At 36.6% G+C, this 44,718-nt stretch carries 40 protein-coding genes; 5 read left to right on the top strand and 35 right to left on the bottom strand.

Annotated features, from left to right (window positions below; genetic code table 11):
* Nucleotides 1-459: 459 nt before the first annotated feature.
* The gene (gene mutS, locus CD29_RS16555; RefSeq protein ID WP_036189362.1) at nt 460-3,078 is read right to left on the bottom strand and encodes a DNA mismatch repair protein MutS; all 2,619 of its coding nucleotides are present in this window, start codon (nt 3,076-3,078) and stop codon (nt 460-462) included.
* A gap of 224 nt (nt 3,079-3,302) precedes the next feature.
* Nucleotides 3,303-3,881, bottom strand: coding sequence for an outer spore coat protein CotE (gene cotE / locus CD29_RS16550; RefSeq protein WP_036189360.1), 579 nt, complete (start codon nt 3,879-3,881; stop codon nt 3,303-3,305).
* A 59-nt stretch (nt 3,882-3,940) separates the two neighbouring features.
* On the opposite strand from cotE, the gene CD29_RS16545 reads away from it, so the two are divergent.
* Nucleotides 3,941-4,117, top strand: coding sequence for a hypothetical protein (locus CD29_RS16545; protein WP_156111900.1), 177 nt, complete (start codon nt 3,941-3,943; stop codon nt 4,115-4,117).
* A gap of 108 nt (nt 4,118-4,225) precedes the next feature.
* On the opposite strand, the gene CD29_RS16540 is transcribed toward CD29_RS16545, so the two are convergent.
* The 11 genes from CD29_RS16540 to CD29_RS16495 form a co-directional block, all read right to left on the bottom strand.
* Nucleotides 4,226-4,432: a hypothetical protein gene (locus CD29_RS16540; RefSeq protein WP_036189354.1), complete on the bottom strand. Its 207-nt coding sequence runs from the start codon at nt 4,430-4,432 to the stop codon at nt 4,226-4,228.
* A 181-nt stretch (nt 4,433-4,613) separates the two neighbouring features.
* The gene (locus CD29_RS20350) at nt 4,614-4,733 is read right to left on the bottom strand and encodes a YjcZ family sporulation protein (protein ID WP_140422919.1); all 120 of its coding nucleotides are present in this window, start codon (nt 4,731-4,733) and stop codon (nt 4,614-4,616) included.
* 146 nt (nt 4,734-4,879) lie between these two features.
* Nucleotides 4,880-5,317 carry a RicAFT regulatory complex protein RicA family protein gene (locus CD29_RS16535; RefSeq protein WP_036189351.1) on the bottom strand — a complete coding sequence of 146 codons (438 nt, stop codon included), beginning with the start codon at nt 5,315-5,317 and terminating at the stop codon, nt 4,880-4,882.
* Complete coding sequence (gene miaB / locus CD29_RS16530; protein ID WP_036189347.1) at nt 5,317-6,864, bottom strand: tRNA (N6-isopentenyl adenosine(37)-C2)-methylthiotransferase MiaB; 1,548 nt, start codon at nt 6,862-6,864, stop codon at nt 5,317-5,319. The genes CD29_RS16535 and miaB overlap by 1 nt, the downstream gene beginning before the upstream one ends.
* Before the next feature lie 163 nt (nt 6,865-7,027).
* Nucleotides 7,028-7,381 carry a hypothetical protein gene (locus CD29_RS16525; RefSeq protein WP_036189345.1) on the bottom strand — a complete coding sequence of 118 codons (354 nt, stop codon included), beginning with the start codon at nt 7,379-7,381 and terminating at the stop codon, nt 7,028-7,030.
* A gap of 194 nt (nt 7,382-7,575) precedes the next feature.
* Nucleotides 7,576-8,454, bottom strand: a complete 879-nt coding sequence (locus CD29_RS16520) for a nuclease-related domain-containing protein (RefSeq protein ID WP_036189343.1) — start codon at nt 8,452-8,454, stop codon at nt 7,576-7,578.
* A 99-nt stretch (nt 8,455-8,553) separates the two neighbouring features.
* Nucleotides 8,554-9,279: a 5-oxoprolinase subunit PxpA gene (locus tag CD29_RS16515; protein ID WP_036189340.1), complete on the bottom strand. Its 726-nt coding sequence runs from the start codon at nt 9,277-9,279 to the stop codon at nt 8,554-8,556.
* Between the two features lie 2 nt (nt 9,280-9,281).
* The gene (locus CD29_RS16510; RefSeq protein ID WP_036189338.1) at nt 9,282-10,145 is read right to left on the bottom strand and encodes a 5-oxoprolinase subunit C family protein; all 864 of its coding nucleotides are present in this window, start codon (nt 10,143-10,145) and stop codon (nt 9,282-9,284) included.
* Between the two features lie 3 nt (nt 10,146-10,148).
* A complete protein-coding gene (gene pxpB, locus CD29_RS16505) occupies nt 10,149-10,844 on the bottom strand; it encodes a 5-oxoprolinase subunit PxpB (RefSeq protein ID WP_052124222.1) in 696 nt (231 codons plus the stop codon).
* A complete protein-coding gene (locus CD29_RS16500) occupies nt 10,837-11,451 on the bottom strand; it encodes a pyroglutamyl-peptidase I (protein ID WP_036189337.1) in 615 nt (204 codons plus the stop codon). The genes pxpB and CD29_RS16500 overlap by 8 nt, the downstream gene beginning before the upstream one ends.
* A gap of 151 nt (nt 11,452-11,602) precedes the next feature.
* Nucleotides 11,603-13,156: a methyl-accepting chemotaxis protein gene (locus CD29_RS16495; protein WP_036189336.1), complete on the bottom strand. Its 1,554-nt coding sequence runs from the start codon at nt 13,154-13,156 to the stop codon at nt 11,603-11,605.
* A 247-nt stretch (nt 13,157-13,403) separates the two neighbouring features.
* Between CD29_RS16495 and CD29_RS16490 the strand changes: the two genes are divergently transcribed.
* Complete coding sequence (locus CD29_RS16490) at nt 13,404-14,255, top strand: nuclease-related domain-containing protein (protein WP_235801858.1); 852 nt, start codon at nt 13,404-13,406, stop codon at nt 14,253-14,255.
* Nucleotides 14,256-14,832: 577 nt separating this feature from the next.
* Here the strand turns inward: CD29_RS16490 and CD29_RS16485 are convergent.
* The gene (locus CD29_RS16485) at nt 14,833-15,699 is read right to left on the bottom strand and encodes a 2-oxoacid:ferredoxin oxidoreductase subunit beta (protein ID WP_036189334.1); all 867 of its coding nucleotides are present in this window, start codon (nt 15,697-15,699) and stop codon (nt 14,833-14,835) included.
* Nucleotides 15,699-17,438 carry a 2-oxoacid:acceptor oxidoreductase subunit alpha gene (locus tag CD29_RS16480; RefSeq protein WP_036189333.1) on the bottom strand — a complete coding sequence of 580 codons (1,740 nt, stop codon included), beginning with the start codon at nt 17,436-17,438 and terminating at the stop codon, nt 15,699-15,701. The genes CD29_RS16485 and CD29_RS16480 overlap by 1 nt, the downstream gene beginning before the upstream one ends.
* 385 nt (nt 17,439-17,823) lie before the next feature.
* Between CD29_RS16480 and CD29_RS16475 the strand changes: the two genes are divergently transcribed.
* The 3 genes from CD29_RS16475 to CD29_RS16465 all read left to right on the top strand — a co-directional run bounded on the left by CD29_RS16475 (nt 17,824) and on the right by CD29_RS16465 (nt 21,952).
* Nucleotides 17,824-18,783, top strand: coding sequence for a hypothetical protein (locus CD29_RS16475; protein WP_036189331.1), 960 nt, complete (start codon nt 17,824-17,826; stop codon nt 18,781-18,783).
* A gap of 61 nt (nt 18,784-18,844) precedes the next feature.
* Complete coding sequence (locus tag CD29_RS16470) at nt 18,845-20,632, top strand: TcaA NTF2-like domain-containing protein (protein WP_036189329.1); 1,788 nt, start codon at nt 18,845-18,847, stop codon at nt 20,630-20,632.
* 195 nt (nt 20,633-20,827) lie between these two features.
* Nucleotides 20,828-21,952, top strand: coding sequence for an NADH-dependent flavin oxidoreductase (locus CD29_RS16465; protein WP_036189328.1), 1,125 nt, complete (start codon nt 20,828-20,830; stop codon nt 21,950-21,952).
* A 122-nt stretch (nt 21,953-22,074) separates the two neighbouring features.
* Here CD29_RS16465 and CD29_RS16460 read toward each other — a convergent pair whose 3' ends face one another.
* From CD29_RS16460 to CD29_RS16365, 20 genes are all read right to left on the bottom strand, one after another.
* The gene (locus tag CD29_RS16460; protein ID WP_036174445.1) at nt 22,075-22,341 is read right to left on the bottom strand and encodes a stage V sporulation protein S; all 267 of its coding nucleotides are present in this window, start codon (nt 22,339-22,341) and stop codon (nt 22,075-22,077) included.
* A 291-nt stretch (nt 22,342-22,632) separates the two neighbouring features.
* Nucleotides 22,633-23,799, bottom strand: coding sequence for an acyltransferase family protein (locus tag CD29_RS16455; RefSeq protein WP_036189325.1), 1,167 nt, complete (start codon nt 23,797-23,799; stop codon nt 22,633-22,635).
* Between the two features lie 429 nt (nt 23,800-24,228).
* Nucleotides 24,229-25,026, bottom strand: coding sequence for a TIGR00282 family metallophosphoesterase (locus CD29_RS16450; protein WP_036189322.1), 798 nt, complete (start codon nt 25,024-25,026; stop codon nt 24,229-24,231).
* Between the two features lie 161 nt (nt 25,027-25,187).
* The gene (locus tag CD29_RS16445; protein WP_036189319.1) at nt 25,188-25,898 is read right to left on the bottom strand and encodes a CpsD/CapB family tyrosine-protein kinase; all 711 of its coding nucleotides are present in this window, start codon (nt 25,896-25,898) and stop codon (nt 25,188-25,190) included.
* Nucleotides 25,876-26,631 carry a YveK family protein gene (locus CD29_RS16440; RefSeq protein ID WP_052124221.1) on the bottom strand — a complete coding sequence of 252 codons (756 nt, stop codon included), beginning with the start codon at nt 26,629-26,631 and terminating at the stop codon, nt 25,876-25,878. Before CD29_RS16440 ends, CD29_RS16445 begins: the two co-directional genes overlap by 23 nt.
* Before the next feature lie 208 nt (nt 26,632-26,839).
* A complete protein-coding gene (locus CD29_RS16435) occupies nt 26,840-27,796 on the bottom strand; it encodes an ATP-grasp domain-containing protein (RefSeq protein WP_036189316.1) in 957 nt (318 codons plus the stop codon).
* An 11-nt stretch (nt 27,797-27,807) separates the two neighbouring features.
* Nucleotides 27,808-29,025: a type III PLP-dependent enzyme domain-containing protein gene (locus CD29_RS16430; RefSeq protein WP_036189314.1), complete on the bottom strand. Its 1,218-nt coding sequence runs from the start codon at nt 29,023-29,025 to the stop codon at nt 27,808-27,810.
* Nucleotides 29,026-29,056: 31 nt separating this feature from the next.
* A complete protein-coding gene (locus CD29_RS16425) occupies nt 29,057-29,701 on the bottom strand; it encodes a sugar transferase (RefSeq protein WP_036189311.1) in 645 nt (214 codons plus the stop codon).
* 22 nt (nt 29,702-29,723) lie between these two features.
* Entirely contained in the window at nt 29,724-30,896 is a 1,173-nt protein-coding gene (locus CD29_RS16420; protein WP_036189308.1) for an O-antigen ligase family protein, read from the bottom strand.
* The gene (locus CD29_RS16415; RefSeq protein WP_036189306.1) at nt 30,883-32,121 is read right to left on the bottom strand and encodes a lipopolysaccharide biosynthesis protein; all 1,239 of its coding nucleotides are present in this window, start codon (nt 32,119-32,121) and stop codon (nt 30,883-30,885) included. The genes CD29_RS16420 and CD29_RS16415 overlap by 14 nt, the downstream gene beginning before the upstream one ends.
* Nucleotides 32,122-32,170: 49 nt before the next feature.
* On the bottom strand, nt 32,171-33,304 hold the full coding sequence (locus tag CD29_RS16410; RefSeq protein WP_036189303.1) for a DegT/DnrJ/EryC1/StrS family aminotransferase: 1,134 nt from the start codon (nt 33,302-33,304) through the stop codon (nt 32,171-32,173).
* A gap of 52 nt (nt 33,305-33,356) precedes the next feature.
* A complete protein-coding gene (locus tag CD29_RS16405; RefSeq protein WP_052124220.1) occupies nt 33,357-34,061 on the bottom strand; it encodes a WbqC family protein in 705 nt (234 codons plus the stop codon).
* Between the two features lie 531 nt (nt 34,062-34,592).
* Nucleotides 34,593-35,510 (bottom strand): GNAT family N-acetyltransferase, encoded by a 918-nt coding sequence (locus CD29_RS16400; protein WP_036189298.1) that lies wholly within the window; start codon nt 35,508-35,510, stop codon nt 34,593-34,595.
* Nucleotides 35,497-36,618 (bottom strand): Gfo/Idh/MocA family protein, encoded by a 1,122-nt coding sequence (locus CD29_RS16395; RefSeq protein ID WP_036189295.1) that lies wholly within the window; start codon nt 36,616-36,618, stop codon nt 35,497-35,499. Before CD29_RS16395 ends, CD29_RS16400 begins: the two co-directional genes overlap by 14 nt.
* A 69-nt stretch (nt 36,619-36,687) precedes the next feature.
* The gene (locus tag CD29_RS16390; RefSeq protein WP_036189292.1) at nt 36,688-37,413 is read right to left on the bottom strand and encodes a polysaccharide deacetylase family protein; all 726 of its coding nucleotides are present in this window, start codon (nt 37,411-37,413) and stop codon (nt 36,688-36,690) included.
* 10 nt (nt 37,414-37,423) lie between these two features.
* Entirely contained in the window at nt 37,424-38,731 is a 1,308-nt protein-coding gene (locus CD29_RS16385) for a nucleotide sugar dehydrogenase (RefSeq protein WP_081976297.1), read from the bottom strand.
* A 20-nt stretch (nt 38,732-38,751) separates the two neighbouring features.
* A complete protein-coding gene (locus CD29_RS16380; RefSeq protein WP_036189289.1) occupies nt 38,752-40,005 on the bottom strand; it encodes a glycosyltransferase family 4 protein in 1,254 nt (417 codons plus the stop codon).
* Nucleotides 40,006-40,007: 2 nt separating this feature from the next.
* Nucleotides 40,008-41,123: a DegT/DnrJ/EryC1/StrS family aminotransferase gene (locus CD29_RS16375; RefSeq protein ID WP_036189365.1), complete on the bottom strand. Its 1,116-nt coding sequence runs from the start codon at nt 41,121-41,123 to the stop codon at nt 40,008-40,010.
* Between the two features lie 182 nt (nt 41,124-41,305).
* Nucleotides 41,306-43,126, bottom strand: a complete 1,821-nt coding sequence (locus CD29_RS16370; protein WP_328286496.1) for a polysaccharide biosynthesis protein — start codon at nt 43,124-43,126, stop codon at nt 41,306-41,308.
* Nucleotides 43,127-43,664: 538 nt separating this feature from the next.
* Nucleotides 43,665-43,943, bottom strand: a complete 279-nt coding sequence (locus CD29_RS16365) for a hypothetical protein (protein ID WP_036189284.1) — start codon at nt 43,941-43,943, stop codon at nt 43,665-43,667.
* Between the last annotated feature and the right edge of the window lie 775 nt (nt 43,944-44,718).

Genomic DNA, 44,718 nt, shown 5'->3' with positions numbered 1-44,718 from the left:
CCTTGTTTTCATTCTGTTTTGTCTCATAGAGCGCCTCTATTGGACAGTTCACCCTTGTTTTCAATTCGTTTTGTCTCATAGAGCGATTCTATTGGACAATTCTCCCTTGTTTTCATTCTGTTTTGTCTAATAGAAGGCCTCTATTGGACAGTTCACCCTTGTTTTCATTCTGTTTTGTCTCATGTAGCGCTTCTATTGGACAGTTCACCCTTGTTTTCAATTCGTTTTGTCTAATAGAAGGCCTCTATTGGACAGTTCACCCTTGTTTTCATTCTGTTTTGTCTCATGTAGCGCTTCTATTGGACAGTTCACCCTTGTTTTAGTTCTGTTTTGTCTCATAGAAAACGCTTCTATTGGACAATTCACCTAATTTAAGCGTAACCTTTTGTCCATTATTGCCTGTTAAATGGACAGCTTTTTCAAATTGCAGTATTAACAACTCACTGAAATAACTCTTTTTTACTTCTTACTCAACAACGCTTGCTGCAATTCATATAAAATATTCATTGCTTGAATTGGGCTTGTCCCCATAATATTTAGTTTTTCAAGTTGTTGTAAGACCTCACGCTCAGCATCAGATACGACATCACTCTCTTCATCAGCTAGCGACGCACCTACTGATCCCGCAACCTCTTCTTCAAATAACGACAGTTGCAACTCAGAAGATTCCTCAACTTTATCCTTTATTTCCCCAATACTTCCACGACTTGATGATTCGAACTCCTCTAACAACACACGAGCACGCTCAATGATTGCTTCAGGCATTTCTGCAAGCTGTGCAACATGGACACCATAACTCTTATCAGCCGCGCCTTTTTTCACTTTATGCAGGAATACCACTCGACCGCCCTTCTCCGTTGCACTTACATGCACGTTTTGCAATCTCGCCAACTCATCTTCTAATGCAGTCAATTCATGATAATGTGTCGAGAACAATGTGTTCGCACCAATTTCATGATGAATAAATTCCATCATCGATTGCGCCAACGCCATTCCATCGTAAGTCGAAGTTCCCCGGCCGATTTCATCGAACAATAGTAAACTGCGCTCCGTTGCATTCGTAATGGCATGCTGAGATTCTAACATTTCCACCATAAACGTCGATTGGCCTGCAGCAAGGTCATCTGCTGCCCCAATACGCGTAAAGATTTGATCGGTAATAGGCAACACAGCTTCATTAGCAGGAACATAACAGCCCATTTGAGCCAGCACTACAATCAGTGCCACCTGGCGCATGTATGTACTTTTCCCCGACATGTTTGGTCCAGTGATCAGCATCATATTTTTATCTTCTGTTAAGATACAATCATTTGGCACATAGGTTTGCTTATGTAACATTTTTTCAACTACTGGATGGCGACCATTGACGATTTTCAAAGCTCGCCCAGAATGGAATGTCGGCCTTACAAATCGATATTTTTCTGAAACTACAGCAAAACCAATATACACATCAAGCTCACTAATCGCTGAAGCTAAAGCTTGTAAACGAGGAATAAATACCTTAATTTCCTCACGCAATGCAACAAATAAATCATATTCCAATGCTAAACTTTGTTCTTCTGCATTTAGAATGATCGCTTCTTTTTCTTTCAACTCTTCTGTGATAAAACGTTCGGCATTGGCCAATGTCTGTTTTCTCGTATAACGCGATAAATCTACGTTTCCTAATTGAGATTTCGTAATTTCGATATAGTAACCAAAGATTCGGTTATACCCTATCTTCAAGTTTTTAATCCCTGTTATTTCACGCTCTTTCTGCTCTAATGAAGCAATCCAATCCTTGCCGTTGCGGGATGCATAACGAAGTTCATCAAGCCTCTCATCATAGCTATCACGAATAACATCCCCCTCCTTCACGGCGATTGGCGGGTTATCTGTAATCGCTCTTGCTAACAATTGCTCGACCTCAACACAAGTATCTAACCCCTCTCCAAGGGCACTAAGTGTCTCTTTTCCACTCTCCATCAACTGCTCACGAATCATAGGCACTTGTCGTAATGACTCACGTAACTGCGCTAAATCACGGCCGCCTACATTTCCAAAGGCAACGCGCCCCGCCAAGCGCTCTAAATCGTAAACACTTTTCAGAAGTTCTCTTAGTTCATTGCGAATAAAAAATTCATCAAGCAAATCCGTCACAATGTTTAACCTTCCATTAATGCCATTTTCGCTTGCTAAAGGTTGGTGTAACCATTGTTTTAATTTACGACCACCCATTGCAGTAACCGTTTCGTCTAACAACCATAATAGAGTTCCTTTTTGGTCGCCACCACGAATAGATTGCAGCAACTCTAAATTACGTTTTGAGTTTGAATCAATTCGTAAAAACTGTTTTAACTCTGTATATGTGAAAGGCTGAATATGAGATAACGAACGCATTTGGGTTCTTTCAATATATTGCAGCAAACTTTTGGCAACACCTTGCAAAGCTTCAGGTAAATGAATTAAATACGGACCAGCCTGTACCTCATCCATTTCTTCTTTTTCTATAGAAAGAACAATCCCCAATTGGCTTGCTTGCTCAGCCAGTAAAATTTGTAATTGTTCCGTTACTACGATTTCGCGAATATGGTAAGTTTGTAGCTGTTGCAGAAGTGACTTTATTCCACCTTCGATGATTGAACTATTTGCCTCCCCTGTAGAAACGTCTAAATAAGCAAAGGCAAAAGAATTTTCACTTAACTGCTCGGCACTTGCTATATAATGGTTAGTTTTTCCATCAATCGTTTTACCTTCTGTAATGGTACCAGGTGTGATGAGTTGTACTACCTCGCGCCTTACAACACCTTTTGCTTGCTTCGGATCTTCGGTTTGCTCGCAAATTGCCACCTTGTAACCTTTCGAAACAAGGGTCTCGATATATCCTTTTGCAGAATGATATGGTACACCGCACATTGGTATGCGCTCAGGCGTTCCTGCATCGCGCCCTGTTAACGTGATTTCTAAAATTTGTGATGCTTTCACGGCATCATCAAAAAACAACTCATAAAAGTCTCCTAGTCGATAAAACAAGAAAGCATCTTCATACTCTGATTTAATCGATAAAAATTGTTGCATCATTGGTGTGTAGGTTGTCATACTTTTTCCCTCTCTTAACTACCCCAAACGTAAAACTTGAGGAAAATTCTCGTAAATTATAATCTATATATGTTCATTAGAACGTTCATTTTTATGTTATAAAAGAATCGCCACTTTGAATGGATTATACGATTTCTCCATAATACTATATTTTATTATATCAAAAGAAGAAAAAAGAGCGCCTTTTAAATCTACATTTTGGCGTAGAAAGGCGCTCTCAAAAATTATCTTTTACGAAACGAAGATGATTCGTCATTATTGCTGCTAGATGATGAGCTAGAAGAACTTGAAGAAGATGAGCTAGAAGATGATTCGTCATCGTCTCCATGTTGGAATTTCCATTCTTCTTCGAATTCAATTGGGTGAACAGAAACTACTACTTTTGTTTCACCGATCACTTCTACTAAGTATTCACGTTCGATGACAACATTGAAGCAGTCACCGTTTTGTGTAATAATCGCTTCGATACAGTTAGGTTGTTGCAACACGCGAACCTTTACATCATCAGAATCGATCACATCTTCATCACGATAATGTAATTTTACTCTGTCTTTGTAGTTAATTGTATCTGTGTAAACCGCAGTTTTTGTATGGTTATTATATGCATACCATACGTTTACATCGAATTTACCAGTAATCTCAACATATTTCCCATGTTTTTTTGCATGGTAGTGGTGGTTAATCACCCAGCACCCTAGAATACTTGTTGGTGTATGTGGTGGACGTAATACTTCACTCGATTCAGTTCTCTTTTTCCCTTTAGCAACAACCGCTTTTGTCACGATTTGACGCAAACGTTTCAATTTGTTTCCTCCTTTATACTAGTCGACCTATGATATGCGACATGTGCCTAATTGGTGAAATGAAAGAAAGAATAAATTTAGGCACAATCCCTATTAAAAATAGCGCGTTAAATTATGGTACGCGATTTTTAATAATAGATGTTGAAGCATCTCTTTGGGCTATTCACATGATGTATTGTATGCAGCAAGGTGAAATATGGTTTTTCTTTTTTGAAAAATTATTGGAGGAAATTTAAACAGTATATGATAGGAGAAAAGATAAAAAAAGCACCTTCACTTGTTTTTCAGACTAACAAGTGACGATGCTAAAAGTTTTTTACAAATTAGATAAAATAGGTGACATTTTAACTTAGTGGTTCATTTTTCAATTTTTGAATTTCGTGTTTACGACGTTCGTTCTTTTCTTGTAGATGTTCTAATTCCTCTTTACCCGCATAATCCATATTGATTTCTGCGATTTCCATATTTTTTTCAATATTTTTGATCATTTCCTCTTTCGGAATGAAATCCTTATTCGTTTTTTGAACTTTTCGTTGCGGATTTTGTTTCATTCAAAAAACCTCCTATCCATTTTTGTTTCACCGTTAGTTTGTTATTCTATGGTTGATTTATACTTCATTTCAAAGATTGGCTATGTATTTTAAATTTCTTATAAAAAATTAAAGACCAGAGCCATTTGCCCTAGTCTTTGAAGGTGTTCATTATTAGTTGTATAGCGACGGTTTTTTTTAATTAGTAGTAGTTTTTAGCAAAAGCAGTACCAACAATAATTAAAAGAATGAACAATACAACTAATAAAGCGAAACCATTTCCTTTATTATCATACGATCCACCTACGAAGTTTGATGACATAATTCTCACCTCCCGTAACATTATTAAATTATGTCGAGTTTCTAAAAAGAACTGGGTCATAAACGGGAAAAATGAAAAAAAGTTTTTGAAAATAAAAAGGCTATCTTGAACAAATTTCAAGATAGCCTAAATTATTAAATATAAAATTAACTACAGCTTCCTGGCTGGCTATTGCGAACTTTCGAGCCTGTTTCGCCTTTTAACACATCGCCGCCTGTAGATTCGATCACTTCATCTGTTACACTATTTGCAATTGCGTTTGACACTAATTGCAATAAATTGTTTACTTCGTATTGAGATTGCTTGAATTCTTGCACGATTGGAAGCTCGTCAATCTCTTGTTCGATTTTCTCAATTTTTTCTTCAATTAACTTTAACGCTCTTTCTTTCCCAAGATGTTGGAAGTTTACCGCTTGCTTTTGTAATGTTTTTAAACTTGCGATTTTTTCACGAACGAATTGGTTGTCGTTAATTTGTGCTTCTGCTTTTTTGAAAAAATCAACTTGTTCTGTATTCGCGATCATGTGTGCGATTTCTTTTGCTTTTTCTACGATTTCCTCTTTTGTATATAACTTTGTCGTCATTATACTTCCACCTCATGTCGTTTTACTACTTCAACAAAATCCCCGCGTAAAGAATACGATTTTGCATCTGTAATTTTTACCTTCACAATGTGACCGATTAATTCTTTCGGTCCTGCAAAGTTTACTAATTTATTGCGACGTGTATAACCTGCTAGCATGTCATCACGTTTTTTACTTGTTCCTTCAACTAGTACTTCTACTTCTTGACCATCATAATTTTTAAGTGCAGCGGCTGAAAACTCTTCCACAACTGCATTTAAACGTTGAAGTCGTTCTTTTTTCACTTCTAATGGAACATTGTCTACCATTTTTGCAGCTGGTGTCCCTTCTCGTGGCGAATAAATATAAGTGAATGCCATCTCAAAGCCAACTTCACGGTATAAATCAATTGTTTCCTGGAATTGTTCTTCTGTTTCATTTGGATAGCCAACAATTATGTCAGTCGTTAATGCGACGTTTGGCATCGCTTCTTTAATTTTGCGAACTAAATCTAGGAAATGTTCACGTGTATATTTACGCGCCATAATTTTTAAGACATCGTTAGATCCAGATTGAACTGGTAAATGAATATGTTCTACAAGGTTGCCACCTTTTGCTAACACTTCGATTAAGTGATTATCGAAGTCGCGAGGGTGACTTGTTGTGAAACGGATTCGCGGAATATCAATTTTGCGTAACTCATCCATTAAATCGCCAAGACGATAGTCGATATCTGTGAAATCTTTACCGTAGGCGTTCACGTTTTGACCAAGTAACATAATTTCTTGGTAACCATGTGCTGCAAGCTCACGTACTTCTTGAATAATTTCATCCGGACGGCGGCTACGCTCTTTTCCGCGAGTATAAGGAACGATACAGTATGTACAGAATTTGTCGCATCCGTACATGATGTTAACCCAAGCTTTAATCGAGCCATTGCGTTGTTTTGGAAGGTTTTCAAGAACGTCCCCCTCTTTTGACCAAACGTCAACAACCATTTCCTTCGACATATAAGCTTCTTTTAAAATGTTTGGCAGGCGGTGAATGTTATGTGTACCGAAAACCATGTCCACATGTTGGTATTGAGTCAAGATTTTATTCACAACTGACTCTTCCTGAGACATACATCCACAAACACCGATCAACAATTCCGGGTTTTTGCGTTTATATTTAAGTAAATAGCCAAGCTCTCCAAATACTTTGTTCTCCGCATTTTCACGAATAGCACATGTATTTAATAGAACAACATCTGTTTCTTCAATGTTGTCAGTTGGTTCATAGCCTAGCTCCATGAAGATACCAGCCATCACTTCTGAGTCATGCTCGTTCATTTGACAGCCATATGTACGAATGAAAAACTTACGCCCTTCGCCCATACCTTTGAATTCTTCTGGAATGGCAAAATCTTTATGATATTTTACTTCTTCTTTCCCACGTTTTTTTGCATCTTTTAAGGAAGGCGCTGTAATTACGCGCTCGAAATATTTGCTATAGTCTTTTTCAGTTTTGGAGTTGTCTGGTTTTGGTTGCTTCACTTGCTGACTTGCTACTCGTTGTTCTTCATTCATCGAACTTTTTTACTCCTTTCAAATGGGGTTCGAACTATTTTATTTTTATTTACATATGCATTTTGCGAATTTAGTTATGTAATTCGCGTTTTGCACATTCGAATTCCATTATATTATTATAACGACATTTACATAGAAAGAACAATAAAAGTAGTTGAAATTGTTATAAATTGATGAACTGTTCATAGGATTGTGGATCATTTTCTTTCAATATAGCAAGGAAAGTAAAACATAGCTGTACCACCGAATACCAGTTCATCTGATACTCCGCTTCAAATTGATGTTTTGGTAAACGGAGGACTGCTTGAAAAATGGTCTTCGGCTCAATGTCTTGTTCCTCAAGATATGTAAGAAATGCAAGAAATAGTTTGTGTTCCTGCACGGCTAGCGATTTTGTGTCAACTAGTTTATCAATATCTTGGGGATTTTTTAAAGTATTTGCTTTTTGAAACACTTTTGCGAGCTGTTCGTTTTGTTTCTGCTGTTTTATTTGAATAAAATCGATAATTTTGTTCATTTTTTGATACCTGCTTTGTGTTATATAAGTAGATTAATGAAGTGGATTCCGCTATTTTTGATGAAATATCCGCCAAACCCAGCGAAATATCCGCCAAACTTTTTGGGAAATCCGCCACTTTTTTCGGGAAATCCGACAATCCATTAATTTATAAGTGTTTCCAAATATTTTTTGGAATGTAATAGAGTCTCCCCCTACCTGAGTCCTTTGTAATCTTGTTTCATTCTAACTAATAGTTTATTCACTAAATTTGGACTATCAATCATAAAAAACTCCCGAAACTCTTTATTTGATATCCATTCATTAAAAAGTACTCGATAATCATGTAAACCCTGGTATAACGCTTCTTTCGTTACATTACCACAGGAGCAAACAAATTTGCCGCTTTGATAACGCATTGTTCCACCACAAATGCAAATAGCTCCTTTTCGAATCGATGGGATTTCAAACTTTGGTTTATATATGCCAGGAAGATACATTCGAATAAGTTCATCAGTCAATAATTCAAAGTGAATCTTTGCCATAAAAGGCTTCGGATACTTTAATAATAACTTGTTCACTTCAGTTCGCAAACCAATTGCATGAAAAATTGGAATTTCGTATGGTATTTTACCAATAACGGTTGATGGTTCTGCAATGACGACCGCTTTTTGAATTGGGACAGTTAAACCTAATCGTTCAACCACCCCTTCAATGAAATCTCCATTACGTTTTACTTGCTCGATTGGACTTTGAAAACTTTCAACCTCCCCTGATTTCTTTTTACTTAAAAACTGATGTTTTTCTTCCTCATACCAAATAAAACCAGAAATATTTTTAATTTCTAAAATTAAAATGAAATGCTCACACACAAATAACGTATCAAGTTGATGGTTGTTGGATTCATAGTTATGAAAGAGTATTGAATTTTGTGGTAATATCATTTCATTACATAGCGGATCTACCTTTATTTCACCACGAAATCCAATCTCTGCCCGTCTAAGCAGTTTTTCAATTAACTCACTCGGCGCCCTTCTATTTAATGCATCCAAAACAATAATTTTCGATGGAATGGTTCTCTCTACTAAATGCAAAAAACATCCCCCCTACTTCAATTATACTTAAAGTAAGAGAGATGAAAGATAATAAATGGTTATTATTGGAAATTAATAATTTGATGCGTTTTAATACATTCATTTATTTAATTTGCTTATTTTTTTAGCAAATTCCAAAGCATGACCACCATCACCGTGTATGCATAAAGTTTGTGCATTTAATTTTATTACTTTGTTTTGAACTGTCATGACTTCATTAGATAATATTATTCGACTAACATGTTCGAGCATCGCGTCTTCACCCTCAATAAGGGCATTATCAAAAGAGCGGCTTACCAATGTTCCGTCATCGTTGTAGTTGCGGTCGGAAAAGGCTTCTTCATAAACCGCTAACCCTTTGTCCTTTGCCATTTTGGCGATTAAACTTCCAGATAAGCAATAGAGAATTAAGTTCGGCCCTAGATCATACACAGCATCAATTACAGCTTGCGCCTTCACAGCATCGTTCGCACTTTGGTTGTACAGCGCACCGTGGGGCTTCACGTGATGAAGTTCCCCACCTTCGATGTCAACAAATGCCTTCAATGCGCCAACCTGATAGATCATCATGTTGTAAATTTCTTCAGGGGTGAACTCCATATTACGACGGCCGAAACCTTGAAGATCGGGATACCCAGGGTGAGCACCAATTTTCACATTATTGGTGATCGCGTGTCTAACTGTTTGGCGCATAATCATCGGGTCCCCCGCATGAAAACCACACGCAATATTAATAGAGGTTACATATCTTAAAATTTCTTGGTCATTTCCGACACGAAATGCTCCAAAACTTTCTCCCATATCGCAATTGATATCCATCGGCATAGTTAGTCCTCCATCAAACGAAACTGTATTTTATTGAACGTACGCAATTGAGCGACTTTGAATAAATCATCTTCATGCACGGTTCCAATGATTGGGTAACCCCCTACCGTTTGAGCATCGGCCATTAACACAATCGGATTCCCATTTGGGGGAACTTGTATTGTACCAAACTGAGTCGCTTCTGAAATGATTTCTCGGTTCTCTATTAAGTTTAATTTTTCCCCTTTGAAAAAGTATCCCATTCGGTTGCCACCTGTGTATTGAAAAGTGCTGTGGGACAATCGATCGCGACTTGCTGGTGTAAAGTGGTCAAAATGTGGTCCCTTAAAAATCCGCACCTGAACAATATAATCGAACCGCGGCCTATGGATCGGCATTAATCCACGGACAAATTGTGTCTGCTCTAACTCATGACCGTACAAAGTTCGACCTTGAGTAATCTCTTCTCCAATTCTCGCAAATGGATAAGTAGAACGACTCTGTAAGATGGACTCAGTCGCAACCCCTCCTTGTGGGATTACATAAAAAATAGATCCATTGTGGGAACCTTTTATTTTTAAACGATCACCCTTACAAAGCGAAAAACTTTTCCAACCATATAGTTGTACATCATTAATAAAAAAATCTCCATCTGCTCCGGTAATTACATATGTATGGTCACTTAATGCCTCAGCCTCGAATCCGCCATTGAAAATTTCTAAACAAACCGTATTTGGAGCATTATTTAATATTTTATTTCCCATTTCGAAAGAATATCGATCCATGACGCCCGATACAGGAATTCCGATTGCACGATAGCCAAACCTGCCACTGTCTTGCAAACTAGTATAAACGCCTTGGCGTATGATTTTGAGTAGAGGTTTCATTTTCTACACACTTTCTTGATTTATTTTATTAAACTCTTGTTTTGTAATTGAGTAAAATGCCACACGATTTCCCGTTTGTAATAGGGTTGGGTTTTCCCTCGTTACATCGAATAATTTATACGGTGTTCTTCCAATTATGTTCCACCCACCAGGTGATTCAATAGGGTAAATTCCCGTTTGATACCCACCAATTCCGACAGACGAGGCTTCTATTTGTTTTCTTGGGGTCTGTAATCTTGGAACGTGGAGACGCGGGTCCAATCCACCTAGATAAGGAAATCCAGGTAAGAACCCAATTAAATGGACAGCATATGGTGTAGACGTATGAATTGAAACGATCTCCTCATATGAGAGCTTAGTAAACTCCATGACCCGCTCCATATCAAGCGCAAATTCCTCATCATAGCAGACAGGTATTCTTACCACGCGAGAAATTAATGAAATATCATCATTAAAAGCAAGTTGAAATTCCCTCCACTCACTTTCAAGCTGTGCAATATCAATTGGCAATCTTTTCTTCAGAAAAGCTGTTACCGTAAAATAACCCGGCACTGTTTCAATCATGTTATTGCGGAATATTTTATGAATAAATTGATTAAACTGATTGACTGCTAGGAAATTTTGTTGAGAGATTTCCTGATGAAAGGCAAAACGAAGGGTGCGCTCACTAGTCCACATCACACTTGGAAAATCAATCATTTGCAACACGAACCGTTTCCTTTAAGCAAAGCTCAATACTTTGAATTAGATCTCGACGATTCCAACCAGGGATTCCACCATGTTGAATGGCTAACTCAAATGATGCTGGTATATGGATAAATCCAGCTAGGACATTCCCTTTCTCATTGGCATAAGCAAGAGATTCATACATAATGTTATTGCAAAGATACGTTCCAGCTGTATTGGAGATTTCAGCAGGGTAACCTTCTTTATTTAACGTTTCAATCATGCGTCTAATTGGTAAGTTCGTTAAATAAGCATCTGCCCCAGCTTCTTGAATCTTTTCATCAACTGGCTTAAACCCATTATTATCGGCTTCTCCATCTTTCACATTGATTGCGATTCGTTCCGGAGTAATTTTATATCTGCCACCAGCTAAGCCTAAGGAAATAATAATGTCTGGCTGCAATTCATCAATATGTTGTTTTAATTGAATAGCTGATTCGTTGAAATCTACTTTTAAAATACGTCCACAAATCTCGTAATCTTCTATTATATTTCCATTTAATGCTTCAACTATTTCCATTGTAGGATTTATTTTAAATTTTAAAAATGGTTCGAAACCTGTAAGTAATATTTTTTTCATTAAGTTCGCCTCAATTTTCATTAATATCGTGCTGTATTGGTTACATAGCCCTTTAAATTTTATAAATAATAACAAAAAAAGCTATTGTCATCAATAGCTTTCTGAAAATTACTAAAATTATAGCACTTACACTTTCTATATAAAAATATCACTATTTTACCGTAAATCTACGAATTGCATGGCTCAAAGATTGAATATTACGTGTAATTTTTTGAATTTCCTCATGCATTTCTTGGGTGGAGCTTAGTTGTTCCACGGTTGAGCTTGAAACTTGCTTGATACGATCGGCATTATGATCAAATAGATGACTTAGCTCAGTTGAATTATCTGCTACATCTTTTGTGTTTTGTTTGATTTGGTTAATTGTTGTAGAGACTTCTTCAATTTGTGGACCAATGCCATTTACGCTAGAGACGATTTGCTCAAACCTTGTGGCACTTTGGATTGTTGTTTCAAAGCCTACATGGACTGATTGAATTGCTTGAACCATGTATTCAATCGACATAGTTGAATCATTTTGTATTTGTTGGATGATGTTTTCAATTACTTTTGTCGATTGCACAGACTGGTCTGCTAATTTGCGTACTTCAGATGCTACCACGCTAAATCCTTTTCCGTACTCACCTGCACGCGCTGCTTCAATCGCGGCATTTAATGCTAGTAAAGTTGTTTGTTCAGCAATCGAATTAATGATTTGAATGACCTGGCCAATTTCTTTTGTATTGTTGGCTAAATCAAGCATTTTGTCGTTCGTTTTCTTTACTGCAAGCTCAATTTCATTCATTTTTTCCTTATGTTCTAATACAAACTGAACACCTTCATTGGCTTCATTTTCAGTTTTCTTCATGCTTTGATCTATTAATTGTACTTTTTCAGCAATGTATTCAATCCCAGTAAAGATTTCTTGAATAGCTGCCGTGTTCATCATTAATTGCTCAGCTGAACGTTCTGTTGATCTTGTTAAGTCCGTTGCATCGTTTGAAATGTGAATTGCAGCTTCCGTTGTCTTTTCAGATGCGTTTTGTAAACGCAGGTTTGAATCATCAACAGATGACGCGCTTTTTTGGACAGTCTTTAACAATTCTCTAACTTCTGCTGCCATTTGGTTATAGCTTCGCATTACTTCGCCAAGCTCATCCTTGGAATCATAAGTAGCCGATTTTGTAAAATTCCCTTGCCCAGCAGATATTAATAGTTTCTTCAATTCGCGGGTTGGAATATTGACTGCCCTTGTCCCACCAACAGCAAAATAAACAACGACCGCAATCATTACGAGCGAAACTGCAATGAGTAGAAAATAACCAAAGGAAATATCTTCCTTATACGCTTCAATCTGATCTTTTGCACGCTGCACAATATAAGCTTGAGTTTCCTCTGAAATAGCTAAAGTCTCAGCTATATTCTCTTGGGATAACGTGCTTTTTAAATTTTTTATGTATAACTCCATTTTCGAATCAAATTGATACGCACCTAAAGAACTATGTATTTCATTCGCTCGATCAAAATCCCCTTGATCTATCGCAAGATCGAAATCGGTAAATGCGTTCATGGCAAGTAGCCGTTGCTCGTACATTAATACCGAATTATTTTCCATTTTCCTTAAATAATCAATACTAAACACAGCAAGAATCACATTGGAGATGATACAAACAATCATCAGCATAATTAAACGATCTTTTACCTTAATATATCGTGATAGTTTCAATTGATGACGTCCCCTCTAAACACTCAGATACTATGAGAATATAGGAATAATTTAGAGTAGTTGTAAACAGAAGGTTAAGATATTGTTAATTTTTAATAATAAATCCCACTTGAAAAATTTAAGAAACTTAATAGAATGGATGTTAGAAGATTCTACCAATTATATGTGAGGATGTGAGATCTATTTGATATTGAAGATAAGGAATAAGTCTAGTGAATTGATGATGCTCGAATCACTAAACAATCGGATGAAATTATCAGAGAAAGACAAAACACATTTTTACAATCTTAAAAAAGGATTTGAAGGAGAGTTATTGTTTGATAGTTACTTGGAAAAGTTACAGGGTGACTGCCTTGTAATCAATGACTTACTTTTGAAAGTGAATCAGACTACATTTCAGATTGATTCCTTGATGATTACTTCAGATTGTATTCATGTGTTTGAAGTGAAGAATTTTGAGGGTGATTATTATTACGATGCGGAGAATGATAAACTTTTCCCGAAATCTCGTGCTGTTGAAATTGTGAATCCCCTCGCCCAATTAATGCGCACTGAAACGTTGTTGCGCCAGTTGCTCCAAAACCTCGGACAGGGATTACCCATTCAATCCGCTATTATTTTTGTTAACCCGCAGTTCATGTTGTATCATGCCCCAATGGATAAACCTTTTATTTTCCCAACTCAGATTTACCGCTTGATTGAAAAGCTCAATTCAAAACAATCGCGAATTACAAATAAACATAAAATGATCGCAGAAAAGTTATTATCACTTCACATGCCCCAATCCCCGTTTACACAAATACCTACATATGAGTATGAGCACCTGAAGAAAGGGATTTCTTGTGCGGAGTGTTGCTCGTTTTTGACTACAGTTGAAGGACGAAGTTGCGTTTGTGTAGGTTGTGGCCATAAGGAATCGGTTACATCAGCCGTGTTGCGCAGTGTTGGGGAGTTTCGGATGTTGTTTCCAGAGAAGAAAATTATAACGACTCGAATTGTTGAGTGGTGCGGGGTTGTCGGTTCTAGGAAGCGAGTTCAAAGGATACTTGAAACAAATTTAACTACTGAAGGTAAAAAACGTGGGAAAGTCTATAAATAATTTGCCGTAAAAGATTATTGTTCAAAGAGATTTTTTGCCTTTTCTGGCAGATTTGTTGATTTTCATACTGATAATGGACAGTCCATTGCTTTTTCTAGTTGATTTGTCCATTATCACGCTGTTAATCGACAGTTCTATTAATTATTCTGTTTGATTTGTCCATTATTACGCTGGTAATGGACAGTTCCATTGCTTTTTCAGATTGATTTGTCCATTATCGCGCTGGTAATGGACAGTTCCATTGCTTTTTCTGGTTGATTTGTCCATTATCACGTTGTTAATGGACAGTTCCATTGCTTTTTCTGATTGATTTGTCCATTATCACGCTGTTAATGGACAGTTCCATTGCATTTTTTGGTTAATTTTTCCATTACCGGGCTGTTAATGGACAGTTCATTGTTTTTCTATGATTGGGTTGTCCATTATCGGCTTTTAAATTAACGAGTCATCTTTGCCCAGCGCGACAAAAACTATTTAAATGCTTTAAATGCACTTCCACAGCGAAAATCAAAAAAACACGCCCAAAATCGGGCGTGTTTCCAATTAGTCGCACCATGCGCGCGACCACATATCATTCTTACATAAATTCCTTAACCAATTCCCCAAACTCCGCCTCGCTTAGCGATAAGTCCGCATCCACTAGTGGTGTTTCAGCGTAGCCGTTCAGCTTTTCTTGGTAAGAAGGTGTTTCTTTATCTTGATAGATGATACCAGTTACCAGGCCTTCTTTTTCCATAACTGTGCGCATTGCAAGGTCGCGGTCTGAAGCGTCGTAGCCCTCGATATCACCTAATTTAGTTAGGTGTTCTTTGAACCAGTCGTATGTGTTGACTTTGTTGTATGTAACACATGGGCTGAATACGTTGATGAAGGAGAATCCTTTGTGGTTGATTCCTTCTTCGATTAAAGCCGTTAACTCTTTAATATCTGTTGAGAAACCTTGAGCAACAAATGTTGCGCCAGATGAAAGTGCCACTTCAAGTGGTTTCAACGATGGCTCGATTGCTCCACCTGGTGTAGATTTCGTGATGAAACCTTGTGCAGAACGTGGAGACGTTTGCCCTTTTGTTAACCCGTAAATTTGGTTATCCATAACTACATATGTCATATCCACATTACGGCGAATCGCATGAACAGTGTGTCCCATACCAATTGCAAAACCGTCTCCGTCACCACCAGACGCGATAACGTTTAAATCGCGGTTTGCCATTTTTAAGCCTTGTGCTAGTGGTAATGCGCGGCCATGGATTCCGTGGAATCCGTAAGAATTAATGTAGCCAGCAATACGACCTGAACAACCGATCCCAGCAACGACTGCTAGTTCGTGTGGTTCGATGCCGACATTTGCTGCAGCGCGTTGGATGGCTGCTTGCACTGAGAAGTCGCCACAGCCAGGACACCAGTTAGGTTTCACTGAGTTACGAAAATCTTTAAATGTAGCCATTAGTCAAGCAGCTCCTTTACTTTAGTTTCAAGCTCACGTGGTAAGAACGGCGTACCGTCATACTTCGTGATACATGCAAATTTATCGTGACCGCCAACATTCATTTTCAAAATGTTTGCAAGTTGGCCTGTTTTATTATTTTCCACTACTACGACTTTTTTAGCGCCAGCAACTAATGGAGCAACTTCAGCCGCAGGGAATGGGAATAGTAAACGAATATGTGCATGGTTCACTTTCACGCCTTCAGCACTTAAACGCTCTTGAACTTCTTCAATAGCTCCACGAGTTGAGTTAAATCCAACTAATAAAACATCAGCTTCTTCATGTGGTGCATTTACATAAACTGGAGTATCGAAAGTTAAATAGTCTAATTTACGGAAGCGCTTGTCCATTTGCGTATTACGATTTCCTGGTGCTTCGTTTGGTTTACCTGTTTCATCGTGTTCAACACCTGTTACATGGTGAATACCATTTGGCGTACCAGGGAATACACGTGGTGAAACACCGTCATCTGTATTTTCATAGCGTTTGAAGTAATCTTTATTTTCCGGCTCTGGAATTTCTCCGTCTACAATTTTACCGCGGCGAATTTCAATTTTAGAATAATCAAATGCATCAACTGTAGTTTTACCTAGAGATAACTGCAAGTCTGTCATCACGATTACTGGCAATTGTAATTCTTCAGCAATATTAAATGCTTGAATTGTATCAAAGAACGCTTCTTCAACTGTAGAAGGCGCAATAACTACTTTTGGAATTTCTCCGTGAGTACCGTAGAACATTGCCATTAAATCGGATTGTTCTTGTTTTGTCGGAAGACCTGTTGATGGACCTCCACGTTGCGTATCAACGATTACTAACGGTTGTTCAGTCATACCAGAAAGACCGATTGATTCCATCATTAAAGATAAACCAGGGCCAGCTGATGCAGTGAATGAACGAACACCACCGAAGTTTGCACCGATTGCCATGGTTGCAGCAGCGATTTCATCTTCTGTTTGGATAACGGCTCCACCAAATTTAGGAAGTTTTTTAATCATATATTCCATAATTTCTGAAGCTGGTGTGATTGGGTAAGCAGCCATGAAGCGGCTTCCTGCAGCTAGGGCTCCTAGAGCTACTGCATCGTTCCCAATCATGAACATGCGGCGTTTGCCATCTGCAGGTTCTAATTCCCACTCACCTACACGTTCACCAAGAAGTTCACTCATCACATCATATCCGCGCTGGATGGCTTCCATATTTTTCTTCACAACTTCTTCGCCTTTACGGCCAAAAATTTCATCTACTACGCTTTGGAATACTTTATTATCCAAGTTTAATAATGCACTTGTTGCACCAATGGCAACCATGTTTTTCATCAATGAAGTACCGAGTTCTGCAGCGATTTCTGTAAATGGAACACTGAAAAGTGGTGCTTTTGAATCTTCCGGTTTCACTGGATCAAATTTTGCATCTGCTAAAATAATACTATTTTCAGTAAGTTCTTTATAGTTCACGTCTATTGTTTCTTGGTCGAAAGCAACTAATATATCTAAATCATCCGCGATTGCACGGACTTGAGTTGGTCGTACTGTAATTTTATTGTTCGTATGGCCACCTTTGATACGAGAAGAGAAATGACGGTAACCGTATAGGTGATAGCCTAGACGATTCATAGCCATTGAGAAAATTTCACCTGTACTCTCAATACCTTCCCCTTGTTGCCCACCGACTTTCCATGAAAGCTGATGTAACATGATAACAACTCCTTAAAATCCATCTTTATTATTTCCTACATAAATATAACATGCCAATGTTCGGTAAGTAATCGAAAATCTTCTATAAAAAACCAAAATCAGACCTTTGACCGAATGGTGAGTTCACTAATTTGTAAATAGTATGAGCAATTTCGCAAAACAAATGAAAATAAAGTGACCCTTCAATAAACTATACTGAAATACCTCTTTGGAATATTTTTGTAAAATATGCATTGTATGTTACAGATTTGCAATATATGATATAGGGTAGGGATATATTAGTATAAAGAACTAGGTCAAAAGTAATTTTGAACTTTTATTCATATATCTCTATCTTTAGTTACATATATTTATATAAATAATTAAGAAAGCGAGCGAAAAAAATATGAAGAATTGTTTCGCATGTGGGAATGTCCAGGATGCTGGAAATTTCTGTGCAAAATGTGGTGGAACGTTAACGGAAGTTTCTGCTACGAATGATGGTGGAGCACCTACTCCAAGTCAACCAACAGGGCAATTTGGTCAACCAGTTCAACCAGGGCAGCCAGCTCCAAATTTCCAACAACAGGGTCCAAATTATCAACAACCACCATTCGGACAACAAGGTCAACCTTTTGGGCAACAACAGTTTCAACAACATGACCAAGGCCAACAATATCAGCAACAGCAATACCAACAACAATATCAACAATACCAGCAAGCTGGTCCAGCACAGCCAAATGTGCATGTGGAGCGTGTAAAAGATCAATCAAAAATGTTCTTTAATTTCTTCACTACGTATTTAAAACAACCGTCATCGATTTTTGGTACGGGTGAACGTCAATTTACAAACGGACTTATTTCAATCATAGCTTATGCTTTATTAATCGGTCTTTCATTATTTATTTTTGTAAGTACTGCTTTTGGCGGCTTTATTGATACAGGAGCTGTTTTCTTTAACGTATTTGGTGGTAGTGCTATCTTTATCATCGCAATTTTTGCGGTTATTGTGCTTTCCTTATTTATCGTAGCAAAAGGATTTGGGCCAGATACATCATGGAAAGAAATAATCAGTTTATTAGGTACACTTAGCATCCCATCAATTATCTTATCGATTCTTAGTATGCTGTTATTTATCGTAAAATCATATGATTTCGGTTATTGGATGTTCTTAATTTCTTTATTGTTAGTTATCTCAGCAATTCCTTTATATATTATTACTCGTTTATTAACAATGAGATCAAAAAGCTTAGATTCGTTCTACGCATATTTAGTGTATATCGTCATTTTCTCCGTTCTTTTCTATGTGTTAATCACTGTTGTTTGGAACAACACAGCAGGAAAATTCATCGGTGGTTACTGGTAATATAGACTGATCAGAGCTTCAAATCTTCTAATCTATTAAAAAATATAAATGAGGTTTCAAAATGGAAAAATTTTGTAAACAGTGCGGTCATGAAGCAAAAATAAGCGACAAAATGTGTACTAATTGTGGTACAAAACTTGTTGAACAACAACCGCAACAAACCACACTTCAAACACAATTTAATACAAATGTGAAGCCTCATAGAGCAAACAAGCAGATGCCAAAACAACTGAAAATTATTTTCAGCTTTGCTTTGGCATTTGCTGTCCTACTCTCAGGCTTTACAGTTTGGGCCAATCTGTACTTTTCAAAAGATTCAACAGAAGATCGTTTCTTTACAGCATTAGAAAACAAAAATTCAGAACAGTTGGGAAATTTACTAGTTCACGAAAATGGACAATTCCCATCTAAAGGCGAAATAGAAGCATTTTTAAAGCTCGCCCAAGATTTGAAAGAAGACGAGTTAAAAGAATTCATTGCCATTCGCCCAGCTGGTAAGTTTATCGGCATTTTTCAAATGTATAAAGTATCCGCTATTGAGCAATTCGCTTATTATGATGGTTTATCAGACGGAATTGAAATGAAATTCAATCAATCAGAAATTCAATCGAAAAAACAAAGTGATGGCATTACTTATGGCCCACTGCTACCAGGGATTTATACTGTGAACGTTAGCTTAGATAACCATTTTGGAAAATCTAAAACGGACATTAAACTAAAATTAGCAAATCCTCTATCTGATAAAATATTGATGGACGAGCTACCAATCGGTGAAGCAAGTGCCTTCATTATGAATTATGACAAATATCTCATGTCAGATAGCTATTTACTTGTGAATGACCAAAAGATAAAGATTGATGAAAACGGGGATTCTGAAAAATTCGGTCCAATCTTTTTAGATGGTTCCCAAGAAGTAAAAGTCGTTGTTAACTTTCCATGGGGTACTGTAGAATCCCCTGCTTACAAAATGGATGCGAGCTACAAGGATTTTAGTGCTGCTTTTCTATCTGAAGAACAACTGAAAAAAACAAAAGATCTACTATTAACATTCGGAGAACAAATGCAAAATGCGAAAGCCCATTTAACAACGGATGTTCTCACAAGTGCAACTGAAATATTAAAAGAGGACTTCTTAGCATTTGAAATTGCGCCATTAGTTCAAGAAAATATCTTCTATACAGGAAAATTAAATAAAGTCGAAATCAATACAGATTTCCTTTCGTTCAAAGACGGCTTACTAATTGTTCCTACTACGTTTGATTATTCATATGGCTTCTTTAGCTATGGAGACGAACCAGTTTCAATGGATGATTTTGAGTTACGTTCTTATGTTGGACTAGCTTTCGATAATACGAATAATGAATGGAAAGTCAGCTATATTGAAGCTTCGGATCAAGTAGCAGTTGAGCCGACAGTTACATTGGAAGGTTCTGGCCAGGTCTATGCACCAAATACTGAAGCCGTAACAGCCATGCAAGAAAACAGCATTCGAGTAGAATTACAGAGTTTCATGGAGAGTTATACTATAGCAAGCGTCGACGCCATCAATTGGGGTGACATCGCATATATGCGACCATATATCACCGCAGACGGCCCACGCTACAAAGAAGCGAAAGATTATATCGCTTACTTAGTAAATGCGGGTATTACTGAAGAATTTGTTTCTGTGGAAGTGGTGGACTTTATTGGAAGTGGCGATGGTTCATATCATGTGACGACTGTGGAGGAATTCATCATTTACTATCCTAATGGTCAAGCCCACAAAACATTCGAAACCGTCACAGAAGTTAGAAATATAATTGGAACCTGGAAAGTGAATAAGCTGATTTCAACGAAAGAGATCGAATAAGGGAGCTGGTATTGATGCTAGCTTCCTTTTTGTTTTGAGAATGTACATTCACTCGTAGAGATTCGATGGAGTTCTACCTCTTTGGTTCGTGACATCATTCCCCCCTCCCCATCACCAATCCTCTCATTTGAAAATCATCATCATTAACCTTAGTATTTTATAGGTAAGGAATTATTTAGATTTGGGGTGACAAAAATGAACGAAAAATACAAAGATTTATTTTCGACTTTTACTTTACCTAACGGGGTGGAATTGAAAAACCGTATTACCATGGCGCCGATGACACACTATTCATCGAACCCAGATGGTACAGTGACAGATGAGGAATTGAAATACTACGCACGTAGATCTCACGGGGTTAGTATGGTGATCACGGCTTGTACGAATGTTACAGCAAATGGGAAAGCATTTACTTGGCAATTTGCTGGTGATTGCGATGAGATGATTCCAAGCCTAGCCAAAGTCGCAAAGACCATCAAAGAACAAGGTGCTAAGGCGGTACTGCAAATTTTCCATGGCGGCAGAATGTGCCCACCAGATTTAGTACCAAACGGAGATATCGTTAGTGCTAGTTCAGTAGCAGCTGAACGACCTAATGCTAAAACGCCGCGGGCACTTACAGAAGCGGAAATTGAAGATATCATTGAAGCCTTTGGAGAAACGACTCGCCGTGCCATTGAAGCTGGATATGATGGTGTTGAAATTCATGGTGCTAACCATTATTTAATTCATCAATTTTTCTCGCCACACTCCAATCGCCGGAATGACCGCTTTGGCGGCAGCCTTGAAAAGAGAATGATGTTCCCTCTTGCGGTTATCGATAAAGTCAAAAGTACGGTAGCAGCTCATGCGAAGTCGCCTTTTATTGTCGGTTATCGCTTTTCGCCTGAAGAAATGGAAACACCTGGCATTAGGATGGATGACACTCTGGCATTTGTGGACGTTTTAGCTAATAAAGGCCTTGATTATTTACACTTTTCACTTGGTGAATTTTTCTCAACGCCAAGACGTGGTGTGGAAGATCTAAATAAACCGCGCGTTCAGTATTTACTAGAAACGATTAATAAGAGAGTTCCATTAATGGGGGTTGGGTCAATTCAAACGGCAGAGGATGCAAGAATCGCTCTAGAGTCCGGTGTTGAGCTACTTGCAGTAGGTAGAGAACTCATTATCGACCCAGATTGGGTACAAAAAATCCAAGAAGGCAGAGAAAATGAAATCATCACTAAAATTCAACCCGATAAGCAGAATGAATTAGTCGTTCCAGACGGGTTATGGCAGAAGATTATGAATGTTCCTGGCTGGTTCCCAGTTGCGTAAATGAAAGTAGGCTCCTATGTTCAGGAGCCCCTTTTTTAATTTCACGCTTAATTTCCATAAAATAAAAAGATGACCTCAAAAAGCTATTACGCTTTTGGGCCACCCCTTGAACCTTTGAACGATTATCTTGTACGTTTTTCAACAACAAGTTTCAATGCTGTTCGGTCTTCACCAGCAATCGTTATATCTGCAAATGCTGGAGCACAAATTAAATCTGTTCCGCTAGGTGCAACGAAGCCGCGAGCAATTGCTACTGCTTTCACTGCTTGGTTTAATGCACCTGCACCTACTGCTTGCATTTCTGCGTAACCTTGCTCACGAATAACAGCAACAAGCGCACCTGCAACAGAATTTGGATTAGAGCGAGACGATACTTTTAATGAATCCACAACTATTCCTCCCCATAGAGCTTTATTATGTGTTTGTTGAATGAAACGGTATTTGTGGTTTCGTTCATTCAAAGGACGTTTAAGTTTGTGTCCGTATGACATTTTATGCTGGGCTTTAGTCAATTAGAATCAAAAGAATTGGAATTTGTATAATTAGGAAAATTATTTTTTATTAGAAAAATACACCTCGACCTAAATAGGTTGAGGTGATGTCTTATCATATGCAGATCAACAAAAAGCTAATACTTTACTTTCCACAAAAAAATAAAACCACTCCACAAGGGAATGATTTTACTTTTTATCTTTCATAAACTTTGACGACACCATTTTTCCCCAATGAATCGCAGGGACTTCAACTAACCTATATGCAATTCCTGCAGCAACTAAGGATAATACGATGGCAATGATGAATGCAAATTCAATCGCAATGTATTTCCCTAAAATAATTGTCGTTGCCATAATGACAGGAATATGTACTAAATAAAGGCTGTAGGAAACTTTCCCAAGCCATAACAGTGGTCTTTGGGTAAGTATTTTATCCGCCAATGTTGAATTTAACACAAGTATAAATAACAACATTATACCGAATAAAGCAACGATTTGCGGCCCCTTGTAAGAACTGATTTCAAATATGTGAAACATCGATTTTGCATTGATTAACAGAATCGAAATGATGAATATAATTAATTTTACAAACCAACCCGATTTTTTAAGGAATGTGAAAAGATGCATATATTTTGCTAAAAAACTTCCCGCAAAGAAGAAAATACTATACCAGATGGTTTGTCCAATATTGGCAACAATAATTTCATACTTCCCAAAGTCAACCGCATCGTTTACATATAGGATTCCGTAATACAGAATCGCCCACGCAACCCCAGTGATGATAAATGATTTGATAAAATTCAATTTGTAAATGATGTATGCAACAAACGGGAAGATAATCGAGATTCTCATCTCGTGAATTAAAGACCAAACGACCCCATTCACATTTGTTAACTCGTAATTGATCATTAGTAGGTATGCGATGATTGCAGAAATCGTAACCTCGTGATCCCATCGATTTACGTAATGCAAACTTAAACCCGAATTATCTTTATAATCCATTAATAAAATGGCTAGTATTGTAGAAACGCCCATCAAAACGATGTATGGAATGTAAATTCTAAAAAATCGTTTTGTAATATACACCGAATAGCGCTGTTGTTTTTGGTTGATAAAAGGTAAAAATAAAACAAACCCACTCAATACAAAGAATAATAAAACCGCTTCGTTTCCTGACCAAAAGACCTTTAATGGAGAGAGCGTTAAAAATTTAATTGTATCATTGGCAAATTGAAAATTTAGCGCATCTGCAAATAGAGCAAACGCTATTAAACAATGAAAAACTACAACAATTAATGCTGATACTCCTCGCAAAGAATCAAGAGATTCTATTCGATTACTTTTCATTTTCATAGTTAAAGATGCCTTTCTTAATATTTGCTTACTACTTATTATCATTTGTAAATAAGCATTTAGCGTAAGCTAGATGGAAACCATTGAGGTTATCTGTTACCTTTTCTAGGTTTCTCGATAGTTTTTGGGAACTGAGATGCTATTTATTTGTCACTTTCACGGGATTTCTCTGAATTTTGTCCAAATAACCACTTTATCTTGACAACTTTTCAGGATTTCTCCGAATTCTGTCCAAATAACCACTTTATCTTGACAACTTTTCGGGATTTCTCCCAATTCTGTCCAAATAACCACTTTATCTTGACAACTTTTCGAGATTTCTCCGTCTAATTAACTGCTTTTTCTTGAAATTTTCTCGCTAGATCACTATTTTTTTCCCTGTAAACCACCACATATTCGAGACATCCCTCACTGGCATCCACCAACCCTCTACCCCTGAAACGGATAGTCCGCATTAATGTAAATTCGCTCGCACGACACTGCCTTACCTGTTTTATTGTCAATATCGACAAAGAAGCCGCTCAATACTTCGCGCCCTTTCTTCGGAACCTCGAAGCGTGAAGGCATATTTGTTTGGAACTTATATATGACGCTTTCTTTAGTCATCCCTAAAACTTCATCATAAGGACCTGTCATGCCGACATCCGTGATGTACGCTGTTCCACCAGGGTAAATACGTGCGTCAGCTGTTTGTACATGCGTGTGAGTTCCAACTAACGCAGATACGCGGCCATCTAAATGCCACCCAAGTGCGATTTTTTCGCTTGTCACTTCTGCATGGAAATCGACAAAAACTAATGGTGAAATCTTACGCGCTTCCTCAACAAGCTCATCTGCCACAGCAAAAGGATCATCGTGAGGTGGTAAAAATACACGACCGTGAAGATTAATAACAGATAATGTCACTCCACCTTTTTCAATCTGCACCATGCCGCGACCTGGTGCTTCTTCCGAAAAATTCGCTGGGCGAATCAAATAATCCGCATCATCAATGAACTCAAAAATATCTTTGTTATCCCACGTATGATTGCCCATTGTAATCACGTCAACACCCGCTTGAAGCAACTGTTGATAAATATTATATGTAATTCCGCGCCCAGCCGCTGCATTCTCTCCATTCGCTATTACGACATCGGGTTGATATTTTTTCTTTAAACGTGGCAAATATTTCTCAACCGCCTCACGACCAATCGAACCCACAATATCGCCAATAAATACTACTTTCATCTATAAAACCACACTTTCTATCAATTAACACCCTCAATTTTACCATTCAAACCATACACTAAGCAAAATTAATATGAAAAGCCCTGCAATTGTTCGTTCATAATCGATACGAACACCTACAGGGCAGTTCATTATACTTCACAAAATGCTCTTTCACTCTGTTAACTTTTATATAATTTTTCATAATAATTATTCGTTTTTGAATTAAAATTATTCAGTACGACTCCTAGAATATTGGCATGCGAAGATAAAAGTGCAGACTTTGCCTTCAACAATTCTTTCCGATTGACTGTCCCTGAGTTAATCACAAGTACAGTCCCATCACATTTATTTGATAAAATTTGTGCATCCGTTACCGTTAAAATTGGTGGTGCGTCGAAAATTATTACATCAAAATAATCTTCAATTGTTTTTAGAAATTGATCCATCGTTTTTGATGATAGTAATTCAGATGGATTGAGAGGAACTGGGCCACTTGGTAAAACATAGAGGTCATATATAAACGTTTCTTTAATGGCATGGACAAACGATACCTGCTTTGTAAACATATTCGACAAACCGATTTTGTTGGGTAAATTAAATGTGGCATGTAAAGTTGGTTTCCGTAAATCAGCGTCAATGATTAAAACTCTCTTACCTTCCTGTGCGAACACAAAACCTAGATTTGCAGTAATCGTAGATTTTCCTTCACCAGGTATGGTTGAAGTTACTAATAATTTTTTCGCATCGTCACCAGGTAATGTGAAATTGATGTTCGTTCGAAGCGTTTTAAACTGCTCGGCGATATAGGATTTCGGTTCTGTAAATGAAATAAGTGTTTTAGGCGCTGTTGAAGTTGAGGAATTAGGTTTACTCGATTTCTTTTTTGCCATCACCAATTCTCCTCCCCGATTTCATATAACTGTTTTCTGAAAAATTAATATCCATTTCTTTTGGTATTGAACTAATTAGCCCTAAAATCGGGAGCTGTAAAAACTCCTCGACATCTTCCTCGCCTTTTATGGTTGAATCGAATGTCTCTATGAAAAATGCTAAACCGACACCAACAAGTAAACCAACAAATACACCAATGACACTATTCAATATCACATTCGGTTTCACAGGAATCGGATTTTCACTCATCTTTGCCACAGATAAAATATTAATATTATCAATACTCATTAACAAAGGGATTTCCGCTTTAAATACTTCTGCGATTGAATTTGCTATTATTACTGCTTGTTCTGGGTCTTCATCCTCTACTTGTATATTCACTACTCTTGAGTTTTCTTCATTCGTTACAGAAATTTTACTTACTAAAGTCTCAAAATCCATTTCTAATTGTAGATCTGCAATCACCACATCAATAACGGCTGGGCTTTTAATGATAATATTGTAGGTATTGATTAATTGTAAATCGCGTTCAAACGTTTCCGGCGAACGATCTTCCCCTTCAATTTTCTTTTCATTGATTAATAACTGCGTTTCAGCTGCGTAAATTGGTTTCATAAAAAATACGCTAATGAGTGCAGCTAATCCGCCAGCAATAATAACAAAACTAAGGATTAGGAATAAACGTCGGTACAGCATTTTAGCTAATTGTCGGAAATCAATTGTATCCTCCAATGTAAGTTCCCCCTTGATGACTTGGATACGAGAAATCTTTAATAATTACGACAAAGATGAATGAAAATTCAATGCTCAAATATTTATCTTATCCCATAAGATATGCAGGAACTGTACCATACGTCTGTACTATAGAGGACTTACACGTAAAAAACGAAGGAGTTGTTTGCAAGAAGTATTCGAAAGGCCATCCTAAATTCTAATAGTTTCAAATGATTTTAATCTCGTTATATTTCATCATTCGAATCCCTTCAGCATACTGACCTATGACGGATTCATTAATTTCACCTTGAAGATTTTTAATTATCATTTTGGGGATGTTGACCCCACTTTCATAGGCATGTGGATAGCCACCACCAAAGCGCGGGTTCACTTCTGAAATGAAATAATTATCTTTTACTTTAAAAATGTCGATATCAATCATTCCTTTAAAACCAGCAGTCTTGACGAAGTCATTTATCAATTTAAACAGCGTCTCATCTTTTACAGAGATGGATTTATCCGTTTCCCCTGCCCTCATGACTACCTTTTCCTTCGTAAAAATCGCCACTGGTTCAGAAGAAATAATATCGATATACACATCTGCTCCATACTCAACGCCATCCATAAATTCTTGAATCATCATCTGATCGTGCTTCTTAAAAGCAAGTTCTATTTCCTCAACAGATGTCACTTTACTAATATTGATACTTGCACTACCTTTTATTGGCTTAACAAATACTGGATAATTGATTTTCCCTAAATCAACATCTCTATAAAATTCTTCTTTTTTAATATAACTTTTTATCGTTTTAAATCCGTTCTTCTCCAAAATTTGAACCATCGCGTACTTGTCAAAACACATCTCTACTAATTCGTACTCCGACACAATGGGAATCGTACCGACCGCTAAAAACTCATCTTTATGTTTTGCAAGCAAACTAATTTCTGGGTCAATTAAAGAAAATACCGCTTTTATATTAAACTTTTTACAGATTGATAGAATCTCACTTATATAATTTGGGGCATCAATCCTCGGGACGATAAAAAATTGATCCGCATCATAAAGTGCAGGTGCTAAGATGCTACAATCTGTTGCAAATACCTTGCCCTTCCCATTTAGCTCTTTTTTAAAATATTGAACGATTTTATTTCGACTGCCACAGCTAAGAATTAATACATTCATCGTTCTGCTCCTTATTCCTCGAAATCATTCGCATTAACCAATTGAGTAGAAGTCCATCGTTCACTAACTTTCGTAATCACCCCGTCCTTTTCCACATAGATAGCAGGAAAGTATTTGATAAAAAGAGGCGAAAGACTTAAGGAATAGCCACCTATTTTTTCATAGATGATCTTATCTCCGACTTTTAGCTTCGGTGATTCTTCTAGAACAAAAATCCAATCATCTTCCATACATGTAAATCCTGAAACTACTTGTTTATCAACCACTTTTCTTTGTGATTGACAATTTTTTTCTATAGAAAAGTACTGGATTTCTTTATTTTTTAGTGGATTTATATTGATCGTGCTACCATCTGTAATGATAAAAAGGTTCTGACTTGTTTCATTTACATCGATTACGCTAGAAATATATCGAATAGGAGAACCAACTAAGGAGATCCCTGGTTCAACGATTAGCACAGTTTCAGTTGGACTAAACTCTTTACTTAACTCTGCTTCGATGCATTCCAAATAATCTGCAAATTTCGGTTTATCTTCCAATCCTCCAAAAAAGCCCCCACCAATATCAACATATTTTAAATTTAGTGAATAGACTTTTTTGATTTCGCAAGCGATTTTTGAGAGAGCCCTGTAAATATTTAAGCTTCTTGTTTTCGTACTGTTATGGAGATGCAACCCGGTTAATCGAATATATTTTAGAGAATTGATAAAGTTTATCGCTTTTAACAATTCTCCATTTTCATAACAAAACCCAAACCGACTACCTTCGACTCCCATCACCGTCTCATCTGGACAGTATTTTTCCAAATTGAAATTCACCCGAATCCCTATTTCAAATACCTCGTCACAAGTAGCATCATTCAATTCCTTCAGCCAATCTAGTTCCCGGTGTGAATCAATATTGACAATGCAATGATTTTGAAGCGCTTCTTTAAAGGTTTCTTTCGATTTCGCAACACCATTGTAAATAATTTTATCTTTTGAGTAATTAACCGCCTTGGCCATATCATATTCATCATCTGAAACGACCTCTGCATATAATCCCTGATCTTTAAAATATTTCAATAACCAAGGTACTGAATTTGTTTTAAATGAATACCCGATAATAGAGTTATCCCAATAAGTCGACAGTGCATCTTTTAAATTTCGAATATTCGTTTCTAATTCACTTTCATCGATTAAAAAATATGGAGTCGGTAAGGTGTCATAGGTCATTTTCTGATTTTCCATTTATATCTCACCCTCTATATAAATAGTTAATTTAACTCCCCTTGTCTTTTGGATTACTACCTTTGAAATCTTCCATAGTCACATCTCCTGATTGGTTAATGCCCTCTCTACTAAAAACTTTTACAAATGTTTTTAGAATAATTTTACAATCAGTGAAAAACGAAATACGATCTACGTATCTCACATCTAAATCAAATCGTTCTTCCCAACTAATCGCATTTCTCCCATTGATTTGCGCCAATCCAGTTAAACCTGGTCGAACCTCATGCCGACGTTTTTGGTGTTCATTATAAAGTGGAATGTACTTAACTAATAATGGCCTCGGACCAACGATGGACATATCCCCTTTCAAAATATTGAAAAGCTCAGGTAACTCATCTAAACTTGTAGACCGTAACCACTTTCCAAATTTTGTTTGTCTCAAATGATCAGGAATTAGTTCTCCATCGGCACCTCGTTCATCTTTCATCGTTCGAAATTTATAAATGGTAAACACCTTTTCATCTAAGCCAACTCGTTCTTGCCTAAAAAATATCGGTTCCCCAAGATACAAGTGCACTAACAAACACACAGCCAAAATGATAGGGCTCAACAGAATCAGTGCAAGAAATGACAGAATAATATCCATCGCCCTTTTCACAAATCTGTTATATAGTCTATTTTTTCTCGCTCTCAACTATCAAACCGCCCCTTACTACTTATTTTAATTTCAATTCTTTAAACTTCTTTGTTCGATTGTAGATTATGAGAAAAGAGTTTATCGTCATGGAAAGAAACATCCAAAACTCAGGACGGAGCCACAAATCTGAGCTAACAAGTAACCTTCCAAAAGATACAGAAAAAATAATCGAAAATAAGATAAATAACTCGTTGTCAGTGCTCTGAATCTTAAGTAGAAAATATAAAAATGGAATTCCACATATGACACAAACGAACATTCCGACAATGCCAAACTCTAATAATATTTGTAAAAATATATTATGGGGCGTAACATCCCATAATTTATTGGTGATCCCTATCCCATTACCGAATACCGGATTTTCACTAATTAGATGCATAAAACTTTGGTACAAATAATCCCTTCCAGAACTCGATTCTGCCAAACCATCAATGACCATCATTCTTAGTTTCGCAATTGAATATGTGTCAAAGCCTAAATCAAAATAGAGATAATTTAATAGTTGAATTAAACCATTCATGAAAAATAAATAAACAAAACTGAAACTTAAACCAATAAAAGCAAATACTTTCGTGTGAAATTTCATTGATTTATTGATAAATAATAGGATCAATATGAAAATGACCAATCCAACTAAAGGCCCTCTACTTCCGAAAATGAAAATCATCAAAAAACTGCTGATGATGATGGATCCATTGAGTACCTTATTCCCTTCTTTAAAAAGATAGAGAACGACCAAGAGTGTAGGCAACAAAGCGTAACCAAAACGCATATATTCAATTTCTTCAATTTGCCCAGAAACGAGAATAAACGATAACGCAACAAAATTGACGAGGGAAAAGAGGTAGAAATACTTTTTTAATGAATCTGTTGAAAAAGGAAAACTACCGATTAAAAACAAGGAAAAACTTTTTAAGAGAAATTCACCAAATATTAAAAGAGACATATCACGGGCATCGAAAAAGAGGTAACTGAAGAAAAAGACGACAGAAATTGAAGCAAAGGTAAGATAAACGTATTTTCTAATGCTAAATTTTGTAGCGACTAGTAAGAGAAGGACGGTTATAATTGTGGAAACGGCAATTACATTTTGCGAATGAAACATCACGGCAATTGGCTGTAGGATCCCAAACTGGAAGAAAGAAAAGGCGATTAACAAAGAAGCAAATTCTTTTCGGTTAATAGTAAGCACCCCTTCGTTTCTTTAAAAATTGAACTAAAAATAAGCTAATCAAAAAGCTACATTTTACAGCTGCAGCAATGATTAAAACTACTGCCGCACCAATTAAGCTAAATTGCGGGATAAAGTAAAAGCAACCTCCGATAATTACGGATGAAACTAAAACCTCACACACCATACGAAAACGGTATTCTTTCATTGCATTAAGTCCTGTTTCAAAAACAAATCCTAAATAATTCAATAGTCCATAAAAGATGATTAACATGAGTAATTTTCGCAGATGTTTGTATTCTTCTCCGTAAATTAACCCTAGGAGCTCACTACCAAAAAAGTACGTCACATTCATAATGAGTAAATACAATATTAAAAGCATTAAAATAATAATCTTTAAGATGTTAGTAAAACTTCTCAAATCATTTTTTTCATACAATCTCGCAAGTCTTGGCAAAAATGCACTAGCAAGGGAGGTCATAAATTTTCCAATAATTAGAACCATATAAAAAACTGCACTGAAATAGCCTAAATCTTCAAAGGTTAAATAGTTTTCTAAAAAGATTCTTGGAATATTAACGTTAAAGGAAGCAATGCATGCAGCGATCCCCAATGGAATCCCTAATTTCACCAGATGCCACATACTAATCGAATGTTTACTTTTCGGCATGCGTTTTAGTAATTTATTCCCCTTCTTACTATCGTAAAATAGTAAGTTGATAAACCAGTAGATTAATATGAAAATTAGTGCGACTGATAGTTCATTGAAGAAATAATAGCCTATACCAAATAACAATGTGCCGATTAAACCTCTTTTAATGACGGAGATTGCGACTAAATCGAGTCTTTCATTATATTGAAATAGTCCATAATATAAATCCGAAACCGACTCCACAACTTTCACTAAAGCAATTAATAAGAGAACAATCGACACATTAAAATCATAGCTAGACATAATGAGGATGATCGAAAATACGATGAAAAATGAAAGATTTCCTAACAATCTAATGAATTTGAAGGAAAGAAATCCAAATTGAACTTGTAAATTGGTCGACTGTATTGCAGTAAAATTTAAATTGACTAGTAAAATAAATGGAGCAGTAATTGCTAACCCTAACGAGTAAACTCCAGCATCATACGAACTTCCTGCTCTCGTAATAATGATTAATAAAACCCACTGACTTAATGCATAAACAATGTTGCCAAAAAAACTCCAAGAAAAATTTTTTATCAATAAACTTTTCATGTTCTACTGCCCTTTTATATTAGAATTACGCCACACAGATGATGTTGAATCATACATGACTTAAATAGTGGCGAATGGAATGACAGATCTTATCAATCTCGATTTCTTTCAAATAAGGATGCATAGGCAAGGAGAGCGCCTTTTCACTAAGTTCGTTTGATACAGGAAACTCATCATCATCCAATTGCAAATTCGTAAATGCCATCTGTTTATGCATTGGTTTTACGTAATAAACAATCGTTTGAATCCCATTTTGTTTAAGATATTTTTGCAATCCGTCACGTACTTCTCTATTTTTCAACTTAATGGTATATTGAGCAAAGCTTGAATAATAGCCATCTGGAATGATAGGGGTTTCAACTACACCTTTTAATCGTTGTTGATAGTAATCGTAAATTCGGTTCACATCAATTAATTCATGCTGGATAAATGCTTTTAATTTTACTTTCAAAATGGCAGCTTGAATGGTATCTAATCTTGAATTCACACCAATACGAACATTGTCGTACTTATCCTTCCCTCGCCCGTGCACTTTCAAAGACTTTAAAGTTTCAGCTAAACTGTCATCATCTGTGAAAATGGCCCCGCCATCACCGTAACAGCCTAATGGCTTTGCTGGAAAGAAGGAAGTCGTTGCAGCTGTACCAAAACTACAAGCCCTCTTGCCATTAATATTGCCACCAAAACCTTGTGCACCATCTTCTAAAATGAGTAAATTATATTTCTTTGCAATTTTTTCAATCTCAGGATAGTTCGCTGGCAAACCAAATAAATCAACAGGAATAATGGCTTTTGGTGTTAACTTTCCTTCTGCAAGTGTTTTTTGAATCGCTTTTTCTAATTTAAGAGGGTCTATGTTAAAGGTATCGTGACAAACATCAACGAACACTGGCGTTGCACCAGAAAATGAGACGACTTCACCGGTAGCAAAGAACGTAAAATCAGGAACAAATACCGCATCTCCAAAATTAACACCCCATGACATCAACACAAGGGATAATGCTTCTGTTCCGTTTGCACATGTAATACAATGTTTAACCCCTACATAATCAGCTAATTGTTCCTCTAATTCCTTTACTTCTTTTCCTTCGATAAAATTTGCTTCTGCTAATACATTTTGTATGGAAGAGTCGATTTCAGCTTTATACTTTTGATATTGAGCTTGTAAATCTCGAAACTGCATCTTTCTATCAACTCCAAAGTTAACTTTTAATTTGTTTGAGTGCCCCACACCTTCATAGATCCACCGCTAAAGGATTTCTAGTAGAACGAATGGTGTTCAGTGACTCAGGACCATGATGGAAAAGTAAATCGATAATTGATAATTTGTCAGTAAAGTTTTCCCCCCAGACTTGATTGTAAATGGGATGTGTGAAATTTTGATACATGAGGTCGATGCCTTTCTCTTCAAAATCTTCCAGGCGATTGTATTTCTTTCCACCTCTACCGGAGATATAAGTCTTACCTTGTAATTTTGCGACAATGTTAGCAATTCGTTCGCTACTTTTCCCAAAGTCTTCATCAAATGCTGATTCTCTATAAAACTTCACATCAATTTCTAACAGCTCACAGATGAGTTCAATTAAACTAATATTCAATTCACTTAATGAATCCCATTCTTTGTTATAAATTTGTTCGAAACGATCCTTATACATGTGCCAAAAAGCATTTTTCTTATAAGACGCTTTTATTGTGGCCCAATGTTTTGCACGCCAATTTCTTAAATTATTAATCTGTACTTTGTGAATAGATTTTTCACCCTTTGTTAAAGGTACCGTTAATAAGGTTTTTCCATTTGGTGATAAGATAGTATTTCTATTTAAAAAACTACCTTTTGAAACATCCGCTTTGTCTAGAAAAACAAAGATATCCGATTGATCTAACTTATCGAAATAGCCAATCCATGGTAAATAATTCGGTTGATGAATCGCTACTTTCAAACTGATTACCTACTTCCTGATGCATTTCTCAAATTTTACCTTTCGATTGTGATTTCGAGGTCTTTGGGTACATAGAGCGCTTTTATGTTACCTTTCGACTTTAATTTGGGGGTCTACGAGTACATAGAGCGCTTCTATGTTACCTTTCGACTTTAATTTTGGGGTCTCCGGGCACATAGAGCCCTTCTATGTTACCTTTCGCCTTTGGTTTCGGGGTCTTCGGGTACATAGAGCCCTTCTATGTTTCCTTTTGACTTTAATTTTGAGGTCTCCGGGCACATAGAGCACTTCTATGTTACCTTTCGACTTTAATTTTGGGGTCTACGGGCACATAGAGCACTTCTATGTTACCTTTCACCTTAACTTTTGAGGTCTTCGGGTACATAGAGCCCTTCTATGTTACCTTTTGACTTTAATTTTGAGGTCTCCGGGCACATAGAGCGCTTCTATGTTACCTTTCGCCTTTAAATTCAAGGTCTTCGGGCACATAGTGCATAAGATCTACTCATTCACTTCAATTCCAACACTTCTCTAGAACGTCTTTTGGATATGATGATACGGAAACTGCTTCGCACCAAATTGCCTAAAGTGTTCTTCAATATTTTTTTTCATACTTCCTTCAAAGTCAAACTTCTTCCCTAATCTACTAGCGAGTTTGATCCCTTCATAGATTAGTAACGATAATGATTGGGATGTTCGAAATGCTGGGTCTGAGGCAGCCATTAAATAATAAACGGACTTCTCATCCCAAACAAAATACGCGGCAGAATGTATTTGTTTTTGTTTATCGATTGCATAATAGATTTTTCTGGCATTCCGCTTATCACATTCTTCATCAATTCTTGAAACGAGTTCCAATGAGTAAGGTATAGTAAGCTGTTGTCTTTCAAAAGTCATTTTATTTAATTGATAAAATTGTTCGATGCTTAGATCCTCTACTACAGAGACGCTTTTCTCAGCCTTTCTTATTTTGTTTCGAATAGATGAACTAAAATTTTTATATAATTCGTCGAGATTCGTAGTGTCTGCTATAACATACGTATATCTTGTTGATTGAGTGTATCCCCTCCAGAAGAAGGGGAGATGGTTTGTAATGGAGTAGTGATAATACTGCTGGTATTTGTTTATATTTAACTTCTCTATTTCATCAATCACAGCACTCATTAATCGATGTTCCAAGGATAATCTATTTTCATATTTTTGATTTGGTGGATAGGAAATCCATATTCCATTATTTTGAGTCAGTGGTGCTTTTCGAATTTCTTTAAAGCCTTCATGGTCCTCAAAATAATAAGGTAAAGCTGCAATAATTTTGTCATTTTCTTCTACTAAGATGACATCCCAATCCTCACCACAAACCGCATCCATCCACCAGCCTTTTGAAAAAAGAGGAATCGTATTCTCTAATTCGCTAAATTGTCTATATTTATCTTTGTTATTCTTGGTCATTTCCTTCACCATGACCCTCTGAAGAACGATGATATTGACCGATAAAATCTAATGTACTAGTCTTTTGAATGGGCAATTGTACACGTTTCTGTTCTTTGGATGATTTATAGATTGCAAGAACTAATTCCAACGCTTTTCTTCCATCTTCTGCTGTCACATAAGGATCTCGGTCATTTTGAATTGCATCTATTACATCTGCATAAAGAGGTTTGTGACCAAATCCATAGACATTCAACGGATGTTCAGAAAACATTTCTTTGACGTTAATGGTATCGTCTAGTGAATCTCCAAACTTCCATTCTTCGATTAGATTTACAGATTTACCTCCAATTTTTGCCGTCCCCTTTTCGCCAAAAATATAGAGTGTTTCTTCTAAATTTTGAGGATAAATCGTAGTAGTTCCTTCAATTACCCCATAACTGCCGTTTGCAAATTTCACAAATGCCAGCCCTAGATCTTCTGCTTCGATATATTCATGCGTTAAATTGTCAGTCATTCCGATTACGTCCTCGATTTCTTCCCCCATCATCCACCGCAATAGGTCAATGTTATGAATACACTGATTCATAAGCGCTCCACCATCTTGCTCCCATGTACCTCGCCAAGGCGCTTGTGTGTAGTATTCCTTACCACGGTTCCAACGTATATGCGCTGTCCCGTATAGTAATCTTCCAAAGCGACCACCTAACACAGCTTCTCTCAACTTTTGAACAGATTTATTAAAACGATTTTGATGGCATGCACAAACCTTCACTTGTTTCGTTTTTGCTTTCTCAATAATTCGGTCTGCATCTTCTAGGGAAAGAGCGATTGGTTTTTCAATAATTAAATGACAACCCGCTTCGATGCAATCGAGTGCAATTTTGCCATGCTTTCCACTTTCTGTACAAATCGCCACTAAATCTGGCTGTTCTTTTTGAAGCATTTTCTTATAATCTGTGTATTTCTTTACATGGTTTGACAATTGAAACGTAGAGATTAATGAATCCATTTTCGACTCATCAAGATCACATAAAGCAACGATGTTCAAATGATTTTCCTGGCTAGCAGCAATGTGATTTGGCGAAATCCGACCGCAACCAATTATTGCATATCGTAAGTTAGTCATTTCTTCACTCCGTGCATACTATTAATTTCTCTTGGTGTTACTCAAAATGTAAATGAACGGGACTATCTACTAAATTTCATCTCTTCGAATGACTTGTTCCAAAGCCGTAAAATTTTCATCAATTTGGAGGTATCTATCATCTATAGCCTTTATAATAAAATCTTTTAATTTTGCTTCCATTGATTTTTTATCAACTGAATATGAGAACGGATGTGTAAGAATATGCAACTTTTTATATTTACCCGATTCAATAATTTCCACAGGATTCTCTCGCCAATGTAATCTAGAATCAGAAATATATTTCATACTCTTAAAATATTTTGTTGAATATGAGTTAATCAGTTGGTCGAATTGTATGTCATTTTCAAGTACAAGTTTGGAAGGTCGATGCATTGAGACTACTTTCACTTCATTGTTTAAATATTTACCAAGAAGTTCAGCTTCCATTTCGACGTACTTTTTCATTTCATCAACTGTAGTAATCTCATAACGTTTTTCATCAAAATGAAGTCCAATCTCATGACCTAGCGACAAAATCTTCATTAGTCTTTCATAGGAACGTTTAGAAAAAATGTTATAAAAATCAGCCGTTACTAAAATAAAGTAAGTCGACTTAACACCCATTTCATGTTCAACTTCCGCCATTTCAACTGCCTTACTAAGAGTAAAGTCAACATCATGTCTTAAAATGACAGATTTATCATAGTCATCTGCATCATGGTAGAAACAAAAGGGATAGCTCTTACTTCTTAATAACTCGATCAGTCGCCGGTAAGCTTCGATCGTTAACTCCATGTTTATCACCCTATAATAATTCTATTTTTCCCCTACTTTCGATTTCTTTCATTGCATTTTTAGTATCAAATACGACTTTTGCATGTTGGTGTACAAAAGAATAATTGACCGTTGAATGATTCGTCGTAATGATAACTAAATCCGCGTTCCTAATTAGTTCATCAGTTAGTGCCGGTTCACCACTTTTAATAATTCCTTGGTGTTGATACATCGGAACAAAGGGATCAAAAAATCGGACGATTGCACCCTCTTTTTCCAATTCATCAATCACACGAAGGGCAGGACTTTCTCGATAATCATCAATATCCTGCTTGTAGGCAATACCAAGGACTAAAATAGTGGATCCATTAATTGCTTTTTTCCACTTATTTAAAATTCGGCTTGCTCGTTCAACGCAATATTCAGGCATTCGGTCATTAATCATCATTGAAGCTTCAATCATTGACGTATGAAAACCAAACTCCTTTGCCTTCCACGATAAATAATACGGATCAAGAGGAATACAATGTCCACCAATCCCCGGTCCAGGATAAAATGCCTGAAATCCATACGGTTTTGATTTTGCAGCATCAACAACTTCCCAAAAATTGATGCCCATTTTGTTACATAAAATGGATAACTCATTAACAAGGCCAATATTGACATTGCGGTATGTGTTTTCTAATATTTTTTCCATCTCAGCAATTGCTGGAGAGGAAACTTTGTGAATAGGGGCTTCTAGTATGCTTTCATATAAGGTAGAGGCGATGTCTGTACATTTTTCTGTAATGCCACCAACGACTTTCGGTGTATTTTTTGTTTTGTAGAGTAAATTCCCAGGGTCGACACGTTCTGGTGAAAATGCGAGGTAGAAATCTACTCCACAAATTAGGCCAGAGGTTTCGAGGATTGGTTTTAGTAATTCTTCAGTTGTACCGGGGTAAGTTGTAGATTCAAGTACGATTAACATTTCTTTATGCATATAAGGAACGATATTTTGTGCGGAATTTTTAACGAAGCTAATGTCTGGTTGTTTGTTTTTATCGAGTGGAGTTGGTACACAAATACATACACAATCTGCTTTAGCAACTTGTGCAAAATCTGTTGTAGCTTTTAAATAACCTGAATTCACGATATCTTTTAAATCCTCATTCACAACATCTCCGATATAGTTGAGGCCAGCGTTTACCATATTTACTTTAGATTCTTGAATATCAAATCCAATCGTTTGATAACCAGCTTTTGCTTTCTCAACTGCAAGGGGTAGACCGACATAACCCAAACCGATTACTCCAAGTACAGCGGTTTTGTTTATGAGTTTTTCTTTCAGCGTGACCATCTTATCACCTATCTATTTTTTCAAAGTATTTGCTCGAGTTGTTTTGTTAACACTTTAAAGTCATAATCAGAAGCAGCAATAAGTGCATTTTTGCAGTATGTTTCATATTCGTTTGAATGTGGGTTAGAAATTTCGATAATTGCATCTGCTAATTGTTCTTTCGTTGCTCCATCTAGCGTAATTCCGCATTCATATTTTTTTAGTAAATCATAGCCAAATTCACAATCTGTTATCGTCGGCTTGCCACTTGCGAAGTATTCGAACATTTTATTTAAACTAGCGCCATATTTTTTTAGATTTGTATTTTCAATATGCATAATATTTAAGTTCGATTTACTTAGTAAGTAAGGGATTTTATTTTTGTCTATATACCCTTTAAATTCAACATTCCAGATGTTGTTTTCCTGACAATACTTTTCTAGCTGTTCTTTTTCAGGGCCACGGCCATAGATTAGAAATTTGATATGATGGTAACCTTTTTGCCGAATGACATCTGCAATGTCTACAATTTTCTTTACATTATTGGCTTTTCGAATGGAACCCGCATAAACAACTTTAAAAAGTTCTGGATTTTCTAAATCTGGATCATCAAAACGATTATTTTCTTGGTTAAATTGGAAGGCTTCTAAATCCACCCCATTGTTAATGTGGAATACTTTCGCTAAATCTACTGGACCACCATTTTCTTTGTTCCAGCCTTTCTCAATAATATAATCCCTTCCACCTTCCATCGTGAAAATTAGACGATCGCACGTTTTGTAAATCCACTTCTCTCCCATAAACATAAGCTTGGTAAACAAGTTTTTCTCACTGATCAATCCATAGTCCACAATCGATTCCGGCCATAAATCTCTTATTTCGCAAACACAAGGGATCCCCAGTTTTTTTGCTATTTTTATTCCCGCAACACAGGTTAATGGATGGACACTTGATGCAAGAATGACGTCAGGCTTTCCATGGATTTTTGCGAGCTCTTTTGCCACAGGGAAAAGATTTTTATAAAAGGCAAGCATATTATTAACCCGCTGTTTACCATTTCCATCGTATTTTGGGGTTTTAATAAAGACAAAAGGAATGTGATTCACTTCTTCTATTGTGTATTTTTTTTCCGCAATACTAAAATCCTCATCTGAATTATGCATAGTCGATGCGCAAAAAATCGTTGGTTGATAGCCATCTTTCAATAAATATTTAGCAAATGCATAATGTCTACCGTTTTTATCTTTATACATATTGGTTGCATAATGATTGAATATCCAAATCTTCTTTTTCATCATCAAACTCCCCACAATTTCTGAAGTGTTTCTACTACTCTTTGTAAATCTCGTTCTGTCATTTTCGTATCAGAAGGTAGGCAAACACCATTTTCAAAGAGTTTTTCAGAAATGTCACTCCCAACAAAATCGAAGTCCTTAAAAAATGGTTGCATATGCATGGGCTTCCAAACATGCCTTGATTCGATATTTTCTTTTTCTAGCTCATTCATCACATCGATTGGTCTGATTTTGCCATGTAAAGTAATGCAGCTTAACCAAAAGTTTGGATCATCCCAAGAGTTATTCGGCATAAATTGTATTCCTTCGAGTTGTTGTAAGTGGTTTTTATAATACTCAAAAATCGATTTCTTTTTTTCTACTCGTTTATCTAATACTTTTAACTGCCCCCGGCCAATTCCAGCAACAACATTGCTCATTCGATAGTTAAATCCCAATTCTTTATGGTGGTAAAATCGTTCATTTTCCTTGGATTGACTCGCCCAAAATTTCGCTTTTGCAATTTTTTCTTCATTATTTGAAACGAGCATTCCGCCGCCAGAGGTTGTAATAATTTTGTTTCCGTTAAAAGAAAAAGCACCAAAGTCTCCAATCGTTCCAGTCTGTTTTCCTTTATAAAAAGAACCTAAACTCTCCGCGGCATCTTCAATGACTGCGACACCATGTTTCCTACAAATATCCATAATTTCATCCATTTTTGCAGAGAGCCCAAAAAGATGCACTACCAATACTGCTTTTACATTCTTATATTTCTTAAATGCTGTTTCTAATGCAGATGGATCCATATTCCAAGTGTCTTCTTCACTATCAATAAAAACAGGGATTGCCTGTTGATAAATGATGGGGTTTGCTGTTGCTGAGAAAGTAAGGGACTGACAAAATACGATGTCACCTTTTTCGACACCGGCTGCTTTTAATGCCAAATGGATGGCTGCAGTACCAGAGGAGAGTGCAGCTGCAGATTTAGCCCCAACTTTTTCTGCTAGTTCTTTTTCAAATGCATTTACATTTGCACCAAGGGGGGAAATCCAATTCGTATCAAAAGCTTCTTTTATAAATTGCATCTCATAGCCTTCATCACTCATATGTGGTGAAGATAGGAAGATTCTAGATTGCATAGAAGGAGAACTTTCACTTTCATTGTTGAAAGGTAGTGGATTTGCCAACTTTTATTCCTCTTTCTAAAATTAATGAAGTTTTGAAGAAACTATAAGCAAGTTAATCAATTTAGTAATCTTGCGAATATATTTGAAAGCTTCATTGAAACAAGTAAATCTGAATGTTACATTAGGTCGAGTTCTCAAGTATTTATAAACCATCCTTTTCCATTTGCAACATCAATAACACGTTGCTTTAGGTTTTGAGAATCCAACGTTTCTAATTCTTCAAGTAATTGGAGCAATTGGTTTTCATCTAAACAATGAGCTTTCCCAATATGGATCTTAGGATAAATCCATTCTTCTTGAATTTCTTCAGAATTTAATAATTCCTCATACATTTTCTCTCCAGGACGTATACCAGAAAACTCTATACCGATTTCTTCCTCTGTAAAACCCGATAAGCGAATGATATTTTTTGCTAGATCTAGTATTTTAATTTGCTCCCCCATATCTAATACGAAAACTTCGCCACCTTTTGCTAAAACACCAGCCTGTAACACTAACTTTGACGCTTCTGGAATGGTCATAAAATAACGAGTCATCTCGGGATGGGTCACTTTGACAGGACCTCCACTTGCAATTTGTTCTCGAAATCTAGGGACCACACTTCCACGAGATCCTAGGACATTCCCAAAGCGAACCGCTGCAAAATTTGTATCACTATTTCTTGCTAAGTTTTGAATAATCATCTCCGCAATCCGTTTTGTTGCCCCCATTACATTGGTTGGATTGACGGCCTTATCGGTTGAAATCATCACAAAATTGGAAACGCTAAAATGATGGGCGGCATCTGCTACATTCTTTGTACCGAAAATGTTATTCTTCACTGCTTCTTTTGGATTCACTTCCATCAGTGGTACATGTTTGTGGGCAGCGGCATGATAGATGACATCCGGTTTATACTGTTCAATCACCTCAAATATCCGCTTTCGATCCTGAACGTCCGCAATTATTGGTACAAACTCTATATTTCTAAATTGATTGTTTTCTACTAATTCAAGGTGGATTGTATAAATAGAGTGCTCCCCATGGCCTAATAAAATTAATTGCTTTGGCCCAAATTGTAAGACTTGACGACAGATCTCAGAGCCAATTGAACCTCCAGCACCTGTGACTAGTATTTTTTTATGAAGTAATTTTTTTGAAATAGCTTCCATATCTAGTTTGATTTCTTCCCGGCCAAGTAGTTCTTCTGTCTTTACTTCTCTCATTTCATGTACAGCAACTTTTCCAGTCATAACATCTTCAATTTTTGGCATAGTTTTTATTTTAATTTTCGTTCTTTTACATTGTTCATAAATACGTTGCATCTCCATTTTCCCAAGAGAAGGAATGGCAAGAATGATGATATCAACTTTTTTCTCTTGAACGATGTGTGGGATTTCCACTGTAGTTCCACATACTTCTACTCCCCAAAGGCTTAAATGCTGCTTGTTAGGATCATCATCGACGATCGCCACAACATCATACTCATGTTTTCTTTTTTTCCTTATATTTCGAATGAGGATCGTTCCAGCTTCACCAGCACCGACAACGAGCACCCTTTTTAATTGCCCAAGAGGCTGTGAGTCTTTCACCTCACGATAGACCCTTATAAAAAACCTGGAACTTCCAATTAAAACATAAAAGATAAGCCAAATAACAAAAATCTCACGGAAATCGACAGAACCTTGTATTAGAAGCTGAGATAAGATTGTAATGAGGACGGATAAGTTTACCGCAAAGGTGACAGGCAATAAATCTCTGACGGAAGCGACACTCCAAATCCTTGTAGATAAATGAAGGAAATGAGACAGTATTTGATATGAAAAGAATAAAGAAACAAGGCTAATAGTGAAGGAAGGGAAAAATGTAATCGAAGGATTAAATAACCAATATCCTATAAATACAGCCACAAGTGCATGGAATAAGTCTAATATTAAAAATAGGAAATACCTAATCCGATAATTCAAGTTCTGCACCTCTTTTGAATTGCAACAAGTAAACGTACCCAACAATAGAACCTTATTAGAATATGGGGACGGATAAAATGAAACTCCTTACAAAATAGTCACAATCATATACCAAAATTCGATTTCAACAAAGAAACCTTTTTCGACATACAAATTGTAGATTCCAAATTCTAGTACTCATTTTATTTTGAGTAGTAAATTTGAACGTGTATAGTAGCCTATATATTCTAATAAAAGTTTTCTAGGTTCAAAAACCTACAAGGTTACTGTTTTATAGATGAATGGATTTGTACAGAAATCTATGTATTTTACCAAACTTAATGTAGGATGAAAGCCTTGATTACTTATGAACCTTCCTTCATAAAAAAGGCACAATCCAATTAGATGTTGATAGTATTTAGCTCCTTGTAACTGACATGAAAATTTAGATTAGAAAAGCACAACTCGACCCATATGAGGTCGAGTTGATGTCTTTTCTTATGTGGATTACTTCTGGACTTATACTTTCCTCTCCGTCAAAAAAAGCTCCATTAAAACCCATTGGATTTTAAGGAGCAAAGAAAAATGAACCATCCATCATTTGAAACAACACAATCTTATACGCAAAAGTAAATAAACCGATTAATATCCCATAAACCGCTAGTCGACGATTGTAACCTTTCGAAAGTCCCACCATACCAAATAAAATCGCGATCATCCAAATGGGAGCAAATATCCACCCGACAAAAGGAAGGAAGCTTAAGAAAAGTCCTAAAACCGCATTCGAAAAAGACACAGTTGCAGCTGCATTTGTTTGCTTCTCAAGCAAAAGACTGTCATCATTCAATACAACCAACCCTTTTCCATGAAAATAGTTAATACTATTTTTCACCAGTTTTGGTCGAACTAATCAATACAAATAAATTCTGTTAAAAAAATTTATTCGACAGAAATGGAAAATGTATCTTGACCAAAACAATAAGGAAGGGAAAAAACCAGAACGATTATGAAAACTAATTAGTGTTTTCATAAATCGTTCTGGTTGATTATCTATCTCAAAGGTCTTCATCAATCCTATGAAGACCTTTTCTAGGCGATTTTCCGGCGAAAAAGGTCTTCATCTACCCTATGAAGACCTTTTCTGGGCGATTTTCTGGCGAAAAAGGTCTTCATCTACCTTATGAAGACCTTTTCTAGACGATTCTCCAGCGCAAAAGGTCTTCATCAACCCTATGAAGATCTTTTCTAGGCGATTTTCTGGCGAAAAAGGTCTTCATCTACCTTATGAAGACCTTTTCTAGGCGATTTTCCGACGCAAAAGGTCTTCATCTACCTTATGAAGACCTTTTCTAGACGATTCTCCGGCGCAAAAGGTCTTCATCTACCTTATGAAGACCTTTTCTAGACGATTCTCCAGCGCAAAAGGTCTTCATCAACCCTATGAAGATCTTTTCTAGGCGATTTTCTGGCGAAAAAGGTCTTCATCTACCTTATGAAGACCTTTTCTAGGCGATTTTCCGACGCAAAAGGTCTTCATCTACCTTATGAAGACCTTTTCTAGACGATTCTCCGGCGCAAAAGGTCTTCATCTACCTTATGAAGACCTTTTCTAGACGATTCTC

Source organism: Ureibacillus manganicus DSM 26584 (assembly GCF_000772945.1).
GTDB lineage: Bacteria > Bacillota > Bacilli > Bacillales_A > Planococcaceae > Ureibacillus > Ureibacillus manganicus.
The sequence above is the reverse complement of the archived record's forward strand: the minus strand, read 5'-3'. Positions and strand labels throughout refer to the sequence as shown.

Bases quoted from the DNA above. Each gene is read 5' to 3' on its own strand.
- mutS (WP_036189362.1), bottom strand. From the start codon at position 3,078: ATGACAACCTACACACCAATGATGCAACAATTTTTATCGATTAAATCA.
- CD29_RS16545 (WP_156111900.1), top strand. From the start codon at position 3,941: ATGAAAGAAAGAATAAATTTAGGCACAATCCCTATTAAAAATAGCGCG.
- CD29_RS16540 (WP_036189354.1), bottom strand. From the start codon at position 4,432: ATGAAACAAAATCCGCAACGAAAAGTTCAAAAAACGAATAAGGATTTC.
- CD29_RS20350 (WP_140422919.1), bottom strand. From the start codon at position 4,733: ATGTCATCAAACTTCGTAGGTGGATCGTATGATAATAAAGGAAATGGT.
- CD29_RS16535 (WP_036189351.1), bottom strand. From the start codon at position 5,317: ATGACGACAAAGTTATATACAAAAGAGGAAATCGTAGAAAAAGCAAAA.
- miaB (WP_036189347.1), bottom strand. From the start codon at position 6,864: ATGAATGAAGAACAACGAGTAGCAAGTCAGCAAGTGAAGCAACCAAAA.
- CD29_RS16525 (WP_036189345.1), bottom strand. From the start codon at position 7,381: ATGAACAAAATTATCGATTTTATTCAAATAAAACAGCAGAAACAAAAC.
- CD29_RS16515 (WP_036189340.1), bottom strand. From the start codon at position 9,279: ATGCCGATGGATATCAATTGCGATATGGGAGAAAGTTTTGGAGCATTT.
- CD29_RS16510 (WP_036189338.1), bottom strand. From the start codon at position 10,145: ATGAAACCTCTACTCAAAATCATACGCCAAGGCGTTTATACTAGTTTG.
- pxpB (WP_052124222.1), bottom strand. From the start codon at position 10,844: ATGATTGATTTTCCAAGTGTGATGTGGACTAGTGAGCGCACCCTTCGT.
- CD29_RS16500 (WP_036189337.1), bottom strand. From the start codon at position 11,451: ATGAAAAAAATATTACTTACAGGTTTCGAACCATTTTTAAAATTTAAA.
- CD29_RS16490 (WP_235801858.1), top strand. From the start codon at position 13,404: ATGAAATTATCAGAGAAAGACAAAACACATTTTTACAATCTTAAAAAA.
- CD29_RS16485 (WP_036189334.1), bottom strand. From the start codon at position 15,699: ATGGCTACATTTAAAGATTTTCGTAACTCAGTGAAACCTAACTGGTGT.
- CD29_RS16480 (WP_036189333.1), bottom strand. From the start codon at position 17,438: ATGTTACATCAGCTTTCATGGAAAGTCGGTGGGCAACAAGGGGAAGGT.
- CD29_RS16475 (WP_036189331.1), top strand. From the start codon at position 17,824: ATGAAGAATTGTTTCGCATGTGGGAATGTCCAGGATGCTGGAAATTTC.
- CD29_RS16470 (WP_036189329.1), top strand. From the start codon at position 18,845: ATGGAAAAATTTTGTAAACAGTGCGGTCATGAAGCAAAAATAAGCGAC.
- CD29_RS16465 (WP_036189328.1), top strand. From the start codon at position 20,828: ATGAACGAAAAATACAAAGATTTATTTTCGACTTTTACTTTACCTAAC.
- CD29_RS16455 (WP_036189325.1), bottom strand. From the start codon at position 23,799: ATGAAAATGAAAAGTAATCGAATAGAATCTCTTGATTCTTTGCGAGGA.
- CD29_RS16450 (WP_036189322.1), bottom strand. From the start codon at position 25,026: ATGAAAGTAGTATTTATTGGCGATATTGTGGGTTCGATTGGTCGTGAG.
- CD29_RS16445 (WP_036189319.1), bottom strand. From the start codon at position 25,898: ATGGCAAAAAAGAAATCGAGTAAACCTAATTCCTCAACTTCAACAGCG.
- CD29_RS16435 (WP_036189316.1), bottom strand. From the start codon at position 27,796: ATGAATGTATTAATTCTTAGCTGTGGCAGTCGAAATAAAATCGTTCAA.
- CD29_RS16430 (WP_036189314.1), bottom strand. From the start codon at position 29,025: ATGGAAAATCAGAAAATGACCTATGACACCTTACCGACTCCATATTTT.
- CD29_RS16415 (WP_036189306.1), bottom strand. From the start codon at position 32,121: ATGAAAAGTTTATTGATAAAAAATTTTTCTTGGAGTTTTTTTGGCAAC.
- CD29_RS16410 (WP_036189303.1), bottom strand. From the start codon at position 33,304: ATGCAGTTTCGAGATTTACAAGCTCAATATCAAAAGTATAAAGCTGAA.
- CD29_RS16400 (WP_036189298.1), bottom strand. From the start codon at position 35,510: ATGACCAAGAATAACAAAGATAAATATAGACAATTTAGCGAATTAGAG.
- CD29_RS16395 (WP_036189295.1), bottom strand. From the start codon at position 36,618: ATGACTAACTTACGATATGCAATAATTGGTTGCGGTCGGATTTCGCCA.
- CD29_RS16390 (WP_036189292.1), bottom strand. From the start codon at position 37,413: ATGGAGTTAACGATCGAAGCTTACCGGCGACTGATCGAGTTATTAAGA.
- CD29_RS16385 (WP_081976297.1), bottom strand. From the start codon at position 38,731: ATGGTCACGCTGAAAGAAAAACTCATAAACAAAACCGCTGTACTTGGA.
- CD29_RS16380 (WP_036189289.1), bottom strand. From the start codon at position 40,005: ATGAAAAAGAAGATTTGGATATTCAATCATTATGCAACCAATATGTAT.
- CD29_RS16375 (WP_036189365.1), bottom strand. From the start codon at position 41,123: ATGCAATCTAGAATCTTCCTATCTTCACCACATATGAGTGATGAAGGC.